Source organism: Corynebacterium sp. HMSC062E11 (assembly GCF_001811845.1).
Taxonomy (GTDB): Bacteria; Actinomycetota; Actinomycetes; order Mycobacteriales; family Mycobacteriaceae; genus Corynebacterium; species Corynebacterium hesseae.
In genome coordinates this window covers 127,487-174,751 of record NZ_KV806831.1, presented here as the reverse complement: position 1 = coordinate 174,751, position 47,265 = coordinate 127,487, and the positions used below count along the sequence as shown (strand labels likewise).

Here is a 47,265-nt window from a genome sequence, read left to right as displayed (position 1 = left end):
TGTGGATTATTCGGATTCGTTGTTGAGAAGAAGAAAAAGGAGGTTGAAGGGTGCGTGGCGGTGGTAGTCATGAATGTCTCCCCCGAGAAACATGAGTTAGAAGAAATGTTCTAACAATGATTCTACCGACCCTCACCGCACATGGCTATAGCTAGTAGTGAATTCACATCAAGTCGTTACTATAAACGGGGGTATCCGCGTCAAAATAGATTGGGTGTGCGATACAAATGTGACAGGTTGTAAAACCGCCTAAACGCCAGTGAACTACGCAATTGATCGAGGTTTATGGCGGCCCTCTCTGCCCTGTCCCAAACCCTGCCGGCGGCGGGGATAGACTGGGCACAGCTAACCGTATGAACACGTATGAAGGGATTGTGAATGACTATCAAGGTGGGTGTCCTTGGCGCTAAGGGCCGCGTGGGGCAGGCAATCGTGGAGGGCGTCAACGCTGCAGAAGATCTGGAGCTTGTCGCTGAAATTGATCGCGAAACCCCGCTGGAGAAGCTAGTTGAAGCAGGCGCCGAGGTTGCCGTCGACTTCACTCAGCCCGCTTCGGTTATGGATAATCTTGAGTTTTGTATCGCCAATGGAATCCATGCTGTTGTCGGCACCACGGGCTTCGACGAGGAGCGGCTAGCCAAGGTAGAGGAGTGGACTAAGAAGGAGGGCGCTGGCAACGTTCTCATCGCTCCGAACTTTGCTGTCTCAGCTGTATTGACCATGGTGTTTGCTGCCCAAGCGGCGAAGTTCTTCGATAGCGCCGAAGTTGTTGAATACCACCACCCGAATAAGCTTGACGCGCCGTCCGGCACGGCGGTTCATACTGCGCAGGGAATTGCGAAGGCTCGTAAGGAAGCTGGCCTGGATGCAATGCCGGACAAGACCGAGCAGTCCCTTGACGGTGCGCGAGGTGCAGACGTTGATGGCGTCCACGTCCATGCAGTTCGCATGCAGGGAATGGTGGCGCATGAAGAGGTAATCTTCGGTACCCAAGGGCAATCCCTGACCATCCGCCAAGATTCCTATGACCGCTCTTCCTTTACTCCCGGTGTTTTGCTTGGTGTGCGCGAGATTTCCTCCCACGCAGGTTTGACCGTGGGGCTTGAGAAGTACCTGGGGCTGTAATGGCAAAGGTCTCTGAGCTTGATGTCCAACTCATCGCGGCAACGGCGTTTTATGCACCACGAGGGGTGGATTGGAAGGCGGACGAGGGGGCGTCGGAAAGCGAGGCTTTAGTCGAGTTTGCTGGGCGTGCGTGTTACGAGTCCTTCGATAAGCCAAATCCTCGTACCGCGTCGAACCAGGCTTATTTGCACCACATCTTGGAGGTAGGCCACGACGCGCTTCTGGAGCATGCCACCGCGACGCTGTATATAAGAGGGTTGTCGCGCTCCGCAACACATGAGTTGGTGCGCCACCGGCATTTCTCCTTCTCCCAGCTTTCACAACGCTTCGTACACTCCGACGAAGCAGAGGTCGTGCTGCCCAAGTTCATTGCAGAAGATGAGCAGCTAAAGCGGTTAACGCTACAGGCGGCCGACGAAGCGCGGTTTGTCTACGAAGAGCTGCTCGACGCCCTCGAGTCCAAACTGGAAGAGGAACCAAACGCATTGCTTCGTAAGAAGCAGGCGCGGCAGGCAGCGCGTGCGGTTTTGCCTAATCTCACAGAGTCCCGCATAGTAGTGACCGGCAACTACCGTGCGTGGCGCCACTTTATCGGTGCTCGGGCAACGGAGCAGGCTGATACTGAGATGCGCCAATTGGCGGTGACATGCTTGAAGCTGTTGAGAGAGCAATCGCCGGTGCTTTTCGACGACTTCCACATCACCACTTTGTCCGACGGGACCGAAATGGCTTCGAGCCCGTACGCTTAAAGGCTTTGCAGGAGACTCGCGCACGACCCCGATGCGGCCAATAGGGGCGAAAGCGGGTAATCTTGACGCCTATGAGCACAGGTATGACAGCACAGACAGGCGTCGACACCTTCGGACGCGTAGGCGTAGCTATGGTCACTCCATTTGACCAGGATGGCGCCTTGGACGTGTCCGCTGGTCGTCGCCTGGCAGCTCATCTGGTTGATAACGGTATTGATTCGCTCATTTTGGCTGGGACCACGGGTGAGTCACCGACGACGTCGTTGGATGAGAAACTGGAGCTGTTTGCAGCTGTAAAGGAAGAGGTAGGCAGTCGCGCTAAATTGTGTGCGGGAGCGGGAACCAATAACACCGCCACCAGCATTTCAGCAGCGCGCGCTTTCGCTGATGCGGGAGCAGACAGCCTCTTGGTTGTAACTCCGTATTACTCCAAGCCTTCCCAAGCCGGTGTGTATGCGCACTTTAGCGCTGTCGCTGACGCCGTGGACCTCCCCATTTGTCTGTATGACATCCCTGGCCGCTCGGGCATTCCGATTGAGACGGAGACCCTTCTTCGCCTCGCGGAAGTGCCGAACATCAAGGCCGTCAAGGACGCCAAGGGCGATCTTGTAGCGGCTGCACCGCTTATCCAGGAAACCGGATTGGCATGGTACTCCGGAGATGACGGGCTGAACTTGCCGTGGCTGGCCCTCGGTGCTTCAGGCGTTATTTCCGTGATTGGTCATATTGCCCCGCGTGCCCTGGCTGATCTCTACGTGGCCTTCGACGAAGGTGATATCGCACGTGCGCGAGAGATCAACGCGAAAACTTTGTCCCCGCTCGTCGAGGCGCAAGGCCGCCTCGGAGGAGCAACTCTTGTTAAAGCTGCCTTGCGCCTGCAGGGCATTGAAGTTGGAGAACCTCGTCTCCCGGTTTCCGCGGCTGACGCGGATGAGATTGAGGTTCTCCGTCACGATTTGGAAAAGGCTGGAGTCCTTTAAGAATGACTGAATCCCGTAACCGTTCCCGCAAGGTGACCCGTAAGGCGGGTCCGCCTTCGGAGACCGAGACCGCCTCGAATGAGGCGGCTTCGCCGGTTTTCCAAGCGCCGAAGGAATCGGCTGCTTCCGGTGCATCCTCTAAGGAGTCTGGAAGCTCTGACGACGGCAACCGTCGTTCCCGTTCTCGTGGTTCCCGTGGCGGCCGTGGTCGCGGCCGCGGCGGCAACAACAACCACAACAACGGCAATAACAACAACGGTGGTCGTAACAACCGCAATCGCAACAACAACCGCGGCCGTCGCAATGTACCTAAGTCCATGCAAGGCGCGGATCTGACCAAGCGTCTGCCGGAGCCGCCGAAGCAGCAGAAGGACTCTCTGCGTATCTATGCCTTGGGCGGTATTTCCGAGATCGGTCGAAACATGACCGTCTTTGAGTACCAGGATGAGATGCTCATCATCGACTGTGGTGTGCTTTTCCCGTCCTCCGGTGAGCCAGGCGTGGACCTGATTCTCCCGGACTTTGGTCCGATTGAGAAGAAGATTCACAAGGTCAAGGCGCTCGTCGTAACCCACGCGCACGAGGACCACATTGGTGCTATCCCGTGGCTGCTGAAGCTGCGCCCGGATATCCCGATCGTGGCTTCGCGCTTCACCATTGCGCTGATTGCTGCCAAGTGTAAGGAACACCGCCAGAAGCCGAAGTTCGTTGAGGTCAATGAGATGTCCGATGTGAATTACGGTCCGTTCCGTTGCCGCTTCTGGGCAGTGAACCACTCCGTCCCGGATGCCCTCGGCGTCATGCTGGGAACCCCGGCTGGCAACATCATCCACACCGGTGATATCAAGCTGGACCAGACCCCGCTGGATAACCGCCCGACGGACCTGCCGGCCCTGTCGCGCTACGGCGACGAAGGCGTGGACCTCATGCTGTGCGATTCCACCAACGCCAACATCCCGGGTGTGTCCGCCTCTGAGGGCGACATTCCGGCAACGTTTAAGCGCCTAGTTTCTGGGGCCAAGCAGCGCGTGATCATCGCTTCCTTCGCCTCGAACGTCTACCGCGTGCAGGCGGCTATCGACGCCGCCGTGGCCGCCGGCCGCAAGGTTGCGTTCAACGGCCGCTCCATGATGCGCAACATGGAAATCGCGGAGAAGATGGGCTTCCTGAAGGTTCCGCGCGGCACCATCATCCCGATCGATGAGGCAGCCAAGATGGCTCCGCACAAGGTACTGCTCATCACCACCGGTACCCAGGGTGAGCCGATGGCGGCGCTGTCCCGCATGGCCCGTCGTGAGCATCGCCAGATCACCGTCCGCGATGGTGACCTCATCATCTTCTCCTCCTCCCTGATTCCGGGTAATGAGGAGGCCGTGTTCGGCGTTATCAACATGCTGTCCCAGATTGGCGCTGAGGTCATCACGAACAAGGAAGCTAAGGTCCACGCCTCCGGCCACGGTTATGGTGGCGAGCTGCTCTTCCTTTACAACGCTGCACGCCCGAAGAATGCCATGCCGGTGCACGGCGAGTGGCGCCACCTGCGTGCAAACAAGGAGCTGGCAGTCTCCACTGGTGTGGCCCGTGATCGCGTGGTCCTTGCGCAGAACGGCGTTGTCGTCGATCTGCGCAACGGCCGTGCTGAGGTCGTCGGCCAGATCCCGGTGGGCAACCTCTACGTCGATGGTGTGTCGATGGGTGATGTCGACGCCGATACCCTCGCGGACCGCACCAACCTGGGTGCCGGCGGTGTCGTTTCCATCACCTGTGTCATCGATAACCGCACGTCGCGCCTGCTTGAGCATCCGACGGTGTCCACGACGGGCTTCTCCGACGATGATCGCGGTATCGTGCCTGAGGTCGCCGAGATGGTGGAGAACACCATGAATGACCTCGCCGCTGAGGGGGAGAACGATACCTACCGCATGGTGCAGAAGCTGCGCCGCAAGGTCTCGAAGCTCATGGACTCCAAGTACAAGCGCGAGCCGGTGATTCTGCCGACCATCGTTCCGACGAACTCGGATATCCTGCTGCCTGACGACGACGAAGTTCACGCTTCCCGCGAATCGCTCTAAAGCTAAGGCCGCAAGCGCCCCAGTGTTCCCGCCTCCGGTGGGTATGCTGGGGCGCATGTCGTTTTCTTCAGCAGAGCGCGCCAAGATGGTGGCGTTGTTCCATGAGCTTGGCCCTGATGCCCCGACGTTGTGCGAAGGGTGGACAACCCGAGACCTAGCAACGCACTTGTGGGTGCGTGAGAACCGCCCTGATGCAGCGCTCGGTTCCTTTATTCCAGCGCTGTCCTCTCATGCACGGAGCGTCGCTAATGGGGTCCGCGAGGGCATGACGTATGAGGAGTTGGTGGATGCGTGGGGGAGGGGAGCATCTAGGTTTAGCCCTCTGCGCTATGTAGACTCCGTGTTCAACGCGGCCGAGCACTTTGTCCACCATGAGGATCTCCGCCGAGCTAATGGCCACATTGAACCAAGGGATCTTTCACGAGCAGTCAACAAAGAGCTACTGGCGCCGTTGAAACTGCTAGGCACACGGCTGCTGTCGCACTCGCGCCTGCCCGTTGTCCTGGAGCCACAAGGTTTCCCGCCGATCGTGGCTGCGGATAGACATCGTGTGTCTGGACAAGGCGACGCTGTGGTTCGCGTACGAGGTACCGTGTCCGAGGTGCTCTTGTGGGCCTTCGGCCGCGACGCTGCTGATGTCGAGATTGAAGGCGATGAATCCGCAATCGTAAGGTCAAGCCTGTAGGCTGAACCGCTAATTTTCTTCGCCATACGTGTGTGGCGCATGTTGTTAATGGGGCTTTTGCTACTAGAGTGGCAATCATGTCTGTCAAGAACGCTCCGTCTCGCGCCTCCGGCCGAGGTCGCACGGCCAATCGCTCGCGACCGTCGGGCCGCACAAGCTACTCGCTGACGTCTGCTACTCGCGCTGCCGAGACCTCCGAAGAGAGGACCGGCAGCGCCTTTCGTGCCGTTGGTCACGGACTGGGCACCGTATTTGGCGCTACGGCCCGGGGCATGGGGAGTATGGCGCGGGGAGTCGGGCATGGCCTCGCCGGACTCAAGCCAGCTGAAGCGAGAGATCGGGACGAGGATCTTTATGATCCCGCTTATGATGCGTCCTATGACGAAGAGGCTTTTGATGATTACGACGATGTGAGGGAGCCAGGGGAAATTTCTGGACGCGCGAAGAATAAGAGAACTAGCAACAGGGCTGAGGGTGGCACTTCGTCGAAAAGCAAGGTGACCCGTGCCCAGGACGTTGACGGCGAGATGCCGACGAGCATCATGGAGCGCCCCGCCCGGGTAGAGAAGAGCATTCGCGTCTCCAACCCGGATGCGGTCGCGCTCGTGCTGATTGGTGTGGCCATCGTCTTGGCCTGCGCTACGTGGTTCCAGGTGGCTGGCATTATCGGTGAGTACCTCACCAATGCTGTGCGCTATGTGATTGGCGCGGGCGCCTATGTTCTTCCTGTTGCGCTCATCGCCGTAGCCATCGCGCTCATGATGGACCTTTCCGGCCCGGCCGGCCACTTCAAGCCGCGCGTGGTTGGCGGCACGGCCCTGATCGTGGTCTGCATGCTGAGCCTTATCCATATCTTTGCTGGGCTCCCGGACCTTACGTGGAATAATAACGCCGCCGGAGAGGCCGGAGGCGCTATCGGTTTTGCTATCGGTGAGCTGCTCGTAGCAGCCTTCTCTAGCTACGTGGCCGTGCCGTTGCTCTTCCTGTTGATTGTCTATGGGGCGCTCAACATCACTGGCATCACTCTGCGCGAAGCCTATGACTTCGTGGCTGCCCAATTCTCTACACTCGTCGGTGGACTCCGTGACCGGAAGGACCGCTCGGAGCATGAGCTGCTTGACGACGCCTCCGCAGACGACTACGGCTATGTCAGCGATGACATCGACGCCATTGCCGAGGGGCGCGAGCGCCCCACGCGCCCGGTCCATACCCCGCGTCCGCGTCAGCGCCAGCGCACGCAGCACACGCAGAGCTACCCGGCTCTGCCGGATGAAAACGCCACGGTCTCCTTTGACTCGGCGGCACAGCCCACGAAGCAGGAACCGGTCCAACACGGCCGCCCCTCCTTTGATGCCGTGCCCGAGCGCCGCGTCGATGACACCGACGAGATCCCCGTTGTTCCGGAGCCGGAGCAGAAGCAGAAGGCAGCACCGAAGCCTGTCGAGAAGCCGGTTGAGAAACCTGCGCACAAGCCTGCACAGCAGAAGCGTCCCCGCGTAGACGTTGGCGGTGCCGCCGGTGCGGCGCTGGGGGCGGCAGCCGCGGGGGCGTCGGCAAGCGTAGCGTCTGCTGGGGCGGCCGGGGAGGACGTTGTCTCTGCCGCACACTCCGAGGCCGTCCGTATGTTCCAGGAGCGTTCCGGCCGCGATGCGCGCACGGGCGCCAAGGTCGACGAGGATGTTCAAGACGCGGCGCAACAAGCACCCGCGGCCCCGAGCGGTGCGGAAGATACCGCACTGGGAGGCGGTTATGACGTGCCGACGACTGACCTGCTTACGGCCGGCAAGCCTGCGAAGGCTCGCACGGAGGCCAACGACCGCATCATCGAAGCCATCACTGAAGTATTTGAGGAGTTTAAGGTCGATGCCCAGGTCACCGGGTTTAGCCGTGGCCCGACAGTGACGCGCTATGAGATTGAGCTGGGACCAGGCGTCAAGGTTTCGAAGATTACCAACCTGCAGTCCAATCTGGCTTATGCAGTGGCGACGGATAACCTGCGCCTGTTGACCCCGATTCCGGGCAAGTCTGCAGTCGGTATCGAGGTGCCTAATGCGGACCGTGAAATGGTGCGCCTGCGTGATGTTTTGGATTCCCCGGCATTGCGTGCTGATAACGATCCGATGCTCATCGGCTTGGGTAAGGACATCGAGGGTCAATTCACCTCCTTCTCCGTGAAGAAGATGCCGCACCTTCTCGTGGCCGGCGCAACCGGTTCAGGTAAGTCGGCGTTCGTGAACTCGATGCTGGTCTCGCTGCTGACCCGCGCGACCCCGGAGGACGTTCGCCTCATCCTGGTGGATCCGAAGATGGTCGAGCTCACGCCCTACGAGGGTATCCCGCACCTCATCACCCCGATCATTACGCAGCCAAAGAAGGCTGCTGCGGCCCTGCAATGGCTGGTGGAGGAGATGGAGCAGCGCTACATGGACATGCAGGCTGCCCGCGTGCGCAAGATCGAGGATTTCAACCGCAAGGTTCGCAGCGGCGAATACCAGGCCCCGGCCGGCTCCCAGCGAGAGATGCGCCCGTACCCCTACATCGTGTGCGTCGTGGACGAGCTCGCGGACCTCATGATGACGGCGCCGAAGGAGATCGAGGACTCCATCGTCCGCATCACCCAGAAGGCCCGTGCGGCGGGTATTCACCTCGTGCTCGCAACACAGCGCCCGTCCGTGGACGTGGTCACCGGCCTTATCAAGACCAACGTGCCGTCCCGCCTGGCGTTCGCGACGTCCTCGCTCACGGACTCCCGCGTCATCTTGGACCAGGGTGGTGCCGAAAAGCTCATCGGTATGGGCGATGGCCTGTTTATCCCGCAGGGCGGGCGCCCAGTGCGCATGCAGGGCGCGTTCGTCTCCGACGAAGAGGTGCAGGCGGTTGTCGACGCCGCGAAGGCACAAGGCGCACCGAACTACACCGAAGGTGTCACGGAGGATAAAGCCAAGGACGCCAAGAAGGAGATCGACGAGGAGATCGGCAAGGACATGGACGACCTCTTGGAGGCCGTCGACCTCGTGGTCACGTCCCAGCTGGGTTCCACCTCGATGCTCCAGCGCAAGTTGCGTATCGGATTCGCCAAGGCCGGCCGACTCATGGACCTCATGGAATCACGCGGTGTGGTCGGGCCATCGGAAGGCTCCAAGGCCCGTGAGGTGCTGGTCAAACCGGAAGAGCTCGACACCATCATTTGGATGATCAAGGGGGCGGACCCAGCAGAGGCACCGAAGGAAGTCCAGGAAGCTGAAGGCACTGACGGTGCTGACGAGGAGTCAGCAGATACCCGCACCGTCGAAATCTCTGCCAACCCCTCCACAGGTGCGTTCTAAGTTCCGTGTAGGATAGGACGAGTCTTGGAGGGGAGTACCCCAATCCTCGGCGTCGATCGTCAACACGGCAACTGCGGTACAGTTCCCGGTCGCGCCGGCTAGCGTTGCTCTGCGTAAGCATCACTAGCGGGGGAGACCTCCGGTCTTTGTTGTCGCGTCGACCGGAGGGATAGCGCATTATGCACGTACCATTGTGGGTTTGGGCCATCACCATGGTGGTGATTCTGGGCTTTTTTATTTTCGATTTCTACAGCCACGTTCGCTCGCCCCATGAGCCTACGCTCAAGGAATCCGGTGGGTGGACGCTGTTCTATATGGCAATCGCCGTTGTCTTCGGCGGAGTTGTATGGGTGCTGTGGGACAGCGAACATGCCGCTCAGTTCTACACCGGTTGGGTGACGGAACAGGCGCTGAGCGTGGACAATCTATTCGTCTTCTCGCTCATCATGGGATCCTTCAAAATCCCCCGCAGATACCAGCAGAAGGTGCTCCTCATCGGAATCGTTTTGGCACTGGTATTCCGTCTCATTTTCATTTTGTTGGGCGCGGCAATTATCGCTGCATGGTCCGATGTCTTCTACATCTTCGCAATCTTCCTCATTTACACCGCAGTGAAGCTGCTCATCGATGAGATCAACGACGCCCCGGAGACTGACCCCAATGACATGTTGGTGGTCAAATGGCTGCGCAAGGTCGTACACGTAACCCCGCGCTACCACGGCGATAAGCTCACCCACCGTGAAGAGTCCGGGGAGAAGAAGGGGAAGTTCGCGCTTACCCCGCTGTTCGTGGCGCTGGCAGCAATTGGGCTTATCGACGTCATGTTTGCTTTCGACTCCATCCCCGCCATCTACGGCATTACCTCGGAGCCCTTCCTGGTATTCACCACCAACGCATTCGCGCTCATGGGGCTGCGTCAGATGTTCTTCCTCATCGATGGCCTGTTGGACCGTCTGGTTTACCTGCCCTATGGCCTGGGTATCATTCTGCTGTTCATCGGCGTCAAGCTGTTGTTCCACGCATTGCATGAGAACAACTTGCCGTTTATTAATGGCGGTGAGGATGTTTCCGCCGTGCCGGAGATTTCCACGCTGATGTCGCTGCTGGTCATCGTCGGCGTGCTCGCAATCACTGTGTTGCTGTCCGTGTGGAAAGACAAGCGCGACCAAACTCAGGGTGGCGTGGTGATTTCCCACAACCACTACGACTGGGACGATTTTGGCAACAAGATCGTTCGTAACAAGCAGGGAGAGCTTGTGGGCAAGGCAGAGGACCTGCCGAAATCCGAGCTGCCCTAACTCCGAGTGCTGCCCGAGTCCCGGGCAGCATGGGGGGAAGAGTTTAAAAGGAATTGATAACGGGATTCCACTCGCGGAAGGCACGGCCCGTAACAGCGCCTTCGGTGTAGAAGGGATCTTGGTCCATGAGGGCGATTACCTCGGCCACCTCAATTGACTCGTCCTCAAACTGCAGGACGATGAGAGCCCCACCCTTGGAATCGGTGAAGGGGCCCGATCCGCAGATCTGGCCTTTCTCATGGAGCGCGCCGATGAACTCGCGGTGTTTCGGGCGAACATTTGCGATGACTGGGTTGGATGGATTGTATTCATAGGAGACAGCGAAGTACTTCATATTTTCCATGGTAGTGCTCGCGCGAGGGGTAGGGAGGCCACGGTAGGATGAAGGGCGTGAATGATTCTCAGGCTGCGCACAACCACTCTCAAACCGCGGATGTAAATCCCGAGGTCTCCAATTGGAATCTTCCCAATATCTTGACCAGTTTGCGCATCCTCTTTATCCCCCTGTTCGCCTGGTTGGTTCTGGCCGGACATGAGTGGTGGGCCTTTGTATGCTTTGCGCTCCTCATGCTCACAGACAAGCTGGACGGCGATATTGCACGCTCGCGTGGGCTCATTACAAATTTCGGCAAGATTGCGGATCCCATCGCGGATAAGGCTCTGATGACTGCGGCCTTCGTGTGCCTCAACATCACTGGTGCTCTGCCCGTGTGGATCACCGTCGTCATTCTTTTCCGTGAGTTCGGGATTACTATTTGGCGCTTCTTCTTGCTGCGCCAAGGAAAAGTGGTGCCGGCTTCCCAAGGTGGAAAGCTCAAGACAGCGCTGCAGACCTTGGCGGTGGCGTTGTATCTCTGTCCGCTGCCGGGGTGGATGGACCTTCCGAGCTTCCTCGTCATGTTGGCTGCCGCCTTCGTTACTGTCCTGACCGGCATCCAGTATCTCATTGATGGCCGTAGGGAGAACCAGTGAGCATCGAGAAGCAATTAGTGTCCAAGCTCCGCGAGCGCGGCGAAACCGTGGCGTTCTGTGAGTCCCTTACTGCAGGTTTAGCCGCTGCCACTGTGGCGAGCGTGCCGGGAGCCTCGGCGGTGTTGCGGGGCGGTCTGGTGACGTATGCGACAGAGGTCAAGGCTCATTTTCTCAACACCACCGTGGAAGAACTTGAGGAGCAAGGCGTGGTGTCTGCTGCGACTGCTGCGCAGATGGCTGAGGCGGCGGTCGTTGAAACGCGTGCAGATTGGGGGGTAGGGCTGACTGGTGTAGCCGGGCCGGACCTCCAGGAAGGCAAACCCGCGGGCACGGTGTACGTGGGGTTATGCGGGAGGGGTGGCGGGGGCGTCGCCAAGCGCGGCGTCCTTTATGAGCTTCCTGCTGAGGGGCGCAACGCGATTCGTTTCGCTGCCGTTGAGGCGGCATTGAGTCTTCTCCTATCAACTCTTGAAGAAAATTAGTTGATTGTGGGAACAAGTACGACTGCTGAGCCGTTGTACGGGGTGATGAACACTTCAGTTGCACTACTCGATAAACCCACCCAGTCCCCGGCGCGGTCGACGCGGACTCCTGAACCGCTGCTGCGTGAGGCCCTCGGATTAACGCTTCGCGCCTTCCGTGCGGATAAAGGCGTGACCCTCCGCGAACTCGCCGGTGTGGCGCGTGTTTCCCCGGGATATCTTTCGGAGCTGGAGCGTGGCCGCAAGGAGGTTTCCTCCGAGCTGCTGGCCTCTGTCTGCCATGCACTCGATGTCAGCGTCTCCGATGTCCTCATTGAGGCGGCCGGCTACATGGCGTTGCCGTCGATGGATGAAGAACTTGCATCCACTGCGCCAGCTGCATCCGAGTTATAGAACTGCGGCGTAGCTCTCCTTGCTTCGCTAATATTAGGCAGGCAGAGAATACTCTGATTACCCATTTATCCACACAACGAACTGCTGAGAAAGGCACCTTCTGTTATGGCGAATCCATTCGTAAAGGCCTGGAAGTACTTGATGGCTCTCTTTGACTCGAAGATCGAAGAGAACGCTGATCCGAAGGTGCAGATCGAGCAGGCGATCGAGGACGCGCAGCGCCAGCACCAGGAGCTATCCCAGCAGGCCGCTGCGGTGATTGGTAATCAGCGTCAGCTGGAGATGCAGCTCAACCGTCGTCTTAGTGAGATTGAAAAGCTGCAGCAAAACACCCGCAACGCTCTCAGCTTGGCGGACAAGGCCCGTGCTGAGGGTGACGTGCAGAAGGCTACCGAGTATGAGAACGCAGCGGAAGCCTTTGCCGCCCAGCTGGTAACCGCGGAGGAGTCTGTTGAAGACACCAAGAAGCTGCATGATCAGGCACTGCAGCAGGCGGAGCAGGCTAAGAAGGCCGTCGAGCGCAATGGCATGGCTTTGCGTGAGAAGGTTAACGAGCGCTCGAAGTTGCTGTCCCAGCTCGAGCAGGCCAAGATGCAGGAGAAGGTCTCCGACTCCCTTAACTCGATGAACGAGCTTACCGCGAATGGCAACACGCCTTCCCTAGATGCCGTGCGCGATAAGATTGAGCGCCGCTACTCCAAGGCTTTGGGTCAGGCGGAGCTCGCGGAGAACTCTGTGTCGAACCGAATGCATGAGATTGAGCAGGCCGGTGTGCAGCTGGCTGGCCACTCCCGTCTTGAGCAGATTCGCGCCGAGATGAACAATCCGAAGGCTGTAGAGGGCAACTCCCAGCAGGCAATCGGTTCGGCTGAAGCTAAGGCTCAGCCGAACGTGCAGGATGATGCCGTCCAGGCTCGCCTGCGTGAGCTGCGCGGTGAATAGAGTTTAGTCTCCGACGCCGCGCGCTTGCAGGGCCTCGCCCATGGCGCGTGCGCGACGGATCGAGCGAATGATAACCGGGGTGCCAAAGGCGGTTAGTGATGCCGTGGCACCCCGGGCTTTTCGTGCGTCCAGCACCTCGACGACCGTTCCCAGCATGAGGGGAAGCAGTCGAATAGTCAGGGACATCGCCAGCGTGATGTTCTCAACGGGGACCCCGAGGCGCCCCAGCGGGGCAACGGCGCGATCCAGGGAGTCCATCATCTCCGAGACTTTCGTCGTGAGTGTCAGCAGGACTGCCGCGCTAATCGCCGCGTAAATCGTGAGGAACATGATGGCAGCCTCCGTGAAGTCCTTCTGCCACCACTGAAAAGCAGCGAGTGCGACGAGGAGATAGAGCGGCGGCGCGAGCTGGCCGAGCGCGACGCGGAAGGGGACCCGGGCAATGGGGAAGAGGGCAAGAGGGAGAGCGAGGCTTAGCGCTGCCCAGCCGATCGTGTGAACGGCCAGCGAAGTCACGAGGATGAAGCCGATGAGTACGAGGAATTTCACCGCGGCGGGGATGCGGTGGATGATGGTGTCGGCGTCGACATAGAAGCCGAGTGGGATGTTCTTGGGCATGATCGCTAGAGGGGGCGGGATTCCATGAGCTTCGTATAGAAGGGGATGACCTCGTTGGGTGTTCCATCGGCGGCTACGTGGTGGTCGTCAATGCACAGAACGCGGTCAAAGTCGGAGAGGAAGTCGAGGTCGTGAGTAACGACGATCAGCTGCTGCTCCAGGCTGGCGAACTCGCGGCGAATGCGGTCACGGTTGCGAAGATCGAGCAGGGTTGTCGGCTCGTCGGCGATGATAACGGTCGGTTCCATGACCAGCACCGCAGCCAGCGCAAGGAGCTGTTTCTGCCCGCCGGAGAGCGAGTGTGGGGATTGCTCGGCCAGGGCGTCGAGGTCGAAGCGTTCGAGTGCGGCGTCGACACGCGCGGTGCGTTCCTCCCGAGGCAGCTTGAGGCGCCGCAGGGAGAATTCCACGTCATCGCGTACCTGCGGCATGACGATTTGGTTCTCGGCGTCTGAGAACACGAATCCCACGCGGCGCCGGATTTCTTTGCCGTGCTTGGCGACGTCCATGTTGTCCACCAAGACCTCACCGCGTGAGGGCTCACCGAGACCATTGATGAGCCGGACGAGGGTTGACTTGCCGCCGCCGTTGGCGCCGATGATGCCGATGCGTTGTTCGCTCAAGTTGAGGGAAACGTCGTTAAGCACCGGCGTCTCGTCGAAGGTGACGGACACGTTACGGAATTCAATGAGCGGCACGGGAGCTACTTCGCCTTAGCGGTGCGTCGGCCCATCAGGTCTGGGAACGCTGCGTGGACGCCGACCGCAATGACAACCATTACGGCGACCTTGATGAGATCGGGGATGAGGAATGGCCCTTGGGCGATGGTGGCTGCACCGAAGGACATGTCAGAGCGGTACATCAGGCCGAGAATTCCGCAGAAGTACTGGACGGCGAGGCCAACGACGCCGGCGATAGCGAGGATGAGCGTCATTCCACCCTTGTTGCGCGGGGCGCGGTAGGCGATGAGTCCGGCGATGGCCGGGGCGACCACATAACCAACGAGGTAGCCAACCGTGGGGCCGGCGAGAGCGCTCAACGCGCTACGTCCGCCGGCGAGGATGGGAAGGCCGACGAGGCCGAGGGCAATGAAGAGTAGGCCTACGAAGAGGCCGCGGCGGCCGCCGAGCACTAGGCCTGCGAGAATGATGACCGCGTTTTGAAGAACGATGGGTACGCCCGCGGTGGGAGTAGGAATAGAGACAAAAGCAAAGACTATGATGAGTGCGGTAAAGACCGCGACGTACGCGATGTCAGTCGCGACGGAATTCTTTTTCATGGGCCAAAGTTTATCCAGTGGGATAACTGTGCAGCAAATAGTACCTTTTGAACAGTGTTCAAGCATGCATTTTGGGCAGCGCATCCATCCCGAACGGGGTATCTTTGGTGCATGGAAATTGGGCAGAAACAAGCGTGGCTTAAGGGTTTAGGGTGCCTTAGGGCGCGCTATGGGGTAGTAGCACTTCTTTCCGGTGTGGCCATAGGCGGCCTAGCTGGATGTTCGTTGGTGAATTCCGCGAACGTCATCGAAAATATCGATGAGGCCGCTGGGGTCGAGGAAGGGGAGCCGGGAAGCGTAGACATGCCGATCGGTGACATCTTCGATTCGGAGTATGAACGGGTGATCATTATTTGCCCTGGCGCTACCGAAAGGGATGTCCTCGCCGCCAGCGATGGAACCTGGCAGGGAGGTACAGATGAGGATGATGAGTGGGTGCCACCGGCGGCGGGTAGCGTTGAGCTGTACCGTGATGTGCAAGGGTCGGGGTATTCCAAGTATATGAGTAGCAGGGCTAACCTCGATGACCTGGATGTCTGCAGCTCGTTAGGGGAGGAGGTGGCCGTTCTTCAGACTGCTGAGAAGGTGACCTTCTCGCGGCAAGAGCAGGACGGTCCTTGGGTGCTTCAGTAGTGGAGGCTGTCGCTGGGACACGCGCTTGGGCGAAATGGAAAATCGAACACTTGTGTGTGTATTGTGGGACGTGGTCCGGCGGGCACGTTAGGGTGACTTCGTGGCTTGAGGAGAGGGCGCTAAGGCTGTTTGAGTCGCGCCAGGGAACCTCAGCTGCCACGTGGCAGTCTAATTAGGTGCCAGCTTTAATTAACGCGTAAGAACGCACTACAACTGACGCACGATAGTGAGGAAATGAATGGCTACGAAGAAGAAGTCCTCGGCAGCGAGCAAGGGCGATGATCGTCAAAAAGCCCTTGACGCTGCCATGGCGATGATTGAGAAGGATTTTGGTAAGGGTGCCGTTATGCGCCTGGGTGATGATGATCGCCCGCCAATCCAGGCTATTTCCTCCGGTAATACGGCCATCGATATCGCATTGGGCGTCGGCGGCTTCCCGCGTGGCCGTATCGTGGAGATTTATGGTCCGGAATCCTCGGGTAAAACTACCGTTGCTCTGCACGCGATTGCATCGGCGCAGAAGACTGGCGGTATTGCGGCCTTCATCGATGCTGAGCATGCTCTCGATCCGGAGTACGCACGTCTGCTTGGCGTTGATACCGATAACCTGTTGGTCTCCCAGCCAGATACTGGTGAGCAGGCTTTGGAAATCGCCGATATGCTCGTGCGCTCTGGTGCTATTGACATCATCGTGATTGACTCGGTTGCTGCGCTGACCCCCAAGGCGGAGATCGAAGGTGAGATGGGTGATAGCCACGTTGGCCTCCAGGCTCGTCTCATGTCCCAGGCGCTGCGTAAGATGACGGGTGCTCTGTACAACTCGGGGACCACCGCCATCTTCATCAACCAGCTGCGTGAAAAGATCGGCGTGATGTTTGGTTCGCCGGAGACCACGACTGGCGGTAAGGCGCTGAAGTTCTACGCCTCGGTGCGCTGCGATATTCGCCGCATTCAGACCCTCAAGGACGGTCAGGATGCCATCGGTAACCGCACCAAGCTCAAGGTTGTAAAGAACAAGGTCTCCCCGCCGTTCAAGATCGCTGAGTTCGACATCATGTATGGCGAAGGTATTTCGCGCGAGTCTTCCATTATTGACTTGGGCGTCGAACACGGCTTCATCAAGAAGTCTGGTTCCTGGTTTACCTATGAGGGTGACCAGCTGGGCCAAGGCAAGGAGAAGGCTCGTAACTTCCTCAAGGATAATCCGGATCTGGCGGATGAGATTGAGAAGAAGATCTTCGTCAAGCTCGGTGTGGGTGCTGCCGCTGCCGAGAGTGGCGACAACGTGGCCATGGATGTGCCAGGAGCAGATGATCCGCTGACGGATGAGTCTGTGGATCTGGTTCCGAACGTCGATTTCGACGACGACTAAACGGGATCTATGGCACAACCCTCATCGGAGAAGATTGAGAAGCTGCGCCAGGCCCTCGAATCCTATGAATCAGGTGACGCGGGCGGACAGCTAGTTGACGCAGAAGCCGAAGCTGCGAAGGCTCCCGTGCGTTCTCGTGCGCTCGGTCTGCTGGACCAGAGAGCGCGTTCCCGCAAGGAACTGCGTGACCGCCTCGTTGCTGCGGACTTCGAGCCCGACGTGGTCGAGGAAGTTGTTGATGACCTCGCAGATGTCGGCCTTGTTGATGACGCGAGCTTTGCCAAGGAATGGGTTCGCCAGCGTCATGCGCGGCGCGGCAAGTCGTCCCGCGCCCTCAACGTGGAGCTCAAGGAGAAGGGCGTTGATGCCGCTGATCGGGCCGCAGCCTTAGAGCAGATTACAGACGAATCTGAAGAGGCCGTCGCCCGCCAGGTCGCGGAGAAGAAGGCGCGGACGCTTAAAAAGGTTCCGGCCGACCGGCATGAAAGGGACAAATTCCTGCGCCGCATCGTGGGAACGCTCGCGCGGCGCGGCTACAACCAGGAACTTGTCATGCGCATATCCATCGAGGCTCTTGATGCGCGCATCGCCGAATTAAAGGCATTATGAGTAGCCGGATGGGCCAGTTAGAATGTCCCCCCGTGAGCTCCCCCGAAATCAATAGCCAGCCCCGCACCTATGAGGTGCGGACTTTCGGCTGCCAAATGAACGTTCATGACTCCGAGCGCATCTCCGGTTTGCTCGAGGAAGCCGGCTACTCGGCGGCACCGGATGGCGCCGAGCCTGACCTCGTAGTCTTCAACACCTGTGCTGTGCGTGAGAACGCCGACAAGCGTTTGTATGGAACCCTAGGTGCGCTCAAGAAGACGAAAGAGAACCACCCCGGCATGCAGATCGCTGTGGGCGGCTGCTTGGCGCAAAAGGATAAGGACACAGTCCTTGACCATGCGCCGTGGGTCGATGCGGTATTCGGCACCCACAACATGGCGGCTTTGCCGACACTTCTTGAACGCGCTCGCCACAATGATGAGGCCCAGGTTGAAATCGTCGACGCGCTTGAGGCTTTTCCCTCCGTGCTGCCGGCCAAGCGCGAGTCCGCCTATGCCGGGTGGGTATCGGTCTCCGTGGGCTGCAATAACACCTGTACTTTCTGCATCGTTCCTTCCCTGCGCGGCAAGGAGGAGGACCGCCGCCCTGGCGACATCCTCGCAGAGGTTCAGGCCTTGGTGGAGCAGGGCGTGTCCGAGGTGACGTTGCTGGGCCAAAACGTCAATGCCTATGGCGTCAATTTCGCTGACCCGGACCTGCCGCGAGACCGCTTCGCCTTTTCCAAGCTGCTGCGGGAAGTGGGCAAGATCGAGGGGCTTGAGCGCCTGCGCTTTACTTCCCCGCACCCGGCAGAGTTCACCTCCGACGTCATCGATGCCATGGCGGAGACTCCGGCTGTGTGCCCGCAGTTGCACATGCCGCTGCAGTCTGGCTCCGACAAGGTCCTCAAAGACATGCGCCGTTCCTACCGCACGAAGAAGTTCCTGGGCATCCTCGACGAAGTGCGCGAGAAAATGCCGCACGCCGCCATCACCACCGATATCATCGTGGGCTTCCCCGGTGAGACGGAGGAGGACTTTGAGGCCACCCTGGATGTGGTGCGTCGCGCCCGCTTCGCCTCCGCGTTTACCTTCCAGTATTCGCCGCGTCCGGGAACCCCGGCTGCGGTCATGGAGAACCAGATCCCGAAGGAGGTAGTGCAGGAGCGCTTCGAGCGCCTTGTAGCGCTGCAAGACTGCATCCAGGCCGAGGAGAATGCGAAGCTCATCGGCACCGATGTGGAGCTCCTGGTCCAGGCGGAAGGCGGCCGCAAGTCCGCCGAGACCCACCGCCTTACCGGTCGTGCTCGCGATGGCCGCCTCGTTCACTTTGCTCCCGTCGATGGTGAGGGCAAGGACATCTCCACGGAGATTCGCCCTGGCGATGTCGTGCACACCACCGTGACGGATGCGGGTTCCTTCTTCCTCGTGGCCGATTCCGGTGTCAGTGAGCACCGCCGCACCAAGGCCGGCGACATGTCGGCTGCGGGGCAGACCCCGACCACGGCGCCGATTGGGGTGGGGTTGGGGCTGCCGGGCGTCGGCAAGCCCAGCGCTCCCGCTGATTCCTGTGGCTGCTAGAAGGGAGTAGGCTCCGATTCTATGAGTGATGACTTGAAGCAGGTGCGCGATGCTGTCGCCGCAGAAAAGCGCGCGGCGAAGACCATCGAACTGGGAAAGCACAAATATGCGCTCATCGTGTCTGTCGTGGCGTGGGTAGCGTATCTGGTTCTGCCTTATGCCGGTGACGCCCGTGGATGGGAAGCACTCTTCGTAGGCGGAACCGCCGAGGGAGTGCGAATTTCACTTATGGAGACCGTTAGCGCCTGGTTAGCGTTGGGTGGCGTGGGAATTCTGACTACCGCTACGATCCTTACGCGGCGGACGTCTGTGGCTCTCGCCGCATGGATGATGGTGACCATCTCCTTTTTCGTTAACTTGTGGGGATTCTGGTACCGCGGCGGTGCCGCTGAGGGGGCATCTATTGGCATGTACGTGGGCGCTGTGTCTACGTTGGTGGCCTTCCTGGTGTACTGCCAAGTGGCGTTGCGCCGCAGCCCTGAGCAGCTAGCCGCCGCGGAGCGTGTCCGTGAAGTCTCGGGGCAGCTTGACCACGTGGGAGTCCTGCAGAACGAAGCCGCGACCGCGCTTCCAGCGGAACAGAACCCGCTGCTTATCGACGACCGCCGCTCACGCGCCGCCTCACGCCACCGGAGCCAGCAGGGCGAGGAATAAGCGTTCCTAGATTCGTGTTGTGGAGTGCATGGCTACACTCTTTGACTCTTTAGAACTGGGACGACTAACGCTTCCAAACCGCGTGACGATGGCGGCTTTGACCCGGTCGCGCGCAGGTCGCGACGGTGTCCCCACGCAGTTGCACGAGAGGTACTACGCGCAACGCGCCTCCATGGGGCTTATCGTGACAGAAGGTGTGTTCCCAGCGGTGACCAGCCGTGCCTTCCCAGGCCAGCCTGGTATCGAGACACCAGAGCAGATAGCTGGGTGGCGTCGCGTGGCGAAGTCCGTTCACGATTCCGGCGGGCGCATCTTCATGCAGGTAATGAATGGCGGGCGTTTGTCTCATGCCAGCCTTCTTGAAGGAGCGGAGCCGGCAGCTCCCTCCGCGCTGGCCTCCGGCACTGCGGTGAGAGATTTCGAATCCCGTAAGGAGTGCCCAGTGCCCCGAGCACTCGATAGTGAAGAGATGCCGCGCATCATCGATGAGTTCCGGCAAGCCGCACGCAACGCCATTGACGCAGGCATGGATGGCGTAGAGATCCACGGTGCCAACGGCTATCTCCTGCATCAATTCCTTTCCCCGAGCTCGAATCACCGCGACGATGCTTATGGCGGAAGCCCGCAGAAGCGCTACCGTCTTGTGGAGGAGATCCTGCGTGCGGTGGCTGAAGAGATTGGCGCGGACCGCCTTGCGCTGCGCCTATCGCCGCAAAACAATATTCAAGGCATTGAGGAAAGCGATACTGAGGATGTGCGCGCCACCTATGGTGGGCTGCTTCGCGCCATCGAAGACCTCGGCTTGGCCTATGTTTCTTTCCTTCACGCAGAGCCCACTGGTGAGCTCATCACCGAGCTGAGCACTCATGTTCGCGCCAACGGGAAGACACGCGTCATCCTCAACTCAGGCTTTGGTCGTATCACCCAGCGGGAGGAGGCCGAGCAGCTGGTGCAGCACGGCGATGCCGTGGCGGTGGGGCGGCTGGCCATCTCGAATCCGGACCTAGTCCGCCGCTGGCAGGAGGAATTGCCTGTCACCGCGCCGGATGAGAGAACGTTCTACACGGGAGGGGAGCGCGGCTATACCGACTACCCCGTTTATACAGTGAGCTCGTAGGCGCTGCTGGCGGAAATGACGTGCGCCCCGAGGCGGGCATACAGCGCGTTCATCGCTGGATCGGCCTGGGCCACTGAGCAATACGCACGGCGCACGGTGGGCCAGTGGTGCGCCACTGCGTACTGAGCGTGCTGTTTGGCGCGCGTGGCGAACCCGCGGCGTCGGTATTCACGGTCAGTCACTGTAAGCGTCCACTCGCACACCTCGGGGTCTGCATCGCCGTGACGGGAGAGCTCCGTGAGGGCGACGACTTTACCTCGGTCGAGAATACCCACGAGCAGAGTGTGCGCTCCGCGGGAGCGCAGTCGGGCGTGAGCCTCCTTGAGGCGCTGCCGCGTCCACACGATGGGCTCGACGCTCAAGTCACCGTAGACCGCGTCGGTGGAGGCGAGGGTGAGCAAGCGGAGGACGTCGTCAAGCAGTGCATCCGGAATGTCGTAGTCCGGCCAGACGTGCGCGCCGAGGACCGGGGAGGTGGCAGCGATGTCGATGTACATCTGGCGCTCGGCGTGCTTCTGGCGAAAGCCCAGTTCGAGGTAGGCCTGCGACATCGGATCGTATGAGTAGTCCGCGTCCGGCGGGTACAGCATGCCAACCTGGGCATTCTTGCGGCCTAGCTGGCGGGTAAGGCGGAGGGCTTCGCGGGCCAAGATCCGCGTGACCTCGAGGGCTTCCGGCTCCAGCTCTTCTCCAGGCAGCGGGAGGAGATCGGCGGCGAGGACGCACTCGATGTCGGCGTTATCTGTCTCTTCCAAAAGCGGAAGCGAGATGTGGATGAAACCGTCGAAGTCAATTTCCGGGCTGGGCTCGGCGGCCGAAATAACCGGCAAGCCCAACTCTCCAGCTGGGCCCAAGACGGAGTCTGTCAGACCAACGAGGTAGGTGCGTGACTCCGTAGAACCTTGGAGACGCTGGAGCACGCGACGCGGAGAGCCACTGGCTGCAGGATCACCGCTGGCCTCTTGTGCGGCAAGGTTAGCGTCGAAGACGAAGCTGCGGAGACAGTCAGCCGGCTCAGCGTGTGCTGAGCCCGGCGGGGCGACGATGTGAACGAACACTCAGGCTACGCGGCGCGCTTACTTGCCGTTGACAGCAGCCGCGGCGGCATCCGCGAACTCCTGCCACTGCTTCGCCTGGGCACGCAGATCCTCTGCCTTCTTGGTATTGCCCTTGGCCTCAGCTGCTTCTGCTTGAGCGGTGAAGTCATCCACCTTGGCCTGGAACTGAGCCACGCGGGCCTGGGCCTCCGGATCGGTCCGGCGCCACTCTGAATCCTCGGCATCGCTTACGCGCTTTTCCAGAGCGGAAATCTTAGCCTCGAACTCGCGCACCTGATTGCGTGGGACGAAACCAATCTCCTCCCACTTTTCTTGCAGCTCTCGCAGCTTGGCCTTCGCCGCGTCGAGCGACTTGGTGGGATCAATCTGGGAGTCATATTCCGCAATGAGTGCGTCCTTGGCGGCGGCGTTCTCTGCGAACTGCTTGTCGCGCTCATCGTTGACGGCGTTGCGGGCATTAAAGAAGTGGTCCTGCGCGGCGCGGAAGCGGGCCCAGAGCTTGTCATCAATCTCGCGCGGCGCGCGGCCAGCGGCCTTCCACTCCGTCATGAGGTCGCGGTAAGCGCGCGCCGTCTCACCCCAGTTGGTGGATTCCTTGATAGCTTCTGCGCGCTCAACCAATTCTTCCTTCTTGGCGCGGGCAGCAGCGCGGTTGCGGTCGAGCTCAGCGAAGTGCGAGCCGCGGCGGCGGTTGAAGGAATCCCGGGCGCGGGAATAGCGCTTCCACAGGGCATCATCCGTGTGGCGGTCGATGCCGCGGATCTGCTTCCATTCCTCGAGGATGGCGCGGATTCGGTCGCCGGCGGCCTTCCACTCCGTCGAGTTAGCGGCGATGTCCTCGGCCTCTGCGGCGAGCTTCTCCTTCTTTGCGATTGCCTCCTCGCGGCGGCGGGCCTTATCGGCCTGTGCTTGTTCGCCGGCCTCCACAGAATGCTCGATGACGGTGCCTAGGCGCTGATCCAAGGCTGCAATATCACCAATCACCGCCTGCGTGGGCAGGGATTCCCGCAGCTCTGCCGCGGTAGCCTTAATCGATGCTGCATCGCCCGGATGTGCATTCAGGCGGGATTCCAGCAGCTCGATCTCGGTAGACAGATCATCGTAGCGCGCGCCAAAATGCGCTAGGCCTTCTTCGGGAGTACCGGCCTGCCATTCACCGATCTTGCGTTCGCCCTCGGGTGCTTTGACATACACCGAACCATCAGCATCAACGCGGCCCCACTGAGTGGGATCGTTCTTCACGGGCTGCACCGGGCGAGCTGCCGGGGCGGACGGAGTTGGGCCGGGACGAGAACCCTTGCGGGGCATGGCTCCAGGGGAAGGAATAGCGGACATGGTAGGAAACCACCTTCGGTACTATCGCGCCGCGCGACACGGCTGCCAGAACTTATGTCACACAACACTACCGTTTCAGCCGCGCAGCCGCGTGTTAACCCCGAAAAACTAACCTTATAGGATGGGAGTCGATGCAGAATCTCATGATTATGCCAGCCTCACCGGCCTTGGCGGAAGAACTCTCACCCAGCGACGATGCCTCGCGTGCGCTGCTCAGTGCTGCGTGCGAGCTGGTCCGTGATGCCGCACGCGTGAGCGGCAGCAGCCCCCTCCAGGTGGACATTGTGGGATCGTGCGACGTGCGTTGGCGTACCGAGCACACAGGGAGCTTGAAAGCATGGGGAGCACCACAGGTCAATGTCGGCGGCGGGAATTTCCTTCCGGAAATCATGGCCCGCTACGTGCTTAGCCGTGCGCTTAATCTCACTTCCGATGAACCGGGCTTCGTGGTGGAGGATTCTCGCGCTGAACTCGGTGAGGTCCGCCCCGGGCGCTTGACTGTGGTCTGTGTTGACGGTTCGGCCGGCCTGACCGAGCGCGCGCCGCTTGCGCTTGTCGATGGCGCACGGGATGCACACCTGTGGTGCGAAAGCATCCTAGCGGGAGGGGAAGGCCACTGCGACGAAGAGCGCCTCCGCGCTGCCGGTGTGCTCGAGACGAGCCTCTGGGCACGGTTGGCAAGCGTGCACCCGCGTCACGCGGAACTGCGGGCGGCGGATTCAACCCTGGGGGTAGGACGCTATGTGGCGGGGTGGCAGTGCTAATGCCTGAAATTCAAGCACCCGGCCCAACCCCTATCGCGGTGGTGGGGCCGACGGCCTCCGGGAAATCAGCGCTCGGGGTAGCCCTGGCCCACGAGCTCGACGGGGAAGTTGTCAACGTCGACTCGATGCAGCTCTACCGGGGCATGGATATCGGCACAGCCAAGCTGACAATGGAGGAACGCGAAGGCATTCCGCACCATCAGCTCGATGTGTGGGACGTGACGGAAACGGCGTCGGTAGCGCGCTATCAGGCCTCCGCCATCGCGGATATTGACGGCATCCGTGCACGCGGTAAAACCCCGATTCTGGTGGGCGGCTCCATGCTGTATATCCAATCGCTCGTGGATAACTGGCAGTTCCCACCCACTGACCCGCAGGTGCGGGCCCGCTGGGAGGCCCGGCGCCAAGAGATTGGTACCGATGCCCTGCACGCGGAGCTGGCCGCTGTGGACCCAGCGGCCGCAGCCATCATCGAGGACAAAGACCCGCGCCGCACCGTGCGCGCGCTGGAGGTTATCGAGCTAACTGGGAAGCCCTTCAAAGCCAGCCAGCCACCGAAGAACGCCCCGCCCCGGTGGGGGACGATAATCCTCGGTCTGCGCACGGATTCCAGCTGGCTGAACCCACGCATTGAGCTGCGCAGCCGCCTCATGTTCGATAAAGGGCTCGTGGAGGAAGTCGAAAACCTCCAAGCCCACGGTCTGAAGGCTGACTCCACAGCAGGCCGGGCGATCGGCTACGCACAGGTGCTGCAAGCCCAGCGCGGCGAGCTGACATGGGAAGAAGCAGTGGAGCGCACCATTACCGGAACCCGCCGCTATGTGCGCCGCCAGCGCTCCTGGTTCAACCGCGACAAGCGGATCCAGTGGCTCGATGCTGCGGCCGAGACGACGCCGCAGGCATTGCGTATCGTGGAAGGACAGTAGACTTTAAACCTATGAAGTTTGCAAAAGGCCACGGAACTGAGAACGACTTCGTCATTGTGGAAGGAACAGAAGCGCTGCCGCCGGAAAAGGTAGTGGCTCTGTGTGACCGTCGTGCGGGAATCGGTGCGGACGGCGTGCTGCGCGTTATCCGCGCCGGTCAGCTGCTTGCCAATGGGGAGATTGAGGAACTCGCGCCGGGCATCGCTGCGGAGGACTGGTTCATGGACTACCGCAACGCAGATGGCTCGATTGCGGAGATGTGTGGCAACGGCACCCGGGTCTTCGCGCACTGGGTCCGCTCCCGGGGGTTGGTGGATACGGACACCTTCACCGTGGGCACACGCGCCGGAGCCAAGCAGGTGACCGTGCACTCCTTCAACGACTCGGCGGCCGAAGTCAGCGTGGAGATGGGCCCAGCACAGGTGCTCGGCGTCTCCACAGCGTCGATGGCGGGGGAGAGCTTTGCCGGCCTTGGCGTAGACGTGGGAAATCCCCATTTGGCGGCGGTTATCCCAGACCTTAGCGCAAAGGAATTGGCTGGAAAGCGCCTCGAGCAACCGGTATTTGATACGGACTTCTTCCCGGCTGGCGTCAACGTTGAGCTGGTCACGCCCTTGGAGGACGGAACGGTTCACATGCGCGTCTTCGAGCGCGGCTCGGGCGAGACCCGTTCGTGCGGCACCGGGACGGTGGCGGCAGCGTGCGCCGCGCTTGCCGACGCCTCCCGCATCACCGGTAGCGTCCGCGTCATCGTCCCCGGCGGCCAGGTCCAGGTAGAAATCACCGAGGACGGTTCCACGCTGACGGGCCCTTCGCGCATCGTGGCAACTGGTGAAACGTCACTATAGGGCTTTCAGGACGGCGTTTAGCGTCCGTCCTCCTTTTCGTAATTGGTTCCCAAGGCCAAGGCGGCGCGGCGGGCGGCGAGCCAGGCTTCTTTGAGCTCGGCGGCGCGCTCATCGGCTACCTTGAGCAGGGATTCAAGCTCACTTGTCTCGGCATTCGGCGAGTTTACTCGAGCGTCGAGGCGGCGTAAGAAGCGTTGCGCGCCATGCATCTCGTAGTGGAACGCTTCGATGGCGGGGTTGGCGCAGTCGGCGTCGACAAGCGCCGGGCGGTGCAACGTGCGGTCGGCGAGGGACTCTGCGTCGTCGCTCGTGGCAAACGTCGCGTAATCCTCAAGCACTCCCGTGATGTCCTCCACCGTGAGCGCAATAGAAGCCCGCAGTGCTGCATGTTCCGAGGCGTTGGGGCGGGCGTCGGCAAAGAGCCACAGCGCTGCGCACACAAACGCGGCGAGGATAACCCCCGGCAGCTTCAGCGTCAGAATCAACACCGCAGCGGTAACCACGGCGAGAAGCAGCGCGAGGCCGCGACGCTGAGATGCGGAAAAACTCATGTGAACTACTCTACGGAAGTTCTAGTGACCGCCGCAGCCGCCGGAGCCGCAGGCGCACCCGCCTTCGCCGCCACAGCCACCAGTGGGCAGCGCGATCGAGGCGGTCAGCATTGCCGAACCCGCAAGAACGGAATCCTTTACCGGGAGGTCTCCAAAGCTCTCGGGCAAGCAGAGATCGAAGGGGAATGCACCATCCATGACCAGATGAATGAAGCGTTCACCGGTGAGCTGGTTGTGGCGCCACTCGGATTCCATGACCCGTGCGGCAAAGGTGCAGCGCGGGGTGGGGGTTTCGGCGCCGGAACCAGCCGCGACAATGTCCGCACCCACGGACTCAAACGTGGCCGGGTAGCTTCCCTTCGCTGCTTCGTAGGCGTCTGTGCTGTCGAATGCGGAGACGTTGAGACCCATCGCAGTGAGCTCTACTTGCTGCCACTGCTGGGTGTCTTCGTCAGCGAGGAGCGGGCCCTGCGCCAGATTTGCCGTCGCCTGCGCGAGCACGTTGCCGAAAGGATCAATGATGTCCAGGAAAGCCAAGACATCATTAATCATCGACACGTGGGCGAAGCCCTGGGTAACGCCCTCGAAACCAATGAAGGTGGCGAAAGGCTCGACGGCAAGGATATTGAGTTGCGCGCCGGAAGGATCCGCGAACTGGATAAGTTGTCCCCCGCGAACCTCCCCGGTCACTGCCAGTTGATTGCTGGAAATGGCTGCCTCAACGGCGTCCTGCCAGCGCTCGTAGTTGAGGCCGATGGCCTGCATCTCTGGGTGGGAGGTTTCTTTCACGGTCATGCGCACCATTGTATCTGTCTCAGAGGGGACTCAAAAACCAGCGCTGATACGTCACCGTGCTGCGGAAGTCTGTGGGAACAGGAAGCGGAGATTCCCAGTTGAGAGGGACAACGTGCAAGAATAGGGGACATATGACAAAAGAAACCCATGATGATCTCCTCGCGCAGGCTTTTGGTGAGCCGGCGCCCAATTCACAGGAGCCAACTACCGGTGATCTCGACCTTGCGGAGCGCAACGCCTTCCGGCGAGTAAACCGTGAGACCACCATCCGCGCGGAAGACACCACCGATGGCTACGAGGTGGAGTATCGAAAGCTGCGCCTTGAGCAAGTGGTGCTCGTGGGAGTGTGGACCGAAGGTACCGTGGCCGAGGTTGAGGCCACGATGGCGGAGTTAGCCGCTCTGACGGAAACCGCGGGAGCCGAAGTCGTCGAAGCCTTGTACCAGAAGCGAGATAAACCGGATCCAGGCACCTATATCGGTTCGGGAAAAGTGAACGAGCTCAAGGACATCGTGGCTGCTACTGGCGCGGATACCGTGGTGTGCGATGGCGAGCTAACCCCCGGTCAGCTCTCTGCCCTGGAGCGTGCGCTCAACACCAAGGTCATTGACCGCACCATGCTCATCCTGGATATCTTTGCGCAGCACGCCAAGTCCAAGGAAGGCAAGGCCCAGGTCTCGCTCGCGCAGCTGGAATACCTCTATACCCATACCCGTGGTTGGGGTGGAAACCTCTCGCGCCAGGCGGGCGGCCGTGCTGGTTCCAACGGCGGTGTTGGTCTGCGCGGTCCCGGTGAGACCAAGATTGAGACGGACCGCCGCCGCATCCGCACGCAGATGGCCCTGCTTCGCAAGGAGCTTAAGGCGATGAAAACGGCACGTGAGATTAAGCGTTCGCGCCGTGCGTCATCGACGATCCCTCAGATCGCCATCGCCGGCTACACCAACGCTGGCAAGTCCTCCCTCATTAATGCAATGACGGGTGCCGGCGTGCTGGTGGAGGACGCGCTGTTCGCGACCTTGGATCCCACCACTCGCCGCGCCGAGCTTGCCGATGGCCGCCAGGTCGTCTTCACCGATACCGTTGGGTTCGTGCGCCATCTGCCCACGCAGTTGGTGGAAGCCTTCAAGTCCACCTTGGAGGAGGTCCTCGCAGCAGACCTGATGCTGCACGTGGTGGACGGGTCGGATCCCTTCCCGCTGAAGCAGATAGAGGCCGTTAACCAGGTCATTTATGACATCGTGAAGGAGACCGGTGAGGAGGCACCGCCGGAGATCGTCGTGATCAATAAGATTGACCAGGCCGATCCGCTGGTGTTGGCGGAACTGCGTCACGTCCTCGACCGCGACAACGTTGTGTATGTTTCCGCCAAGACGGGGGAGGGCATTGATGAGCTCACCACGCGCGTGGAGCTGTTCCTCAACTCTCAGGATGAACACGTGCGGCTTCTCGTGCCGTTTACCCGCGGGGACGTGATCGATCGCATCCACACCCAAGGCACCGTGCGCGGCGAGGACTACACGGGGGAGGGCACGCTTGTCGACGTCCGCCTGCCAGCCTCCGTCGCCGCCGAGCTCAAAGAATTTCGAGTTTCTGACCAAGACGCTTAGGTTTCGGTGCTCGCGTGAGCCATAATTAGGGCTCGTGAGTAATTTTGGCTGGGCCGTCCACGGGGACGGAAAGACGATTAAGCCGGGCGCGGTTGTCGCACCCGAAGAACGATTGAGCTGGGGCCGCACCATCGGCATCGGCATGCAGCACGTGGTGGCCATGTTCGGCGCGACGTTGCTCGTGCCCACCCTGACCGGATTCCCGGTCAACACGACGCTACTGTTTTCGGGTTTGGGAACGATACTGTTCCTCCTGATTACCCGCAACCGCCTGCCTTCTTACCTAGGTTCCTCCTTCGCGTTCATTGCGCCGTTGAGCGCCTCCCAGCAGTACGGCATTGGCGCGCAGGCAGGTTCCGTCCTCGTGACTGGCCTGGTCTTGGTGGCCATTGGTCTCGCGGTGAAGGCGGCGGGCCGAAAGGTCCTCGACGCTGTCATGCCGCCGGCCGTCACCGGTGCCATTGTTGCGCTGATCGGCCTCAACTTGGCTCCCAATGCGGCCACCAACTATTCGAGCCAGCCGCTGGTTGCCACGGTGACGCTGGCGGTCATCATCCTCGCCACTGTCGCTGGGCGGGGCATGGTTTCGCGTCTGTCGATTCTGATTGGTGTCGTCGTCGGCTGGGCTTTCGCGGCCGCCACAGGCAACCTCGGTGAGGGCGCGGTGGAGTCTATCCGCGAGGCGGCTTGGATTGGCTTCCCGCAGTTCCATGCGCCGGAGTTCCACGTTTCAGCCATCGCGGCAGCACTTCCGGTGTTGGTCGTTCTGATTGCTGAAAATGTCGGCCACGTTAAGGCGGTCTCTGAGATGACCAAGCGCGACCTCGATGATCTCGCTGGCGATGCTCTCATCGCGGACGGCCTGGCCACCTCCCTGGCCGGTGGTTTCGGTGGTTCCGGCACCACAACCTACGCGGAGAACATCGGAGTCATGGCCGCCACCCGTGTCTACTCGACGGCCGCCTATTGGGTGGCTGCTGTTACCGCTATCGCGCTGGCCTTCATCCCGAAGTTTGGCGCGCTTATCTTCACCATCCCCACCGGCGTGCTGGGCGGTGCTTGCATCGTCCTCTACGGCCTCATCGGCATGCTTGGCGTGCGTATCTGGATGGACAACAAGGTCAACTTCAACAACCCGGTGAACCTCACTGCGGCGGCAGTGGCGCTCATCGCGGGCATTGGCAACCTCACGCTCGACGTCTTCGGCGTGACCCTCGAAGGCATTGCCTGGGGCTCCGTCGGCATCATCGTGCTCTACCCAGTGATGAAGAAGCTTTACGGCACCATCGGTGAAGGCCGCGGCGCGAAGTACTAGAGGCGCTTCCGCCGACTAGCGAGGATAAGGGACCGGAGCAAAAGCACCATCTGGACGCGTATTTATGCAAAACCACAGGTGAATGTGTGCAGAAGTCTGCATAAGGTGCTTTTACTTCGGTCCCTCTGCGGTATGAGGCAGCGCATCCACATGGTTCTACTCACATGGTTCGGGTCAGAAGGTTTTCTTGGGGTCAAGTGAACCTTATAGGCACCTCTATATGGTTTCCTTGCCCCCAGCAAAACCGTTTGAGTAGAGCCCGATGACTAGAACCTTTTGCTAGACAACCAAGCAACGAAAAGCTCCCGCCACCCTCAGCGCAAGAGGGAAGCGGGAGCTGCCGTTCTATAAACGGGAAGTGCTTTAGGAAGCGTCGAGGTCCTGCTCGATGAGGCCGGCGATCTTCTCGACAGCCGCCTCGTTCTCGGAGGTCACGGTGACTTCGTCGCCCTGCTCGGCGCCGAGAGCCATGATCATGAGGGAGGAAGCAGCATCGGTCTCATCCTCGTCCTCATCGCCAACGAGGGCGAGGAAGATGTCCTCATCGAACTCAGCGGCAGCGTCTGCGATGATGGAAGCCGGACGTGCGTGCAGTCCGACGGAGGAACCAACCTTGACGGTCTTAGAAGCCATGATGATAATCCTTTCGAATTACGGTATTTCGTGCTTACAAGTGTACGCGGGTTAAGGGTTAGGCGGCAGCCTTGGCCATGTCGGCCTTTGCTGCAGCCTCTTCAGCAGCCTTGTTGGGCCAGAATCGCTTCATCGCGATGACCGCGATGGTGGACACGATGACGCCGGCAAGGATGGCCACGAAGTACGCCCACGCAGGTTCGATGGCGAAGATAACGAAGATTCCGCCGTGCGGGGCGCGAGACATGACGTCCAGGGACATCGACAGCGCACCAGTGACCGCGCCACCGAGCATCATCGAAGGGATGACACGCAGCGGGTCGGCGGCAGCGAACGGAATGGCGCCCTCGGAGACGAAAGACAGGCCCAGCAGCCACGCGGACTTACCATTCTCCTGCTCCGCAGGCGTGAACAGGTTCTTGCGCACAAAGGTCGCGATGGACAGTGCAATTGGCGGAACCATGCCGGAGGCCATGACGGCGGCCATGATCTTCATGGAGGCCTCGTCGCCCGTGGACAGGCCTGCGGTGGCGAAGAGGTAGGCAGCCTTGTTGACCGGGCCACCCAGGTCGGAGCACATCATCAGGCCGAGGATGATGCCCAGAAGGACAGCGGAGGAACCAGACATCGAGGACAGCCAGTTCTGCAGGCCCTCCATGATGGCGGCCAGCGGGGCGCCGAGAAGCAGGTACATGAGCAAGCCAGTGATCATCGTGGCGAGCAGCGGGATGATAACGACAGGCATGAGGGAGCCGATCCAACGCGGTACCTTCCACTTGCCAATCCACATCGCAACAAAGCCAGCAATGAGACCGGTGACAAGACCGCCGATGAAGCCAGCGCCGAGAGTCACGGCAATGGCACCACCCGCGAAGCCCGGCGCGATGCCTGGGCGGCCTGCCAGCGCGAAGGCGATGTAGCCGGAGAGCGCCGCGACGATGAATCCCATCGATGCTTGACCGATGGCGAAGAGCACGGCGCCGATGTACAGGGCGAACCCTGCCTTCTTGAAGGTCATCATTTCGCCGTCGACCATGACGTCATGGCTCGGCAAGTTGGTCAGCGAGTAGTCGGTGGTGATGGCCTGCCAACCGTTGGCCATGTCGTAGCCACCGAAGAGGAATCCCAGTGCCAGGAGGAGGCCGCCCGCGGCAACAAACGGAACCATGTAAGAAACGCCGGTCATGATGGCTTGCTGAATACGCTTGCCCCAGCCCAGACCCTGGCCATCTTCCTCAGCGCTAGAGGAGGACGCGCCGGCAGTTCCTGCCACCTTGTGCGCGTTGGGGTTCTTCGAGGCGGCGATGGCCTCATCGATCATCACGCCCGGTTCGTTGATGGCGCGCTTGACGCCAGATTCGATGACCGGCTTGCCGGCGAAGCGCTCACGGTCACGAACGCCCACGTCGGTAGCGAAAATCACGGCGTCGGCAGCCGCAATCGTGTCTGCCGAAACAGAGGTGTTGTTGGAGGACCCCTGGGTCTCCACGGTGAGCTCGACGTCGTCGCGTTCCTCGGCGGTTTGAGTGAGGGCATCGGCAGCCATGTACGTGTGAGCAATGCCGGTCGGGCATGCGGTGACGGCCACGATGCGCGTCTTCTTCGACTCTGCAGTCTTGCTCGAAGCAGGAGCCGCTGCCGCTGCACTCGCACCTGCAGTGGATGCTGATTCGGTAGCTGCAGCCTTCTTCTTCGGCTTTTCTGCGTTGACAACGTCGAGGACGAGGGAGACGATCTCTTCTTTGGTCTTCGCAGTTCGAAGGGCTTCCAGGAAGTCCTTCTTCACCAGCGCGCGAGCGAGCTTCGAGAGAATCTTCAGATGGGCCTTGCCGCCTCCTTCCGGAGCAGCGATGAGGAACACCAAGTGGGCGTCACCGTCGGGGCCGGAGAAGTCGACCCCGCGCGAGAGACGGGCGAAGGCCAGGGTGGGTTCAGACACGGCAGCAGAGCGGCAGTGCGGGATGGCAACGCCGCCGGGGACACCGGTGCCGGCTTTGGCTTCACGCGCGATGGCCGGGCCTGCCAGCTCGTCCACGGAGGTAGCGCGGCCGGTGTCGTGAACAAGCGAGGCCAGATTGGTAATGACTGATTCGATGCTGTCACCGAAGTCGGCGTCGAGCGCCACGAGGTCGGTGGTGATGAGTTGTGATGACATCGGTAGGTACTCCTCAGTACTGCTAAAGGCCGGTGACGGCCGAAACCGTCGTGTGTTCGATATCTAGTTCTTCGGGGGTTGGAATTTGGGTTCCCGGGAGTGCTGCGGCTGCTGAACCGTAGGCCACAGCCTGGCGCAGGGCCTCGGGGTACGAGGCGCCGGAGCGGCGGGCGAGGATATAGCCGGAGAGCGAAGAATCGCCGGCACCCACGGTGGAGCGCAGGGTAATCGGCGGGGGAGTAGCAGCCCATGCTTCATTGGCCGTGACCAGCACCGCGCCAGCGCCACCCAGGGTGACAAGAACCTCGGGGATGCCGCGCTTGACGACGACCCTCGCGGCCTCAACCACTCCGCTGAAGTCGCCGTCTTCGGCGGCGGCCTCAAGGGCCTGACCATCGACACCTGCAAGCTGGCCCAGCTCGAGGCCGTTTGGCTTGATGAGGTCGGGGCTGGTTACTTCGAGGTTGTCACCGAGAGCCACCATGGGCGCATCAGAGGTATCGACGGCTATGCGGAGGTCAGGGTTGGCTTCGCGGGCTACCCGGATGAGCTGCGTGTACCAGTCGGTGGGAACGCCTTGGGGGAGAGAACCTGCCATGACTAACCACTCGGCGTCGGCGCAGTGTTCTGCGAGTGCCTGTACAACGGCTTGCTGCACGTCCGCATCGAGCGTGGCGCCGGGGCCATTGAGCTTGGTCGTGCGGCCATTCGGCTCGGTCAGAGTGGTGTTGGTACGCACCGCGCTGTGAGTGGGCACGGCCTGCACGGGAATCGATGCGTCGGCCGCGAGGACCAGGAAAGGATCGGAGGCAACGGCGGGGAGCAGCGCCAGGCTGTCGACGTTGGCGAGCGTTACCGCGTGCGTAACGTTGACGCCTTTACCACCGGCAACGCTGGAGACGGATCCTGCGCGGTGAACAGCACCAGGTTCGAGTTCCTCGTTCAAGCGCACGGTGGCGTCGATGCTCGGGTTGGGGGTCAAAGTAAGGATCATCGTGGAGAATGTCCCCTTTCGCGGAGTGCGTATATTGGGGGCAAACGCGCCTCAGCGGCGTGAACAAGAGCTTCGGTGCGGATTGCCCGTTGTCAGCGTGAAATTAATGTTGCTTAATGTTGATTATTGCCCGTATGTGTCCGAATGTCAATGGAATCACTGTGGGTTTCGTTGCATTTTTGGCCGACTTGTGATGATCTGGAAAGAGAAAACATCGTCTCCGTAAGGAAATGTGTCATGGAAAACGCATCCCCATCCATCATTAAAGGCACCGGCGTCGTCGCTGGCGTTGCATACGCTGAGGCGGTGTGGGTCCGCCCACGCCCAGAACTGCCCACGGCTGGAGAAACCGTGGCGGAAGAGCAACGTGATGCCGAATACGATCGCTTCCTCGAAGCGGTAGATATGGTTGCTAGCCGGTTAGAACAGCGCGCAGCTGGGGCCGAAGGCCAAGCGGCTGAAGTTCTTGGCGCAACCGCCGGAATGGTCAAGGATCGAGGCTGGCACAAGGCAGTGCGCAAGGGTATTCGCGGCGGTAAGAACGCCGAGTATGCAGTTGTGGGGGCCACGGACAGGTTTGTCACCATGTTTGAGGCCGCCGGCGGCGTCATGGCTGAGCGCACGACGGACCTCAAGGACGTGCGCGATCGAGTGATTGCTCAGCTGCGCGGTGAGCAAGAGCCGGGCCTACCCATGGTCGAAGGAGAGGCTGTACTGCTGGCTGACGATCTAGCCCCGGCGGATACCGCAACCTTGGACACCACTCACATCAAGGCGCTCGTGACCGAGCTTGGCGGGCCAACCAGCCACACCGCAATTATTGCTCGCCAGCTTGATCTTCCCTGCATCGTGGCAGTGGGCGCTAAGCTGCGAACGATTGAGGCTGGCACCCAGCTCTTCGTCGATGGCTCCGTAGGATCGGTGTCCCTGGGTGCAGATCGTGCCTCCGCGCTGAAGGCCGTGGAGGAATACCGTGAGAAGGCGGCACGAGTTGCCCAGTGGCGGGGACCAGCCCAGACCAAGGATGGTCATCGCGTGCAGTTGCTGGCCAACGTTGCTGACGGAAACGCGGCCCGCATTGCCTCTGACTCGCAGGCAGAAGGCATCGGCCTATACCGCACGGAGCTGTCCTTCCTCTCTGCCAGCGAGGAACCGACCGTCGAGGAGCAAGCGCGCATCTACGGCAAGGTTTTCAACGCTTTCCCGGAGTCCAAGGTCGTTGTACGCACGCTCGACGCCGGTTCGGATAAGCCGATTTCCTATGCCACCTTGGACTCGGAAGAAAACCCCGCATTGGGCGTTCGTGGTTTGCGCATCGCCCGCGACAACGAGGCGCTGTTGACTCGTCAGCTCGACGCTATCGCCCAAGCCGCGGAAAAGCGCGGAGATGGGGCTACGACGTGGGTTATGGCGCCGATGGTGGCTACAGCAGTGGAAGCGAAATGGTTCGCTGGTCTGTGCCGCGAGCGCGGTTTGACTGCCGGTGCGATGATTGAGGTTCCCGCCGCAGCCTTGATGGCGGATACCATCATGCCGCACCTCGATTTCGTGTCCATTGGTACCAATGATCTGACGCAGTACACCATGGCCGCGGACCGTCTGTCGCCGCAGCTGGCCTACTTGACCGATCCGTGGCAGCCTGCTGTCCTTCGCCTGATTCAGCACACCTGCGTGGTGGGGCGCGATAACAACGTTCCGGTTGGCGTCTGTGGCGAAGCCGCAGCTGATCCCATGCTTGCCTGCGTGTTGACTGGCCTAGGTGTGACTTCGCTGTCGGCGGCGTCGACTGCGGTTGCTGGCGTCGGTGCGCAGCTGGCTGAGCTCAGCCTTGAGCAGTGCCAGAAGATGGCAGAGGCGGCTGTCAACGCCGAAAGCCCAGCGGACGCTCGTGCCGCAGTGATTGCGCTGCTGGAGGAATACCAGTCCGCTTAGAGCGCTGAATTGCACAGGAGGTGTGCGCCCTCATCATGCGGGGTGCACACCTCCTGAATTGATCTATGGGTGCTGAATTGATCTATTGGTGAAAGCGCCTACTTGTCCGCGGCGACAATCACCTCGATGCCGTGCTCGCGCAGAGCCTCAACGTAGGAATCGGGGGCGGCAGCGTCGGTAATGACGACATCAATCTCATCGAGTGATGCAAAGCTGACCAAGTAGTCGTTGCCCAACTTCGATGAATCACACAGCACGACAACGCGGTGTGCATTGGTGACGAATGCTGACTTGATAGCCGCCTCTTGCGAATCGGCCGTAGAGAGCCCGTGGTCAATGGTTAGAGCATTGGTTCCGATGAAGGCGACGTCAGCACGCATCAGGGCCATGGTGCGAAGCGCAGTGTCACCGACGACGGCCTGGGTAATCGCGCGCACGGTGCCTCCCAGCAGCTGGACGTCAGATACCCCGTTGCTGGCTAGTGAAAGAGCGATCGGGAGACTATTCGACACAATGCTGAATTGCCCGGCCGAGTAGCGCTGGCCTATGAGATCGGCAAGCGCATTCGTGGTGGTTCCGGCATCGAGAAAGATGCTTCCTCCGTCGGGAAGCTGCTCTAGTGCGGCGCGTGCGATTGCCATTTTGGCGCCCGTGGCCGAACGTTGGCGAGTATCAAGGGTGAATTCGGCGGTCTGGAAGGATTGGGAGGCGACTGCACCGCCATGAACTCGGTGCACAACTCCCTCTCGGTCCAAGACCGCGAGATCGCGGCGAATCGTCTCAGCGGTGACATCGAAGCGCTCGGAGAGCTCTGTGACATTGACTCGTCCTTCTACAGCGGTCAATGACGCAATTTGTCGGCGACGCTCTTCTGCGTACATGGTTCCTCCAAATGAAGTCTGCCTTGTGGTGGTCACTGCGCCCGCCGGTGAAGGAAAAGGGGCTGGGGCGTGTGAACGAAAAGAACAACGGATGTTGTGGCGATACTTCTATTGTCCCACTGAATGCGAACAAAACGGAACTAAACAAAGAAAAGCTCACATCGAATGCGTGCCTTAGTCACTAAAACCTATAGTTGTACTGCAAGTATCCGAATGTGTGATCTCGGACGCTAAAACGGTCGAAATCGGGCATGTACACACACAAGGGGGTAAAAAGAAACAATCCCCCAGTCCGGTTCGCCCGCACCGAGTGGGTGATTGGTGTGGAGCGGGGAAGGCCTGAGGGAGCGCTGAGGTGGATGGTTTCTAGAGTTTGCGGAATACGGATACTACCTTGCCCATGATTTCGGCTTCATCGCCCTTGATGGGTGAGTAGGCGTCGTTGTGGGGGAGGAGCCATACACCGGAGGAATCTCGGTGAAATTCCTTCACGGTCGCTTCTTCACCGTCCAAAAGTGCGGCTACGAACTCGCCTTCTTCTGCAACAGACTGCGAGCGAATAATAACCCAATCCCCGTTGAGGATTCCCGCATCCTGCATTGAATCTCCCACGACTTGCAGCATGTATAGTTCGCCGCTGCCTAGGATTTCACCCGGCATGGGGAAGTAGGCGTCGATGTTCTCCTCGGCGGTGATGGGGGAACCAGCAGCAATGCGGCCCACAACAGGAATGTAGTTTGGGGTGGCGGCGTCTTCGGGTGCGTCAGGGGTGGAGGTTCCCGATGATGCGATTGCCTGCCCGGTCTTTCGTCCGGGCTTTTTGGGGTCGTCGGCGCCGGGGAAATGGCGCACATCAACAGCTCGTGGCTTGTTTGGATCGCGGCGAAGGAAGCCCTTCTCTTCCAGCTGCTTTAACTGATAGGCCACGGACGAGGTGGACTGGAGGCCTGTTGCGTCACCGATTTCGCGGATGCTTGGCGGATAGCCGCGCAACATGACGGCGTCATGGATTACTTCCAAGATGCGGCGTTGGCGAGGGGAAAGTGAATCGAGGGAAGGGTGGTCGCTTCGCTTTGGATTGCGGGCCATTCTTGCTCCTAGGAACTGTCGGGGTGTGCAGAGATGATGTGCGCGGCTTTGGTGTGCCGGACATAAGTGGGAGTGGGCTGCTGGTGATACTTCCGCTTCCCTTTTTAGCACGGAAAGAAAAAATGTTCGACTAACGCCGCCCGAGTGTGGACAAATTTTCGAAGGCCTGCTATAAATCGAACATACACACCAAATCGAACGGTTGATCGAAGGTGATGTTCGAAAATGTCGGGCTTTGTTCGTACACTTCGGGCATTGTCTCATTGAATAAGGAAGACCTAGAAAGGAACCGTCATGGCTATCGCATTAAACAATGCCTCTGTACTGCGCGGGGTGGCCCTCGAGAAGTCTAGTAATCGGGCTGTGCTAGTGCCGCCAGCGGCGGTCTGGGATCCCGCTCAGTCTCGGTCGCTCACGTCTGATGCCCCGCGCAACCTTCCGTATGGGCCGTCTCGTGTTCGAACTCTTGCCGTAAACGATAGAACACAGTGCCGTCCGGAAAATCCGGTGAATTCCCAGGTTTCGGCCGCCGGAGCAACATCGGGCAGCCGTCGTAGTCGGTCGAACGTAGGTAACTATGTGCTCGGAGCAGTCTTTGGCGCCGCGGTATTCATCGGCACAGTATGGGGTGGCCTCAGTATCGATAGTGAGGTTGACAGTGCGAGCACCTCTTCGTCCACGACGGTCGTGTCTTCGCGCTAGAATTCCTTGGGCCAGCAGCATGTGCGCATTGGTCGAAAGGAAGGATACGGCACTGTGTATTGCCCGTTCTGTCACAACGAACAATCACGCGTTATTGACTCGCGCGTGATCGACAGTGGAACCTCGATCCGGCGGCGTCGCGAATGCGCCGCGTGCAAAGGTCGCTTCACCACCATCGAGAAAGCAGTCTTGTCAGTAGTCAAGCGAAATGGCTTGGCTGAGCCTTTCAGTCGCGACAAGCTGATCCGAGGCGTCAAACGTGCATGTCAGGGGCGCGACGTTAGCGATGATGCTTTGAAGAAGCTCGCTCAAGAAGTTGAAGAGACCGTGCGCAGTCACGGCTCCTCGCAAGTAAACGCCAATGACATCGGCCTTGCCATCCTGGAACCTCTGCGAGATCTCGATGAAGTGGCCTACCTGCGCTTTGCGTCCGTGTATAAGTCTTTTGAAAGCGCCGACGACTTCGAATCAGAAATCCGCCTCATGCGTCGGCGCGACCGCGATAGCTTTTAGCGTAATTTATCCACTGCCTTTTGGATTCTCCTCAAAGACACCGCGTGGGCAGTGCCCAGGCGTTGTGCGAAGAGCGATACGCGCAGTTCCTCAATCATCCAGTAGATGTCTTTAACCTCACGCGTCTTTTCACGGCCAGGAGGCAGGGAACGCAACCGATTGGCCACATAGGCTTTGGCCTCGTCGACGTCTGCCTGCCGGTCAGCATCGCGGTCCGGGTCCACGTTCATTTCCTCAAGCCTGATGCGCGCGGCCTGGATATAGCGCGGTAGATGGCGCAGATGTTGGATCCCGTGGACGGTGATGGCGTGCGCGGGCAACAGGAAATTGAGCTGGGCCCGAATATCATCGATGGCCGGCCCCTCCCAGTGCTTCAGCTCAGCATTCAGATTGGAATACTCTGCCAGGCCCGGCGCAATTGCAACGACTGCCTGGCGCACTCTGCCCGGGACCTCCGGTTTGACCGCGTTGAGCAATGCATTGAAGTCACCGGGGGTGCGCACGGGGCCGCCCTTTTCCATCATGATGTCGCGTACTGCGGCTACCCGGGCATCGCTGACAAGTCCTTCCGCCCCGCCGTGGGGGTAGGAGTCGACGGCTACCCGCTGCTGTAGAGGAAGCCCTTTGACCATCTGCTGCGTATTCACCGTAATTTCTCGGAGCAGCAAGGTTAGGGTGGTGGTGATCATGGAGGCGTCGGCAGCCGCCTTGGTGGGATGGACCTTGAGCGCCACGCCGTCCTTGGTCGCTACGAGCGCGGGGTAGGCGGTGACCTCATGCCCATCGACGACGGTTACCACTTCCTCATCGATGGCGCCGAGCGTATCCTCCGTCCATTCCTTGACCGCAGTGGATTCGGCGGCGCGGCCAACGCGTGAGACCGAGGAGGAAATGTGGCCGGCTTGGCGTTGGACCAGAGCCTGCAAGTTGCGGTCTGAGTCGATGACCTTGCCCCGCTTGTCCACTGCGGCATAGTTCATGCGCAGATGCGGAGGGAGCTGGTCGGGGCGGAAATCGCCGGCGTTGATGCCTTGGCCGCCCATCTCTTGCAAAATCGCAGCGAGTTGCTCGGTGAGTGTGCCCTCATAGGGCAAGAGCTTGGGCAGTGCGCGTTCAGCGAACTCGGGTGCCGGAACCACGGTGCGTCGAAGCGCCTTCGGCAGCGAGCGAATAAGCTCTGTTATGAGCTCTAGGCGCAGGCCCGGTACCAGCCAATCGAAGCCTTCTGTGTCCAACCCCGCGAGGAGCGGGACGGGAACCATGAGCGTGACACCGTCGAGTGGATCGCCCGGCTCGAACTTGTAGGACAAGTCGTAGTCGATGCTTCCCTTCAACCAGCGGTCGGGGAAGGCATCCTCGGTGACATCGTGGTCCTCCTCAAGGAGCGCTTCTGGGTCGAAGTCCAAGGAATGCTTGTTCTTCTGCTTTTTCCACCAGGAATCGAAATGCCGAGCGGTGGTGACAGACGCAGGGATTCGCTGATCGTAGAAATCGAAGAGACTGTCTTCGTCCACGACGAGTCCGCGCCGGCGGGCCTTCTCCTCATATTCGGAGGCCTCGGCGAGTTTGCGCTTGTTGTCGTGGAAGAAGTGGTGGTGGGTGGTCCAGTCGCCGTCGACTAGCGCGTTACGGATGAACATATCGCGCGCTGCCTCAGGATCCACGCGGTGATAGGGCACGGTCCGGTCGGCGACAACAGTGACGCCATAAAGCGTCGAGCGTTGGGTGACGACCGCAGAGCCGCGCTTTCGCGACCACGTCGGGTCAGAATAGTTGTGCTTCAGCAAATCCTTCGCCAGCTTTTCAACCCATGCTGGGTCGATGGCAGCAACGTCGCGCGCCCACAGGCGCGACGTTTCCACCAACTCAGCCGCCATGACGAACTCGGGCGGTTTCTTTGCCAGTGCCGATCCGGGGAAGACGAGGAAGCGGGTATTGCGTGCACCAATGAACTCCTTAGAGTTGCCATCACGCGCGCCGATATTAGACAACAGTCCAGAAAGCAAGGCCATATGGATGTCATCGGGGCGACGCTCTGTGCTTTCCTGGGCTTTCCACCCGAGCTGCTTGGCGACGTCCCGCAGCTGCCGCACCAGATCGAACCACTCGCGGATGCGCATATAGTGCAGGAAGTCGGCCTTCATCCGTTTGCGGAAAGCATTGCCGCTCATCTCATCGCGAGCTTCCTGGACAAAGTCCCACAGGTTGAGCATGGCCACAAAGTCGGAGGTTTTATCCTTGAAGCGGGCATGTGCCTGGTCGGCTTGAGCTTGCTTGTCGCTGGGCCGCTCGCGCACATCTTGAATCGTCATGGCAGCAACGATGACCATGACGTCGTGGAGACAACCGGAAGTCTTGGCCTCGACCAGCATGCGGGCCATGCGTGGATCTACGGGGATGCGGGCAAGATCGCGTCCTATTCGGGTCAGGACAGGTAGTCCGTCTTTTTCTTTGCCCTCGAGGGCGCCCAGTTCGTGCAGAAGAAGTAGGCCGTCTCGTACGGCCTTCGGCTCAGGGGGTTGGACAAAGGGGAAGTCAGCAATGTCCCCAAGGCGCAGCGAAATCATCTGTAGGATGACGCTGGCCAGGTTGGTGCGCAGAATCTCGGGATCCGTAAACTCCGGGCGGGATAGGAAATCCTGCTCGCTGTACAGGCGGATGGCGATGCCATCCGCAACGCGGCCACAGCGGCCCGAGCGCTGGTTGGCGCTTGCTTGGGAGATCGGCTCGATGGGGAGGCGCTGCACCTTGGTGCGCGTGGAATAGCGCGATATACGCGCCGTTCCCGTATCCACGACGTAGCGAATGCCGGGCACCGTCAATGAGGTCTCAGCAATGTTGGTGGAGAGCACGATGCGCCGTCCGCGGTGCGAGCGGAAAACGCGATGTTGTTCCTGGTTGGACAGGCGTCCGAAGAGCGGAGTGACCTCCACGTTGCGCCAGTGGCGCCCCTCGATGGCCTCCATGGCGTCGCGGATATCGCGCTCTCCGGGGAAGAAGCACAGAATATCTCCTTCGCCTTCGGCCATGAGCTCCTCGATGGCTTCGCAGAGGGCGTCGAGAGGATCGAGGTCGATGGTCTTGCCGCCCGATTCGACCTCGAGCGGGCGGTAGCGGATCTCCACGGGGTAGGTGCGCCCGGAGACCTCGATGATGGGGGCAGGTTTGCCCCCAGCGTCCGCGAAGTGTTCGGCGAAGCGCTCGGGATCAATCGTTGCTGAGGTGATGATGACCTTCAGATCCGGACGCTTGGGAAGCAGCCGCTTGAGGTAGCCCAAGAGGAAGTCGATGTTGAGTGAGCGCTCGTGTGCCTCATCGATAATGATCGTGTCGTAGGCATTGAGGAAACGGTCGCGCTGCATCTCTGCCAGCAGGATGCCGTCGGTCATGAGCTTCACGGCGGTGGTGGAGGAGACTTTGTCATCGAAGCGAATGGCATAGCCGACTGTGTCCCCGATGGACTGATCAAGTTCTTCTGCAATGCGCTCGGCGACGGTACGCGCTGCTAGTCGCCGCGGCTGGGTATGGCCAATGAGCCCCCGCCGGCCGCGGCCGAGTTCCAGGCAGATTTTTGGAATCTGTGTGGTCTTTCCCGAACCGGTTTCACCAGCGATGATGACTACCTGATTCTTTTCGATCGCCTCGGCGATATCGTCGCGGCGTCCGGTGACGGGAAGCTCCTCGGGGTAGGTAATCGGCGGCACGTTGGCATCGATGGTGCTCACCTTGTCTTGGGCGGCTGTGATATCGGCCTGGATCGCAGCCAGGGCCTTGGGAGAACGAGCCTTGCGCAGGCGGCGACGGAATGCGCGCTCATCACTCAAAGAAACTGTTGTGAGAGCGCCGTAAAGATCTTCGCGAGTAGCAGTCATAGTTGACCTAAAAGTCTACTCGGAAGGCTAGTCGCTCACAGGTCCAGGTAGAGAAATTGGTACCCTCGTGGTGACTGTGTGAACAATGATTAAAGAAGGGCACAATCAATGACTAATCCTTTTGGTTCGAATCCGGAGGACAACGGCTCCAACGGAGGGTTCGGAAGCAACCCGCAGAACGGCCCCAGTAATTCCTCCGGGAACACTGGTGGACTTCCAAAGTATGAACCCACCAGCCACCCAGAAGACCAGGCTGGTTTCGGTCAATCCGGCAACTATGGCAACTATGGCGGCGGAGCTTACGGCTCTCAGTCCTATGGTGGGTACGATGCTGGCCAGCCGGGTTATGCCGGTGCGAGCTATGGGAATAGCTCCGGTCAAGAGGGCCTCGGCCCAGGTGCCGGTCCGGCCTATACGGGTCCAGTCAGCGCTATCGAAGCGATCAAATGGGGATTCAAGGCCGCGCTCGGCAACGCACTTTTGTGGGTGTTGGGAGCCGTCGTCGTGCTTGCTATTCAGTTTGTCCCACAAGTTGGAATCAGCGTTGGTGCGCAGAGTGCCGATGGGGCGGAGACCTCCGTCATGTTGGACCTCTTCTCCTTCGCGGTGTCTATCCTGTCCTTTGTCATTTCTCTGGTTGTTTATCGTTTGGCCTACCGTGAAATCGATAAGCCGAGCCCCACATGGGGAACCCTGTTCCAGGGAGTTCGCTGGGTGCCGCCGCTGGTAGTGAATCTTGTCTTGGGCATTCTCGCAGCGATTGCCCTGGTGATCGTCATCGTCGTCCTGTTTATGGTGGTCCTCGGCGGTGTGGAAGGTACGGACCTCCAGAACCCAGAGCAGCTCAGCCAGAGCGATGTTTTCGCGCTCGTTGGCTCCATCTTTGGTGGGCTCCTTGTAGTGATGTTGATTGCGCTGTTTATTCAGCCCTTCTTTACCCTCATGCCCTGGTTGGCAGCCGATACTTCCTCGATCGGCGAGGCTTTCTCCCAGGGACTCAAGCTGGGCAAGGAAAACTACAGCCACCTTTTGCTGTTTATTGTCCTGTCTGGCCTCTTGGGTTTCGCGTCCCTTATTACCTTGGGCTTGGCTCTGATTATTATCGCGCCGGCCCTTCAGCTGGCGACAGCGCACCTGTGCCGCCAGTGCCAGGGTCGTTATGCTCCCGCAGCTTAAGGTCTAAACCAGACCTATAACGCAACGCCGCCTAAGCTTTCCGCTTGTTTAGCCACCGCCTACCGAGGCGGGCCGGGCTACAAGAGGTAAGCCAAGGGCGGCGTTGTAGTTTTTAATGCCATCAGAGTTGGGGGGCTCGAATTACGAGGTCGGGAAGAGGGCTCGGGAGCGTTCCGCAGCGTCCTGGAAGGCGGCGGTGACCAAAGAGCCAAAGGCGCGAAATTCATCAGCGCGGGCAGCAGACGATCGGAAAACGAGTCCAACCGGGCGCTCCGCTGTTACCGTGGGGGCGAAACGGGCGACCGCAAGCTGCGGGTTTTGGCATTCCGTTGCGAGCGCTGATTCAGGGACAAGGGTAGTGCCTAGATTTCCCATGACGAGCTGCAGGATAGTGGTCAGCGACGATGCTCGGGTGACGGCATTGGTGGCTTCGGAGGGGTTTACCTTGGCGCGACGGCATAGGTCGAGGACTTGGTCGCGGAGGCAGTGGCCGTCGTCAAGCAGCAAAAGGTCAAGGTCTGCAAGCTCTTCGAGTGTGAGATCCTCGCGCCCCGCGAGCGGGTGTCCTGCCGGTGTTACGACGGTAAAGGATTCGCTATAGAGAGGAGTCTCGACCATCCCGGTGGCCTCGGTGGGCAGTGCGGCCACAGCGAGGTCTAAGCTGCCCTCGCGCAGCTTGTCTAACAGGTGTTGAGTCTGTTCCTCGACGAAGCGTGGTTCTAGATCGGGGTAGGTTTCGCTGATGGATTTCAGCAGCCCCGGCAAAATATAGGGCGCGATGGTGGGGATGATTCCGATGGTGAGGGGGCCAGTTAACGTACCGCTTGCACCGTGGGCTTGGCTGAGGAAGGCATCGGACGCTTCGAGCGTTGCCTTGGCGTAGGGGAGGAGCGCCTCGCCGGTGGACGTCACGATGACTTTGCGGGTAGAGCGCTCGATGAGCTGGACTCCCAAGCCTTGTTCGAGGGCGACGAGTGCTTGGGAGAGCGAAGGCTGGGAGATATCGAGTTTGGCGGCCGCGGAGCCAAAGTGTTTGTTCTCCGCAATCGTGACGAAGGTGCGCAACTGGGCGAGGGTTGGGCGATACTCCTTATTGTTCATGCCTATAACTCTAACATCTCTAATTCGTCGGGCCTATTGACGTGCGAGGGGGTTCGTGGCATACTTAACAAGCGAGCGGCTGCGTACCAGCTAAAAGGTAGAATGGTGTGCGGTCGTAGAGATTTACATCACTTTTGTGCATTGTTGTGACTATTGAAGGAGTTGAATCTTCTATGCCTATCTTGACCGTTGGTGAGAAGTTCCCAGAGTTCGAACTGACTGCGCTGAAGGGCGGCGACCTCCACGACGTCAACGCTAACCAGCCGGAGGATTACTTCGAGCAGGTGTCTTTGGACAAGTACCAGGGGATGTGGAAGGTTGTATTCTTCTACCCGAAGGACTTCACCTTTGTGTGCCCGACTGAGATCGCAGCCTTCGGCAAGCTGGATGAGGAATTCCAGGACCGCGATACCCAGATCCTCGGCGGCTCCACCGACAATGAGTTTGCGCACTTCAACTGGCGTGCAACCCACCCGGAGCTGAAGGAAGTCCCGTTCCCGATGTTCTCTGATATTCGCCACGACCTCATCCGCGCCCTCGGTGTGGAGAATGCCGACGGTGTTGCTGACCGCGCGACCTTCATCATTGACCCGGACGGTGTTATCCAGTTCGTGTCCGTGACCCCGGACGCTGTGGGCCGCAACGTTGATGAGGTTCTGCGCGTGCTCGATGCGCTGCAGTCCGAAGAGGTTTGTGCCTGCAACTGGGAGGCTAATGACCCGACGAAGAACATTGACAAGCTCGAGGTCGTTCAGTCCGCACTGTAAGACAACGCTAAGCACAACCGTCCAACCATAAAGGAGTTACTCAGTGTCCATCGACAACCTGAAGTCCGCACTTCCGGCGTATGCCAAGGATCAGAAGCTCAACATCGGTACGCTGACGCGTACGACCGAGCTGAATGAGGAGCAGCTGTGGGGCAGCTTGGTCGCTGCTGCGGCCGCCACCCGTAATGATCTGGTCCTGAAGGAGATTCTTGAGGAAGCCCGCGAGCACCTCAGTGAAGAGGCAGTTGACGCAGCTCTCGGCTCCGCCACGGTGATGGCTATGAACAACGTGGCCTACCGCGCAAAGAGCTGGTTGGGCGATGATTTCGCTCAGGTCAAGTTTGGTCTGCGCATGAACATCATTGCTAAGCCTGGCGTAGACAAGGCAACGTTTGAGCTGTGGAGCACCGTTGTCTCCGCTATCAACGGCTGCGAGCACTGCTTGACTGCACACGCCAATACTCTGTTGGAGGAGGGCGTGACCAAGGAGCAGATTTGGGAAGGCGTCAAGGTCGCAGGCGTTGTTCAGGCTGTGGCGCAGGCGCTGCAGGCTGAGGCTGTGCGCTCCGCTGAGTAGATAAACAGCATGCCTTCTTAGGCGCACGATAGAGAAGTCCCACTCCCGTGATTATGTACAGGGGAGTGGGACTTTTTGTGCCTCAAAGGGCTGGGGAGGTTTGCGGCCTTCTAGCGGATGACCCCGCCGAAGGCAACGCCGATGCCATAGGTAATGGCTAGCCCGAGCGCGCCACCAATGACGAGGCGGAAGACGGAACGTGCGGCATTTGTACCGGCGAGGCGAGCAGACACGTAGCCCGTAATCGCCAGGGCAATGAGAGTGATCACGGCGACGACTGCTGCGGCCATGCTCATCGGGGCTATAAAGATTGACAGGAGGGGTAGCGCTGCACCGGCAAGGAAAGATACTGCCGACCAGAAAGCGGCGTGCCAAGGGTTCGTCAGGTCCTCACCATCGATGCCCATCTCCAGCCTCAGGTGTGCCTCCAAGAGCCTATCTTTGGCGGCGATCTCATGTGCGGCGGTGTCTGCGGTAGCGGTGTTCATGCCGTAGTCAGCCAACATGGATACGAGTTCGGCGTGTTCTTGTTCAGGAAGCTCCGCCAGTTCGCGAGTCTCCTTGGCTATCATCATCCGTTCGGAGTCACGCTGCGCTGACACCGAGACGTATTCTCCCAGCGCCATCGACGCGGCTCCCGATACGGTTGCGGCCAAGCCGGCGGTGAGGATGGCGCTTGCCGACGCCCCCGACCCCACGACGCCGAGCAGAAGTGCAGCGACGGAGACGATGCCGTCATTGGCGCCGAGAACTCCCGCCCGAAGGGAATTTAACCGGCTCTTCCGGTTTCGGGGTGCGTAGCGGGG

Annotated in this window: 43 protein-coding genes; 27 read left to right on the top strand and 16 right to left on the bottom strand. The window is 60.1% G+C overall.

All coding sequences use genetic code 11. The features are described 5' to 3' along the window. Window positions 1-378: 378 nt before the first annotated feature. From dapB to HMPREF2822_RS10755, 7 genes are all read left to right on the top strand, one after another. Window positions 379-1,125: a 4-hydroxy-tetrahydrodipicolinate reductase gene (dapB, locus tag HMPREF2822_RS10785; RefSeq protein WP_070524515.1), complete on the top strand. Its 747-nt coding sequence runs from the start codon at window positions 379-381 to the stop codon at window positions 1,123-1,125. Beyond that, window positions 1,125-1,874, top strand: coding sequence for an FAD-dependent thymidylate synthase (gene thyX / locus HMPREF2822_RS10780; RefSeq protein WP_070524513.1), 750 nt, complete (start codon window positions 1,125-1,127; stop codon window positions 1,872-1,874). The genes dapB and thyX overlap by 1 nt, the downstream gene beginning before the upstream one ends. 71 nt (window positions 1,875-1,945) lie before the next feature. After that, window positions 1,946-2,854 carry a 4-hydroxy-tetrahydrodipicolinate synthase gene (gene dapA, locus HMPREF2822_RS10775; RefSeq protein WP_070524512.1) on the top strand — a complete coding sequence of 303 codons (909 nt, stop codon included), beginning with the start codon at window positions 1,946-1,948 and terminating at the stop codon, window positions 2,852-2,854. A gap of 2 nt (window positions 2,855-2,856) precedes the next feature. Next, entirely contained in the window at window positions 2,857-4,926 is a 2,070-nt protein-coding gene (locus tag HMPREF2822_RS10770) for a ribonuclease J (RefSeq protein WP_083299156.1), read from the top strand. Window positions 4,927-4,969: 43 nt separating this feature from the next. After that, window positions 4,970-5,611, top strand: coding sequence for a TIGR03085 family metal-binding protein (locus HMPREF2822_RS10765; RefSeq protein ID WP_070524511.1), 642 nt, complete (start codon window positions 4,970-4,972; stop codon window positions 5,609-5,611). A gap of 77 nt (window positions 5,612-5,688) precedes the next feature. Then, entirely contained in the window at window positions 5,689-8,937 is a 3,249-nt protein-coding gene (locus HMPREF2822_RS10760; protein ID WP_070524510.1) for a DNA translocase FtsK, read from the top strand. A gap of 179 nt (window positions 8,938-9,116) precedes the next feature. Then, window positions 9,117-10,235 (top strand): TerC family protein, encoded by a 1,119-nt coding sequence (locus HMPREF2822_RS10755; RefSeq protein WP_070524509.1) that lies wholly within the window; start codon window positions 9,117-9,119, stop codon window positions 10,233-10,235. Between the two features lie 43 nt (window positions 10,236-10,278). Here the strand turns inward: HMPREF2822_RS10755 and HMPREF2822_RS10750 are convergent, their stop codons facing one another. Then, window positions 10,279-10,569, bottom strand: coding sequence for a YciI family protein (locus tag HMPREF2822_RS10750; RefSeq protein ID WP_070524508.1), 291 nt, complete (start codon window positions 10,567-10,569; stop codon window positions 10,279-10,281). Between the two features lie 47 nt (window positions 10,570-10,616). On the opposite strand from HMPREF2822_RS10750, the gene pgsA reads away from it, so the two are divergent. The 4 genes from pgsA to HMPREF2822_RS10730 all read left to right on the top strand — a co-directional run bounded on the left by pgsA (window position 10,617) and on the right by HMPREF2822_RS10730 (window position 13,024). Further along, the gene (gene pgsA / locus HMPREF2822_RS10745) at window positions 10,617-11,207 is read left to right on the top strand and encodes a CDP-diacylglycerol--glycerol-3-phosphate 3-phosphatidyltransferase (protein ID WP_198530979.1); all 591 of its coding nucleotides are present in this window, start codon (window positions 10,617-10,619) and stop codon (window positions 11,205-11,207) included. Beyond that, window positions 11,204-11,689 (top strand): nicotinamide-nucleotide amidohydrolase family protein, encoded by a 486-nt coding sequence (locus HMPREF2822_RS10740; protein WP_070524507.1) that lies wholly within the window; start codon window positions 11,204-11,206, stop codon window positions 11,687-11,689. The genes pgsA and HMPREF2822_RS10740 overlap by 4 nt, the downstream gene beginning before the upstream one ends. Window positions 11,690-11,734: 45 nt before the next feature. Continuing rightward, the gene (locus HMPREF2822_RS10735; protein ID WP_049157573.1) at window positions 11,735-12,082 is read left to right on the top strand and encodes a helix-turn-helix domain-containing protein; all 348 of its coding nucleotides are present in this window, start codon (window positions 11,735-11,737) and stop codon (window positions 12,080-12,082) included. Window positions 12,083-12,187: 105 nt separating this feature from the next. After that, window positions 12,188-13,024 (top strand): PspA/IM30 family protein, encoded by an 837-nt coding sequence (locus tag HMPREF2822_RS10730; protein ID WP_070446724.1) that lies wholly within the window; start codon window positions 12,188-12,190, stop codon window positions 13,022-13,024. A gap of 3 nt (window positions 13,025-13,027) precedes the next feature. On the opposite strand, the gene HMPREF2822_RS10725 is transcribed toward HMPREF2822_RS10730, so the two are convergent. Genes HMPREF2822_RS10725 through HMPREF2822_RS10715 form a run of 3 tightly spaced genes read right to left on the bottom strand, consistent with a single transcriptional unit; the run spans window position 13,028 to window position 14,921 of the window. Further along, window positions 13,028-13,642 carry an energy-coupling factor transporter transmembrane component T family protein gene (locus HMPREF2822_RS10725; RefSeq protein ID WP_070524506.1) on the bottom strand — a complete coding sequence of 205 codons (615 nt, stop codon included), beginning with the start codon at window positions 13,640-13,642 and terminating at the stop codon, window positions 13,028-13,030. 5 nt (window positions 13,643-13,647) lie between these two features. Further along, window positions 13,648-14,340: an energy-coupling factor ABC transporter ATP-binding protein gene (locus tag HMPREF2822_RS10720; RefSeq protein ID WP_070524505.1), complete on the bottom strand. Its 693-nt coding sequence runs from the start codon at window positions 14,338-14,340 to the stop codon at window positions 13,648-13,650. Window positions 14,341-14,345: 5 nt separating this feature from the next. After that, window positions 14,346-14,921, bottom strand: a complete 576-nt coding sequence (locus tag HMPREF2822_RS10715) for a biotin transporter BioY (RefSeq protein ID WP_070524504.1) — start codon at window positions 14,919-14,921, stop codon at window positions 14,346-14,348. Between the two features lie 111 nt (window positions 14,922-15,032). On the opposite strand from HMPREF2822_RS10715, the gene HMPREF2822_RS10710 reads away from it, so the two are divergent. The 6 genes from HMPREF2822_RS10710 to HMPREF2822_RS10685 all read left to right on the top strand — a co-directional run bounded on the left by HMPREF2822_RS10710 (window position 15,033) and on the right by HMPREF2822_RS10685 (window position 20,865). Continuing rightward, window positions 15,033-15,554 carry a hypothetical protein gene (locus tag HMPREF2822_RS10710; RefSeq protein ID WP_070524503.1) on the top strand — a complete coding sequence of 174 codons (522 nt, stop codon included), beginning with the start codon at window positions 15,033-15,035 and terminating at the stop codon, window positions 15,552-15,554. Window positions 15,555-15,792: 238 nt separating this feature from the next. Continuing rightward, window positions 15,793-16,926 carry a recombinase RecA gene (recA, locus tag HMPREF2822_RS10705; RefSeq protein ID WP_070524502.1) on the top strand — a complete coding sequence of 378 codons (1,134 nt, stop codon included), beginning with the start codon at window positions 15,793-15,795 and terminating at the stop codon, window positions 16,924-16,926. A 9-nt stretch (window positions 16,927-16,935) separates the two neighbouring features. After that, window positions 16,936-17,535, top strand: coding sequence for a recombination regulator RecX (gene recX, locus HMPREF2822_RS10700; RefSeq protein ID WP_070524501.1), 600 nt, complete (start codon window positions 16,936-16,938; stop codon window positions 17,533-17,535). An 8-nt stretch (window positions 17,536-17,543) separates the two neighbouring features. After that, on the top strand, window positions 17,544-19,094 hold the full coding sequence (gene miaB, locus HMPREF2822_RS10695) for a tRNA (N6-isopentenyl adenosine(37)-C2)-methylthiotransferase MiaB (RefSeq protein WP_083299157.1): 1,551 nt from the start codon (window positions 17,544-17,546) through the stop codon (window positions 19,092-19,094). A 21-nt stretch (window positions 19,095-19,115) separates the two neighbouring features. Then, window positions 19,116-19,748 carry an Rv2732c family membrane protein gene (locus HMPREF2822_RS10690; RefSeq protein ID WP_070524499.1) on the top strand — a complete coding sequence of 211 codons (633 nt, stop codon included), beginning with the start codon at window positions 19,116-19,118 and terminating at the stop codon, window positions 19,746-19,748. Window positions 19,749-19,776: 28 nt separating this feature from the next. Then, entirely contained in the window at window positions 19,777-20,865 is a 1,089-nt protein-coding gene (locus HMPREF2822_RS10685) for an alkene reductase (RefSeq protein ID WP_083306846.1), read from the top strand. Here HMPREF2822_RS10685 and HMPREF2822_RS10680 read toward each other — a convergent pair. After that, on the bottom strand, window positions 20,847-21,923 hold the full coding sequence (locus tag HMPREF2822_RS10680) for a GNAT family N-acetyltransferase (protein WP_070524497.1): 1,077 nt from the start codon (window positions 21,921-21,923) through the stop codon (window positions 20,847-20,849). The two genes, HMPREF2822_RS10685 and HMPREF2822_RS10680, sit on opposite strands and share 19 nt — an antisense overlap. An 18-nt stretch (window positions 21,924-21,941) precedes the next feature. After that, window positions 21,942-23,258: a DUF349 domain-containing protein gene (locus HMPREF2822_RS10675; protein WP_070524496.1), complete on the bottom strand. Its 1,317-nt coding sequence runs from the start codon at window positions 23,256-23,258 to the stop codon at window positions 21,942-21,944. 131 nt (window positions 23,259-23,389) lie between these two features. On the opposite strand from HMPREF2822_RS10675, the gene HMPREF2822_RS10670 reads away from it, so the two are divergent. Genes HMPREF2822_RS10670 through dapF form a run of 3 tightly spaced genes read left to right on the top strand, consistent with a single transcriptional unit; the run spans window position 23,390 to window position 25,796 of the window. Further along, window positions 23,390-24,022 (top strand): hypothetical protein, encoded by a 633-nt coding sequence (locus tag HMPREF2822_RS10670; RefSeq protein ID WP_070524495.1) that lies wholly within the window; start codon window positions 23,390-23,392, stop codon window positions 24,020-24,022. Next, window positions 24,022-24,948, top strand: coding sequence for a tRNA (adenosine(37)-N6)-dimethylallyltransferase MiaA (gene miaA, locus HMPREF2822_RS10665; protein WP_070524494.1), 927 nt, complete (start codon window positions 24,022-24,024; stop codon window positions 24,946-24,948). The genes HMPREF2822_RS10670 and miaA overlap by 1 nt, the downstream gene beginning before the upstream one ends. 11 nt (window positions 24,949-24,959) lie before the next feature. Further along, window positions 24,960-25,796, top strand: a complete 837-nt coding sequence (gene dapF, locus HMPREF2822_RS10660) for a diaminopimelate epimerase (RefSeq protein ID WP_070524493.1) — start codon at window positions 24,960-24,962, stop codon at window positions 25,794-25,796. Window positions 25,797-25,813: 17 nt separating this feature from the next. Here dapF and HMPREF2822_RS10655 read toward each other — a convergent pair whose 3' ends face one another. After that, the gene (locus HMPREF2822_RS10655) at window positions 25,814-26,347 is read right to left on the bottom strand and encodes a hypothetical protein (RefSeq protein ID WP_070524492.1); all 534 of its coding nucleotides are present in this window, start codon (window positions 26,345-26,347) and stop codon (window positions 25,814-25,816) included. 21 nt (window positions 26,348-26,368) lie between these two features. After that, a complete protein-coding gene (locus tag HMPREF2822_RS10650) occupies window positions 26,369-27,151 on the bottom strand; it encodes a hypothetical protein (protein WP_070524490.1) in 783 nt (260 codons plus the stop codon). Between the two features lie 122 nt (window positions 27,152-27,273). On the opposite strand from HMPREF2822_RS10650, the gene hflX reads away from it, so the two are divergent. Further along, window positions 27,274-28,752 (top strand): GTPase HflX, encoded by a 1,479-nt coding sequence (hflX, locus tag HMPREF2822_RS10645; RefSeq protein WP_070524488.1) that lies wholly within the window; start codon window positions 27,274-27,276, stop codon window positions 28,750-28,752. A gap of 34 nt (window positions 28,753-28,786) precedes the next feature. After that, entirely contained in the window at window positions 28,787-30,067 is a 1,281-nt protein-coding gene (locus HMPREF2822_RS10640; RefSeq protein WP_070524486.1) for a uracil-xanthine permease family protein, read from the top strand. A 363-nt stretch (window positions 30,068-30,430) separates the two neighbouring features. Here the strand turns inward: HMPREF2822_RS10640 and HMPREF2822_RS10635 are convergent, their stop codons facing one another. Genes HMPREF2822_RS10635 through HMPREF2822_RS10625 form a run of 3 tightly spaced genes read right to left on the bottom strand, consistent with a single transcriptional unit; the run spans window position 30,431 to window position 33,849 of the window. Further along, the gene (locus HMPREF2822_RS10635) at window positions 30,431-30,700 is read right to left on the bottom strand and encodes an HPr family phosphocarrier protein (RefSeq protein WP_070524483.1); all 270 of its coding nucleotides are present in this window, start codon (window positions 30,698-30,700) and stop codon (window positions 30,431-30,433) included. 58 nt (window positions 30,701-30,758) lie between these two features. Next, window positions 30,759-32,855 carry a PTS fructose transporter subunit IIABC gene (locus tag HMPREF2822_RS10630; RefSeq protein WP_070524481.1) on the bottom strand — a complete coding sequence of 699 codons (2,097 nt, stop codon included), beginning with the start codon at window positions 32,853-32,855 and terminating at the stop codon, window positions 30,759-30,761. Between the two features lie 22 nt (window positions 32,856-32,877). Continuing rightward, window positions 32,878-33,849, bottom strand: coding sequence for a 1-phosphofructokinase family hexose kinase (locus HMPREF2822_RS10625; protein ID WP_070524479.1), 972 nt, complete (start codon window positions 33,847-33,849; stop codon window positions 32,878-32,880). Window positions 33,850-34,086: 237 nt separating this feature from the next. Between HMPREF2822_RS10625 and ptsP the strand changes: the two genes are divergently transcribed. Beyond that, window positions 34,087-35,781: a phosphoenolpyruvate--protein phosphotransferase gene (gene ptsP, locus HMPREF2822_RS10620; RefSeq protein ID WP_070524477.1), complete on the top strand. Its 1,695-nt coding sequence runs from the start codon at window positions 34,087-34,089 to the stop codon at window positions 35,779-35,781. 98 nt (window positions 35,782-35,879) lie between these two features. On the opposite strand, the gene HMPREF2822_RS10615 is transcribed toward ptsP, so the two are convergent. Both HMPREF2822_RS10615 and lexA read right to left on the bottom strand, forming a co-directional pair. Next, entirely contained in the window at window positions 35,880-36,662 is a 783-nt protein-coding gene (locus HMPREF2822_RS10615) for a DeoR/GlpR family DNA-binding transcription regulator (RefSeq protein WP_070524475.1), read from the bottom strand. Between the two features lie 366 nt (window positions 36,663-37,028). Further along, window positions 37,029-37,751 (bottom strand): transcriptional repressor LexA, encoded by a 723-nt coding sequence (gene lexA / locus HMPREF2822_RS10610; RefSeq protein WP_070524473.1) that lies wholly within the window; start codon window positions 37,749-37,751, stop codon window positions 37,029-37,031. Between the two features lie 756 nt (window positions 37,752-38,507). Between lexA and nrdR the strand changes: the two genes are divergently transcribed. Then, window positions 38,508-38,966: a transcriptional regulator NrdR gene (gene nrdR, locus HMPREF2822_RS10605; RefSeq protein WP_010190258.1), complete on the top strand. Its 459-nt coding sequence runs from the start codon at window positions 38,508-38,510 to the stop codon at window positions 38,964-38,966. Here nrdR and hrpA read toward each other — a convergent pair. Continuing rightward, window positions 38,963-42,838, bottom strand: a complete 3,876-nt coding sequence (hrpA, locus tag HMPREF2822_RS10600; protein ID WP_070524471.1) for an ATP-dependent RNA helicase HrpA — start codon at window positions 42,836-42,838, stop codon at window positions 38,963-38,965. The genes nrdR and hrpA overlap by 4 nt on opposite strands. A gap of 108 nt (window positions 42,839-42,946) precedes the next feature. Here hrpA and HMPREF2822_RS10595 point away from each other — a divergent pair, with 108 nt between their 5' ends. Continuing rightward, on the top strand, window positions 42,947-44,014 hold the full coding sequence (locus HMPREF2822_RS10595) for an ABC transporter ATP-binding protein (protein ID WP_070524469.1): 1,068 nt from the start codon (window positions 42,947-42,949) through the stop codon (window positions 44,012-44,014). A gap of 141 nt (window positions 44,015-44,155) precedes the next feature. Here HMPREF2822_RS10595 and HMPREF2822_RS10590 read toward each other — a convergent pair whose 3' ends face one another. After that, a complete protein-coding gene (locus HMPREF2822_RS10590; RefSeq protein ID WP_070524467.1) occupies window positions 44,156-45,115 on the bottom strand; it encodes a hydrogen peroxide-inducible genes activator in 960 nt (319 codons plus the stop codon). A gap of 173 nt (window positions 45,116-45,288) precedes the next feature. On the opposite strand from HMPREF2822_RS10590, the gene HMPREF2822_RS10585 reads away from it, so the two are divergent. Further along, entirely contained in the window at window positions 45,289-45,882 is a 594-nt protein-coding gene (locus HMPREF2822_RS10585) for a peroxiredoxin (RefSeq protein WP_070524465.1), read from the top strand. A gap of 43 nt (window positions 45,883-45,925) precedes the next feature. Then, complete coding sequence (locus HMPREF2822_RS10580) at window positions 45,926-46,459, top strand: alkylhydroperoxidase, AhpD family (protein ID WP_070524463.1); 534 nt, start codon at window positions 45,926-45,928, stop codon at window positions 46,457-46,459. A 110-nt stretch (window positions 46,460-46,569) separates the two neighbouring features. Here the strand turns inward: HMPREF2822_RS10580 and HMPREF2822_RS10575 are convergent. Next, a partial coding sequence (locus tag HMPREF2822_RS10575; protein WP_232755685.1) for a VIT1/CCC1 transporter family protein occupies window positions 46,570-47,265 on the bottom strand: 696 nt, incomplete at its 5' end.

Bases quoted from the DNA above. Each gene is read 5' to 3' on its own strand.
- dapB (WP_070524515.1), top strand. From the start codon at position 379: ATGACTATCAAGGTGGGTGTCCTTGGCGCTAAGGGCCGCGTGGGGCAG.
- thyX (WP_070524513.1), top strand. From the start codon at position 1,125: ATGGCAAAGGTCTCTGAGCTTGATGTCCAACTCATCGCGGCAACGGCG.
- dapA (WP_070524512.1), top strand. From the start codon at position 1,946: ATGAGCACAGGTATGACAGCACAGACAGGCGTCGACACCTTCGGACGC.
- HMPREF2822_RS10770 (WP_083299156.1), top strand. From the start codon at position 2,857: ATGACTGAATCCCGTAACCGTTCCCGCAAGGTGACCCGTAAGGCGGGT.
- HMPREF2822_RS10765 (WP_070524511.1), top strand. From the start codon at position 4,970: ATGCTGGGGCGCATGTCGTTTTCTTCAGCAGAGCGCGCCAAGATGGTG.
- HMPREF2822_RS10760 (WP_070524510.1), top strand. From the start codon at position 5,689: ATGTCTGTCAAGAACGCTCCGTCTCGCGCCTCCGGCCGAGGTCGCACG.
- HMPREF2822_RS10755 (WP_070524509.1), top strand. From the start codon at position 9,117: ATGCACGTACCATTGTGGGTTTGGGCCATCACCATGGTGGTGATTCTG.
- HMPREF2822_RS10750 (WP_070524508.1), bottom strand. From the start codon at position 10,569: ATGAAGTACTTCGCTGTCTCCTATGAATACAATCCATCCAACCCAGTC.
- pgsA (WP_198530979.1), top strand. From the start codon at position 10,617: ATGAAGGGCGTGAATGATTCTCAGGCTGCGCACAACCACTCTCAAACC.
- HMPREF2822_RS10735 (WP_049157573.1), top strand. From the start codon at position 11,735: ATGAACACTTCAGTTGCACTACTCGATAAACCCACCCAGTCCCCGGCG.
- HMPREF2822_RS10730 (WP_070446724.1), top strand. From the start codon at position 12,188: ATGGCGAATCCATTCGTAAAGGCCTGGAAGTACTTGATGGCTCTCTTT.
- HMPREF2822_RS10725 (WP_070524506.1), bottom strand. From the start codon at position 13,642: ATGCCCAAGAACATCCCACTCGGCTTCTATGTCGACGCCGACACCATC.
- HMPREF2822_RS10715 (WP_070524504.1), bottom strand. From the start codon at position 14,921: ATGAAAAAGAATTCCGTCGCGACTGACATCGCGTACGTCGCGGTCTTT.
- HMPREF2822_RS10710 (WP_070524503.1), top strand. From the start codon at position 15,033: ATGGAAATTGGGCAGAAACAAGCGTGGCTTAAGGGTTTAGGGTGCCTT.
- recA (WP_070524502.1), top strand. From the start codon at position 15,793: ATGGCTACGAAGAAGAAGTCCTCGGCAGCGAGCAAGGGCGATGATCGT.
- recX (WP_070524501.1), top strand. From the start codon at position 16,936: ATGGCACAACCCTCATCGGAGAAGATTGAGAAGCTGCGCCAGGCCCTC.
- miaB (WP_083299157.1), top strand. From the start codon at position 17,544: ATGGGCCAGTTAGAATGTCCCCCCGTGAGCTCCCCCGAAATCAATAGC.
- HMPREF2822_RS10690 (WP_070524499.1), top strand. From the start codon at position 19,116: ATGAGTGATGACTTGAAGCAGGTGCGCGATGCTGTCGCCGCAGAAAAG.
- HMPREF2822_RS10685 (WP_083306846.1), top strand. From the start codon at position 19,777: ATGGCTACACTCTTTGACTCTTTAGAACTGGGACGACTAACGCTTCCA.
- HMPREF2822_RS10675 (WP_070524496.1), bottom strand. From the start codon at position 23,258: ATGTCCGCTATTCCTTCCCCTGGAGCCATGCCCCGCAAGGGTTCTCGT.
- HMPREF2822_RS10670 (WP_070524495.1), top strand. From the start codon at position 23,390: ATGCAGAATCTCATGATTATGCCAGCCTCACCGGCCTTGGCGGAAGAA.
- miaA (WP_070524494.1), top strand. From the start codon at position 24,022: ATGCCTGAAATTCAAGCACCCGGCCCAACCCCTATCGCGGTGGTGGGG.
- dapF (WP_070524493.1), top strand. From the start codon at position 24,960: ATGAAGTTTGCAAAAGGCCACGGAACTGAGAACGACTTCGTCATTGTG.
- HMPREF2822_RS10655 (WP_070524492.1), bottom strand. From the start codon at position 26,347: ATGAGTTTTTCCGCATCTCAGCGTCGCGGCCTCGCGCTGCTTCTCGCC.
- HMPREF2822_RS10650 (WP_070524490.1), bottom strand. From the start codon at position 27,151: ATGGTGCGCATGACCGTGAAAGAAACCTCCCACCCAGAGATGCAGGCC.
- hflX (WP_070524488.1), top strand. From the start codon at position 27,274: ATGACAAAAGAAACCCATGATGATCTCCTCGCGCAGGCTTTTGGTGAG.
- HMPREF2822_RS10635 (WP_070524483.1), bottom strand. From the start codon at position 30,700: ATGGCTTCTAAGACCGTCAAGGTTGGTTCCTCCGTCGGACTGCACGCA.
- HMPREF2822_RS10630 (WP_070524481.1), bottom strand. From the start codon at position 32,855: ATGTCATCACAACTCATCACCACCGACCTCGTGGCGCTCGACGCCGAC.
- HMPREF2822_RS10625 (WP_070524479.1), bottom strand. From the start codon at position 33,849: ATGATCCTTACTTTGACCCCCAACCCGAGCATCGACGCCACCGTGCGC.
- ptsP (WP_070524477.1), top strand. From the start codon at position 34,087: ATGGAAAACGCATCCCCATCCATCATTAAAGGCACCGGCGTCGTCGCT.
- HMPREF2822_RS10615 (WP_070524475.1), bottom strand. From the start codon at position 36,662: ATGTACGCAGAAGAGCGTCGCCGACAAATTGCGTCATTGACCGCTGTA.
- lexA (WP_070524473.1), bottom strand. From the start codon at position 37,751: ATGGCCCGCAATCCAAAGCGAAGCGACCACCCTTCCCTCGATTCACTT.
- hrpA (WP_070524471.1), bottom strand. From the start codon at position 42,838: ATGACTGCTACTCGCGAAGATCTTTACGGCGCTCTCACAACAGTTTCT.
- HMPREF2822_RS10595 (WP_070524469.1), top strand. From the start codon at position 42,947: ATGACTAATCCTTTTGGTTCGAATCCGGAGGACAACGGCTCCAACGGA.
- HMPREF2822_RS10590 (WP_070524467.1), bottom strand. From the start codon at position 45,115: ATGAACAATAAGGAGTATCGCCCAACCCTCGCCCAGTTGCGCACCTTC.
- HMPREF2822_RS10585 (WP_070524465.1), top strand. From the start codon at position 45,289: ATGCCTATCTTGACCGTTGGTGAGAAGTTCCCAGAGTTCGAACTGACT.